The 57671-nt window shown below is 29.9% G+C and carries 63 protein-coding genes and 4 tRNA genes (2 of these 67 cut by a window edge); 46 read left to right on the top strand and 21 right to left on the bottom strand.

What is annotated here, in order from left to right; genetic code table 11:
* From VP91_RS06635 to VP91_RS06625, 3 genes are all read left to right on the top strand, one after another.
* Positions 1–137: the 3' portion of an STELLO glycosyltransferase family protein gene (locus VP91_RS06635; protein ID WP_169036658.1), read on the top strand. The gene continues 886 nt to the left of window position 1, outside the view; only the last 137 of its 1023 coding nucleotides appear in the window; its start codon lies beyond the left edge, outside the window; the stop codon is at positions 135–137.
* Between the two features lie 85 nt (positions 138–222).
* Entirely contained in the window at positions 223–1311 is a 1089-nt protein-coding gene (locus tag VP91_RS06630) for a sulfite exporter TauE/SafE family protein (protein ID WP_169036657.1), read from the top strand.
* Positions 1312–1367: 56 nt separating this feature from the next.
* Positions 1368–2069 carry a transaldolase family protein gene (locus tag VP91_RS06625; RefSeq protein WP_169036656.1) on the top strand — a complete coding sequence of 234 codons (702 nt, stop codon included), beginning with the start codon at positions 1368–1370 and terminating at the stop codon, positions 2067–2069.
* A gap of 24 nt (positions 2070–2093) precedes the next feature.
* On the opposite strand, the gene VP91_RS06620 is transcribed toward VP91_RS06625, so the two are convergent.
* Positions 2094–2975 carry a hypothetical protein gene (locus tag VP91_RS06620; RefSeq protein WP_169036655.1) on the bottom strand — a complete coding sequence of 294 codons (882 nt, stop codon included), beginning with the start codon at positions 2973–2975 and terminating at the stop codon, positions 2094–2096.
* Between the two features lie 343 nt (positions 2976–3318).
* Between VP91_RS06620 and VP91_RS06615 the strand changes: the two genes are divergently transcribed.
* Positions 3319–3395 (top strand) — tRNA-Met (locus tag VP91_RS06615).
* On the opposite strand, the gene VP91_RS06610 is transcribed toward VP91_RS06615, so the two are convergent.
* Genes VP91_RS06610 through rfbB form a run of 3 tightly spaced genes read right to left on the bottom strand, consistent with a single transcriptional unit; the run spans position 3390 to position 5976 of the window.
* Positions 3390–4091, bottom strand: a complete 702-nt coding sequence (locus VP91_RS06610) for a sugar nucleotide-binding protein (protein ID WP_169036654.1) — start codon at positions 4089–4091, stop codon at positions 3390–3392. The two genes, VP91_RS06615 and VP91_RS06610, sit on opposite strands and share 6 nt — an antisense overlap.
* The gene (locus VP91_RS06605; RefSeq protein WP_169036653.1) at positions 4091–4957 is read right to left on the bottom strand and encodes a sugar nucleotidyltransferase; all 867 of its coding nucleotides are present in this window, start codon (positions 4955–4957) and stop codon (positions 4091–4093) included. The genes VP91_RS06610 and VP91_RS06605 overlap by 1 nt, the downstream gene beginning before the upstream one ends.
* Positions 4957–5976: a dTDP-glucose 4,6-dehydratase gene (rfbB, locus tag VP91_RS06600; protein ID WP_169036652.1), complete on the bottom strand. Its 1020-nt coding sequence runs from the start codon at positions 5974–5976 to the stop codon at positions 4957–4959. The genes VP91_RS06605 and rfbB overlap by 1 nt, the downstream gene beginning before the upstream one ends.
* A 69-nt stretch (positions 5977–6045) precedes the next feature.
* Here rfbB and VP91_RS06595 point away from each other — a divergent pair, with 69 nt between their 5' ends.
* Positions 6046–6924, top strand: a complete 879-nt coding sequence (locus tag VP91_RS06595; protein ID WP_169036651.1) for a glycosyltransferase — start codon at positions 6046–6048, stop codon at positions 6922–6924.
* 4 nt (positions 6925–6928) lie between these two features.
* Here the strand turns inward: VP91_RS06595 and VP91_RS06590 are convergent, their stop codons facing one another.
* Complete coding sequence (locus tag VP91_RS06590; RefSeq protein WP_169036650.1) at positions 6929–7456, bottom strand: adenine phosphoribosyltransferase; 528 nt, start codon at positions 7454–7456, stop codon at positions 6929–6931.
* 39 nt (positions 7457–7495) lie between these two features.
* On the opposite strand from VP91_RS06590, the gene VP91_RS06585 reads away from it, so the two are divergent.
* The 7 genes from VP91_RS06585 to VP91_RS06555 are packed head-to-tail and all read left to right on the top strand — an operon-like array spanning position 7496 to position 13503.
* Entirely contained in the window at positions 7496–8368 is an 873-nt protein-coding gene (locus tag VP91_RS06585) for an S-methyl-5'-thioadenosine phosphorylase (protein ID WP_169036649.1), read from the top strand.
* 52 nt (positions 8369–8420) lie between these two features.
* Positions 8421–9491 (top strand): S-methyl-5-thioribose-1-phosphate isomerase, encoded by a 1071-nt coding sequence (mtnA, locus tag VP91_RS06580; protein ID WP_169036648.1) that lies wholly within the window; start codon positions 8421–8423, stop codon positions 9489–9491.
* On the top strand, positions 9491–10123 hold the full coding sequence (locus VP91_RS06575) for a class II aldolase/adducin family protein (protein WP_169036647.1): 633 nt from the start codon (positions 9491–9493) through the stop codon (positions 10121–10123). The genes mtnA and VP91_RS06575 overlap by 1 nt, the downstream gene beginning before the upstream one ends.
* A gap of 6 nt (positions 10124–10129) precedes the next feature.
* Positions 10130–11170 (top strand): adenosylmethionine decarboxylase, encoded by a 1041-nt coding sequence (speD, locus tag VP91_RS06570; RefSeq protein ID WP_169036646.1) that lies wholly within the window; start codon positions 10130–10132, stop codon positions 11168–11170.
* 59 nt (positions 11171–11229) lie between these two features.
* Positions 11230–12090 (top strand): transporter substrate-binding domain-containing protein, encoded by an 861-nt coding sequence (locus VP91_RS06565; RefSeq protein WP_169036645.1) that lies wholly within the window; start codon positions 11230–11232, stop codon positions 12088–12090.
* Positions 12091–12136: 46 nt separating this feature from the next.
* Positions 12137–12829, top strand: a complete 693-nt coding sequence (locus tag VP91_RS06560) for an ABC transporter permease (protein ID WP_169036644.1) — start codon at positions 12137–12139, stop codon at positions 12827–12829.
* Complete coding sequence (locus VP91_RS06555) at positions 12829–13503, top strand: ABC transporter permease (protein WP_169036643.1); 675 nt, start codon at positions 12829–12831, stop codon at positions 13501–13503. The genes VP91_RS06560 and VP91_RS06555 overlap by 1 nt, the downstream gene beginning before the upstream one ends.
* Here the strand turns inward: VP91_RS06555 and VP91_RS06550 are convergent.
* Positions 13497–13886, bottom strand: a complete 390-nt coding sequence (locus tag VP91_RS06550; protein WP_169036642.1) for a DUF6165 family protein — start codon at positions 13884–13886, stop codon at positions 13497–13499. The two genes, VP91_RS06555 and VP91_RS06550, sit on opposite strands and share 7 nt — an antisense overlap.
* A 32-nt stretch (positions 13887–13918) precedes the next feature.
* Here VP91_RS06550 and VP91_RS06545 point away from each other — a divergent pair, with 32 nt between their 5' ends.
* On the top strand, positions 13919–14860 hold the full coding sequence (locus VP91_RS06545) for a glycosyltransferase family 9 protein (RefSeq protein ID WP_169036641.1): 942 nt from the start codon (positions 13919–13921) through the stop codon (positions 14858–14860).
* Between the two features lie 2 nt (positions 14861–14862).
* On the opposite strand, the gene VP91_RS06540 is transcribed toward VP91_RS06545, so the two are convergent.
* Together VP91_RS06540 and VP91_RS06535 are read right to left on the bottom strand one after the other, a co-directional pair.
* Positions 14863–15945 carry a glycosyltransferase family 4 protein gene (locus VP91_RS06540; protein WP_169036640.1) on the bottom strand — a complete coding sequence of 361 codons (1083 nt, stop codon included), beginning with the start codon at positions 15943–15945 and terminating at the stop codon, positions 14863–14865.
* Entirely contained in the window at positions 15945–16499 is a 555-nt protein-coding gene (locus tag VP91_RS06535) for a thioredoxin family protein (protein ID WP_169036639.1), read from the bottom strand. Before VP91_RS06535 ends, VP91_RS06540 begins: the two co-directional genes overlap by 1 nt.
* 20 nt (positions 16500–16519) lie before the next feature.
* Between VP91_RS06535 and VP91_RS06530 the strand changes: the two genes are divergently transcribed.
* Entirely contained in the window at positions 16520–17026 is a 507-nt protein-coding gene (locus tag VP91_RS06530) for a gamma carbonic anhydrase family protein (protein ID WP_169036638.1), read from the top strand.
* Here VP91_RS06530 and VP91_RS06525 read toward each other — a convergent pair.
* The 3 genes from VP91_RS06525 to VP91_RS06515 are packed head-to-tail and all read right to left on the bottom strand — an operon-like array spanning position 17016 to position 19571.
* Positions 17016–18122: a YeiH family protein gene (locus tag VP91_RS06525; protein ID WP_320412070.1), complete on the bottom strand. Its 1107-nt coding sequence runs from the start codon at positions 18120–18122 to the stop codon at positions 17016–17018. The two genes, VP91_RS06530 and VP91_RS06525, sit on opposite strands and share 11 nt — an antisense overlap.
* On the bottom strand, positions 18115–19281 hold the full coding sequence (locus VP91_RS06520; protein ID WP_169036637.1) for a UxaA family hydrolase: 1167 nt from the start codon (positions 19279–19281) through the stop codon (positions 18115–18117). The genes VP91_RS06525 and VP91_RS06520 overlap by 8 nt, the downstream gene beginning before the upstream one ends.
* Before the next feature lie 5 nt (positions 19282–19286).
* Entirely contained in the window at positions 19287–19571 is a 285-nt protein-coding gene (locus VP91_RS06515) for a UxaA family hydrolase (RefSeq protein ID WP_169036636.1), read from the bottom strand.
* Between the two features lie 110 nt (positions 19572–19681).
* Here VP91_RS06515 and xsc point away from each other — a divergent pair, with 110 nt between their 5' ends.
* Together xsc and VP91_RS06505 are read left to right on the top strand one after the other, a co-directional pair.
* A complete protein-coding gene (gene xsc, locus VP91_RS06510) occupies positions 19682–21466 on the top strand; it encodes a sulfoacetaldehyde acetyltransferase (protein WP_169036635.1) in 1785 nt (594 codons plus the stop codon).
* Positions 21467–21506: 40 nt separating this feature from the next.
* The gene (locus VP91_RS06505; protein WP_169036634.1) at positions 21507–22811 is read left to right on the top strand and encodes an NAD(P)/FAD-dependent oxidoreductase; all 1305 of its coding nucleotides are present in this window, start codon (positions 21507–21509) and stop codon (positions 22809–22811) included.
* Between the two features lie 13 nt (positions 22812–22824).
* On the opposite strand, the gene VP91_RS06500 is transcribed toward VP91_RS06505, so the two are convergent.
* From VP91_RS06500 to VP91_RS06475, 6 genes are read right to left on the bottom strand one after another with little or no spacing between them, the layout of a single operon-like run.
* Positions 22825–23976 carry a M24 family metallopeptidase gene (locus tag VP91_RS06500; RefSeq protein WP_169036633.1) on the bottom strand — a complete coding sequence of 384 codons (1152 nt, stop codon included), beginning with the start codon at positions 23974–23976 and terminating at the stop codon, positions 22825–22827.
* Positions 23976–24752: a fumarylacetoacetate hydrolase gene (locus VP91_RS06495; RefSeq protein ID WP_169036632.1), complete on the bottom strand. Its 777-nt coding sequence runs from the start codon at positions 24750–24752 to the stop codon at positions 23976–23978. Before VP91_RS06495 ends, VP91_RS06500 begins: the two co-directional genes overlap by 1 nt.
* Positions 24752–25537 (bottom strand): M23 family metallopeptidase, encoded by a 786-nt coding sequence (locus VP91_RS06490; protein ID WP_248289236.1) that lies wholly within the window; start codon positions 25535–25537, stop codon positions 24752–24754. The genes VP91_RS06495 and VP91_RS06490 overlap by 1 nt, the downstream gene beginning before the upstream one ends.
* Positions 25537–26295 carry an SDR family NAD(P)-dependent oxidoreductase gene (locus tag VP91_RS06485; RefSeq protein ID WP_169036630.1) on the bottom strand — a complete coding sequence of 253 codons (759 nt, stop codon included), beginning with the start codon at positions 26293–26295 and terminating at the stop codon, positions 25537–25539. The genes VP91_RS06490 and VP91_RS06485 overlap by 1 nt, the downstream gene beginning before the upstream one ends.
* Positions 26296–26886, bottom strand: coding sequence for a TerC family protein (locus VP91_RS06480; protein ID WP_169036629.1), 591 nt, complete (start codon positions 26884–26886; stop codon positions 26296–26298).
* On the bottom strand, positions 26886–28481 hold the full coding sequence (locus VP91_RS06475; protein ID WP_169036628.1) for a GMC family oxidoreductase: 1596 nt from the start codon (positions 28479–28481) through the stop codon (positions 26886–26888). Before VP91_RS06475 ends, VP91_RS06480 begins: the two co-directional genes overlap by 1 nt.
* A gap of 153 nt (positions 28482–28634) precedes the next feature.
* On the opposite strand from VP91_RS06475, the gene VP91_RS06470 reads away from it, so the two are divergent.
* The 7 genes from VP91_RS06470 to VP91_RS06440 all read left to right on the top strand — a co-directional run bounded on the left by VP91_RS06470 (position 28635) and on the right by VP91_RS06440 (position 35485).
* On the top strand, positions 28635–29732 hold the full coding sequence (locus tag VP91_RS06470; protein WP_169036627.1) for a TRAP transporter substrate-binding protein: 1098 nt from the start codon (positions 28635–28637) through the stop codon (positions 29730–29732).
* A gap of 71 nt (positions 29733–29803) precedes the next feature.
* Positions 29804–30451, top strand: coding sequence for a TRAP transporter small permease subunit (locus VP91_RS06465; protein ID WP_169036626.1), 648 nt, complete (start codon positions 29804–29806; stop codon positions 30449–30451).
* Entirely contained in the window at positions 30451–31785 is a 1335-nt protein-coding gene (locus tag VP91_RS06460; protein WP_211181520.1) for a TRAP transporter large permease, read from the top strand. The genes VP91_RS06465 and VP91_RS06460 overlap by 1 nt, the downstream gene beginning before the upstream one ends.
* Positions 31786–31810: 25 nt before the next feature.
* A complete protein-coding gene (locus VP91_RS06455) occupies positions 31811–33268 on the top strand; it encodes a cytosine permease (RefSeq protein ID WP_169036625.1) in 1458 nt (485 codons plus the stop codon).
* Positions 33269–33272: 4 nt separating this feature from the next.
* Positions 33273–34019 carry an SDR family NAD(P)-dependent oxidoreductase gene (locus VP91_RS06450; protein ID WP_169036624.1) on the top strand — a complete coding sequence of 249 codons (747 nt, stop codon included), beginning with the start codon at positions 33273–33275 and terminating at the stop codon, positions 34017–34019.
* Between the two features lie 200 nt (positions 34020–34219).
* The gene (locus VP91_RS06445; protein ID WP_169036623.1) at positions 34220–34864 is read left to right on the top strand and encodes a DUF3047 domain-containing protein; all 645 of its coding nucleotides are present in this window, start codon (positions 34220–34222) and stop codon (positions 34862–34864) included.
* 195 nt (positions 34865–35059) lie between these two features.
* On the top strand, positions 35060–35485 hold the full coding sequence (locus tag VP91_RS06440) for a YbgC/FadM family acyl-CoA thioesterase (protein WP_248289235.1): 426 nt from the start codon (positions 35060–35062) through the stop codon (positions 35483–35485).
* Here VP91_RS06440 and VP91_RS06435 read toward each other — a convergent pair.
* Positions 35482–36156 (bottom strand): uracil-DNA glycosylase, encoded by a 675-nt coding sequence (locus VP91_RS06435; protein ID WP_169036622.1) that lies wholly within the window; start codon positions 36154–36156, stop codon positions 35482–35484. The two genes, VP91_RS06440 and VP91_RS06435, sit on opposite strands and share 4 nt — an antisense overlap.
* A 46-nt stretch (positions 36157–36202) precedes the next feature.
* Between VP91_RS06435 and VP91_RS06430 the strand changes: the two genes are divergently transcribed.
* Entirely contained in the window at positions 36203–36349 is a 147-nt protein-coding gene (locus tag VP91_RS06430; protein WP_169036621.1) for a hypothetical protein, read from the top strand.
* Here the strand turns inward: VP91_RS06430 and VP91_RS06425 are convergent.
* The 3 genes from VP91_RS06425 to VP91_RS06415 are packed head-to-tail and all read right to left on the bottom strand — an operon-like array spanning position 36346 to position 37185.
* Positions 36346–36780 carry a hypothetical protein gene (locus VP91_RS06425; RefSeq protein WP_169036620.1) on the bottom strand — a complete coding sequence of 145 codons (435 nt, stop codon included), beginning with the start codon at positions 36778–36780 and terminating at the stop codon, positions 36346–36348. The two genes, VP91_RS06430 and VP91_RS06425, sit on opposite strands and share 4 nt — an antisense overlap.
* Positions 36767–36940 (bottom strand): hypothetical protein, encoded by a 174-nt coding sequence (locus VP91_RS06420; RefSeq protein WP_169036619.1) that lies wholly within the window; start codon positions 36938–36940, stop codon positions 36767–36769. The genes VP91_RS06425 and VP91_RS06420 overlap by 14 nt, the downstream gene beginning before the upstream one ends.
* Positions 36937–37185, bottom strand: coding sequence for a DUF1289 domain-containing protein (locus VP91_RS06415; RefSeq protein ID WP_169036618.1), 249 nt, complete (start codon positions 37183–37185; stop codon positions 36937–36939). Before VP91_RS06415 ends, VP91_RS06420 begins: the two co-directional genes overlap by 4 nt.
* A 101-nt stretch (positions 37186–37286) precedes the next feature.
* On the opposite strand from VP91_RS06415, the gene VP91_RS06410 reads away from it, so the two are divergent.
* The 22 genes from VP91_RS06410 to VP91_RS06305 form a co-directional block, all read left to right on the top strand.
* Positions 37287–37371, top strand: a tRNA-Leu gene (locus VP91_RS06410).
* Between the two features lie 15 nt (positions 37372–37386).
* A complete protein-coding gene (tig, locus tag VP91_RS06405; protein WP_169036617.1) occupies positions 37387–38808 on the top strand; it encodes a trigger factor in 1422 nt (473 codons plus the stop codon).
* A 32-nt stretch (positions 38809–38840) separates the two neighbouring features.
* The gene (gene clpP, locus VP91_RS06400) at positions 38841–39452 is read left to right on the top strand and encodes an ATP-dependent Clp endopeptidase proteolytic subunit ClpP (protein WP_169036711.1); all 612 of its coding nucleotides are present in this window, start codon (positions 38841–38843) and stop codon (positions 39450–39452) included.
* 89 nt (positions 39453–39541) lie between these two features.
* The gene (gene clpX / locus VP91_RS06395; RefSeq protein WP_169036616.1) at positions 39542–40810 is read left to right on the top strand and encodes an ATP-dependent Clp protease ATP-binding subunit ClpX; all 1269 of its coding nucleotides are present in this window, start codon (positions 39542–39544) and stop codon (positions 40808–40810) included.
* 62 nt (positions 40811–40872) lie between these two features.
* Entirely contained in the window at positions 40873–43254 is a 2382-nt protein-coding gene (gene lon / locus VP91_RS06390; RefSeq protein WP_169036615.1) for an endopeptidase La, read from the top strand.
* Between the two features lie 205 nt (positions 43255–43459).
* Positions 43460–43535 (top strand) — tRNA-Val (locus tag VP91_RS06385).
* Positions 43536–43548: 13 nt separating this feature from the next.
* Positions 43549–43625 (top strand) — tRNA-Asp (locus VP91_RS06380).
* A gap of 87 nt (positions 43626–43712) precedes the next feature.
* A complete protein-coding gene (locus tag VP91_RS06375; protein ID WP_169036614.1) occupies positions 43713–44081 on the top strand; it encodes an NADH-quinone oxidoreductase subunit A in 369 nt (122 codons plus the stop codon).
* A gap of 10 nt (positions 44082–44091) precedes the next feature.
* Positions 44092–44613: a NuoB/complex I 20 kDa subunit family protein gene (locus tag VP91_RS06370; RefSeq protein ID WP_169036613.1), complete on the top strand. Its 522-nt coding sequence runs from the start codon at positions 44092–44094 to the stop codon at positions 44611–44613.
* Between the two features lie 5 nt (positions 44614–44618).
* The gene (locus VP91_RS06365; RefSeq protein WP_169036612.1) at positions 44619–45227 is read left to right on the top strand and encodes an NADH-quinone oxidoreductase subunit C; all 609 of its coding nucleotides are present in this window, start codon (positions 44619–44621) and stop codon (positions 45225–45227) included.
* Complete coding sequence (locus VP91_RS06360) at positions 45211–46386, top strand: NADH-quinone oxidoreductase subunit D (RefSeq protein ID WP_169036611.1); 1176 nt, start codon at positions 45211–45213, stop codon at positions 46384–46386. Before VP91_RS06365 ends, VP91_RS06360 begins: the two co-directional genes overlap by 17 nt.
* Positions 46386–46994: an NADH-quinone oxidoreductase subunit NuoE gene (nuoE, locus tag VP91_RS06355; RefSeq protein WP_169036610.1), complete on the top strand. Its 609-nt coding sequence runs from the start codon at positions 46386–46388 to the stop codon at positions 46992–46994. The genes VP91_RS06360 and nuoE overlap by 1 nt, the downstream gene beginning before the upstream one ends.
* Positions 46987–48318 (top strand): NADH-quinone oxidoreductase subunit NuoF, encoded by a 1332-nt coding sequence (gene nuoF / locus VP91_RS06350; RefSeq protein ID WP_169036609.1) that lies wholly within the window; start codon positions 46987–46989, stop codon positions 48316–48318. The genes nuoE and nuoF overlap by 8 nt, the downstream gene beginning before the upstream one ends.
* A complete protein-coding gene (gene nuoG / locus VP91_RS06345) occupies positions 48311–50353 on the top strand; it encodes an NADH-quinone oxidoreductase subunit NuoG (RefSeq protein ID WP_169036608.1) in 2043 nt (680 codons plus the stop codon). Before nuoF ends, nuoG begins: the two co-directional genes overlap by 8 nt.
* Before the next feature lie 4 nt (positions 50354–50357).
* Positions 50358–51356 (top strand): NADH-quinone oxidoreductase subunit NuoH, encoded by a 999-nt coding sequence (gene nuoH / locus VP91_RS06340; RefSeq protein WP_169036607.1) that lies wholly within the window; start codon positions 50358–50360, stop codon positions 51354–51356.
* A 2-nt stretch (positions 51357–51358) separates the two neighbouring features.
* Positions 51359–51844 carry an NADH-quinone oxidoreductase subunit NuoI gene (gene nuoI, locus VP91_RS06335; protein WP_169036606.1) on the top strand — a complete coding sequence of 162 codons (486 nt, stop codon included), beginning with the start codon at positions 51359–51361 and terminating at the stop codon, positions 51842–51844.
* Positions 51845–51848: 4 nt separating this feature from the next.
* Complete coding sequence (locus VP91_RS06330; RefSeq protein WP_169036605.1) at positions 51849–52481, top strand: NADH-quinone oxidoreductase subunit J; 633 nt, start codon at positions 51849–51851, stop codon at positions 52479–52481.
* The gene (gene nuoK, locus VP91_RS06325) at positions 52477–52785 is read left to right on the top strand and encodes an NADH-quinone oxidoreductase subunit NuoK (RefSeq protein WP_169036710.1); all 309 of its coding nucleotides are present in this window, start codon (positions 52477–52479) and stop codon (positions 52783–52785) included. The genes VP91_RS06330 and nuoK overlap by 5 nt, the downstream gene beginning before the upstream one ends.
* A gap of 1 nt (position 52786) precedes the next feature.
* Entirely contained in the window at positions 52787–54700 is a 1914-nt protein-coding gene (gene nuoL / locus VP91_RS06320) for an NADH-quinone oxidoreductase subunit L (RefSeq protein ID WP_169036604.1), read from the top strand.
* The gene (locus VP91_RS06315; RefSeq protein ID WP_169036603.1) at positions 54700–56193 is read left to right on the top strand and encodes an NADH-quinone oxidoreductase subunit M; all 1494 of its coding nucleotides are present in this window, start codon (positions 54700–54702) and stop codon (positions 56191–56193) included. Before nuoL ends, VP91_RS06315 begins: the two co-directional genes overlap by 1 nt.
* Positions 56193–57608, top strand: coding sequence for an NADH-quinone oxidoreductase subunit NuoN (nuoN, locus tag VP91_RS06310; RefSeq protein ID WP_169036602.1), 1416 nt, complete (start codon positions 56193–56195; stop codon positions 57606–57608). The genes VP91_RS06315 and nuoN overlap by 1 nt, the downstream gene beginning before the upstream one ends.
* Positions 57608–57671 carry the start of a biotin--[acetyl-CoA-carboxylase] ligase gene (locus VP91_RS06305; RefSeq protein WP_169036601.1) on the top strand. Its footprint extends 494 nt past the window's final position, so only the first 64 of its 558 coding nucleotides appear in the window; it begins with the start codon at positions 57608–57610; its stop codon lies beyond the right edge, outside the window. Before nuoN ends, VP91_RS06305 begins: the two co-directional genes overlap by 1 nt.

Here is a 57671-nt window from a genome sequence, read left to right as displayed (position 1 = left end):
GTATTAAAAACATAAAACACAATATGATTTTATGTTATAAAGAGTTAATCCACATAAATCTTATAAATAAAAAAGAACTAAAATTATTAAAAGCCTGGTTTATAGATTTAAAAAAAGTTTCTAAAAATAAACTATAGTAGTAATATTATTAATAATTTTATTTTTTTTAATTTCGTCTATTGACATAAGTTGATATGAAGATACGTATAATTTAATCTTTTTATGAATATTTTTTTACCTATTGCTGAAGTATCAGTAAACGTTATAGCAATTTTTTCACTCAGTGGAGTTGTTGGAGTTCTTTCAGGGCTATTTGGTGTCGGTGGAGGTTTTTTGATGACTCCTTTTTTGATTTTTCTTGGTGTTCCACCAACATATGCCGTTGCAAATGAAGCGAATAATATTTTAGCAACATCTGTGTCTGGCTCAACAACACATTACTTGAAAAATACGCTTGATTATAAAATGGGTTTGATGATTGTTTTAGGTGGAATAATTGGAACTTTGCTTGGAATATGGACTTTTACTTATTTTAAAGGTACTGGGAAAATTGATATAGTTATTTCGTTAGCCTATATGTATATTCTTGCAATTATTGGAACAGCCATGTTGGTTGAAGGCTTGGGTGAAATAGACAAGGCTAGAAAAAAAATTATAACTAAGAAAAAATTACACGTTCATTACTGGATACATGGTCTTCCCTTAAGAATGCGTTTTCAAAAATCAAAACTATACGAAAGTGCTTTTACACCAATCATTATTGGTTTAATTGTGGGTTTTATAGCTGCAATTATGGGGATAGGTGGTGCATTTATTTTAGTTCCTGCAATGATTTACATAATAGGAATGCCAACAAAACTAATCCCAGGTACATCTTTATTTGTAACTATTTTTGTTAGCGTGATAGTAACTTTTTTGCACGCATTTAATTATGGCTCAATTGATCTAATTTTAGTAACCATGTTAGTTCTTGGATCTATTTTAGGTGTTCAAATAGGTCAAAAAGTGGGTGAGTCAATTGATAGTACGGGTATAAAGACTTTACTTGCACTTTTATTGTTATTAGTGGGGATTGCTATCGCTTATGATACTTTTTTTGCCGAAAAAACGACGCAAGAAATAATAAAAATTAATTTGAATGATTTAAACCCATTATCAATGTTTGTTAAAAAGTTATCATTAGAAGCACCAATTCTTTACGGATTATTTTCAATTATTTTTGCTATAACTTTAGGTGTAAGTGCCGCTTTTATCAGAAAGTTTTTATCAAACTTAAGAAAACAATATTTTGCAAATAAATTTAAAAAATAGCACTTTATATTATTGGATTTTTAATAAAAAATTTTATAGTAATAAATTATATTATAATGAAAAAAATTAAAATTTTTTGTGATATTGCTGAATTAAAGCTTATTAAAAAGTTTAATAAAAAAAAAATTGTTAAAGGATTTACAACAAACCCCAGTCTTATGAAGAGTGCTGGTGCTAAGGATTACAAAAACTACTCTAAAAAAATACTTAAAATTTGTCCAAATAAGCCAGTTTCATTAGAAGTGTTTGCAGATGATTACCATAATATGAAAAATCAAGCCTTAGAGATAAATACATGGGGGAAAAATGTTTATGTAAAAATACCTGTGATTAATTCTAAAGGAGTATTTATGGGTAGAATAATTAAAGAGCTTAACAGTATGAATATCAAACTTAATATAACTGCAATTTATAATTCCAAACAAACAAAAAGAATTCTTAAATTAATTAATAAAGAATCTAAAGTTATTATTTCAATATTTGCAGGAAGAGCAGGAGACACTGGCAAAGATCCTGTCCCCGAGTTTAAAAAAAGTATAAGTTTGGCAAAAAGTTTTAAAAATGTAGAAATTCTTTGGGCCAGTGTAAGAGAACCCTATAACTACACGCAAGCAAAACAATTGGGATGCCACATAATAACAACACCTCCTGGTATAATTGAAAAAATAGAAAAATTTGGAAAATCATTTGATAAATTAACTCAAGAAACAGTTAGAACTTTCTATAAAGACGCAAAATCTGCAAATTTTAAAATTTAATTTTAATATAAAATTATTGAGATATTAATTTTTCAGAGCACAAACCATAGGTGATGTGCTTAGTTTATTATCTCTAACGAAGTCATCCAAAAATTTTATTCTATTAGGTATAGATTTTAAAATTTTATTTTTCTTTTTTTCAGAAAAGTTTTTTATACACCTTACAGCAACCCAAAAACTAATAGTATCAGCAACATCTTCTCCTCTGTCAGTTCTTGCATATTTAGTGATATATTTTCCATCTGCCAAAACAGCAGGGTACCATTTAACATCAGTTGTGATTTTTCCATGAATACTCAAGTGTGCTGATTCATGCATCAAAATTAGTTCTTTCACAATATATTTGTTTTGCGGATAAAGCATAAATCTTGATTGGTTAAAATCTGCCCACCATCTTTTATTTCCTTTTGCTATAACTATAACTTTAACACCTCTTTCAGTGCCAGTTCCAACCCCTAAATTTGTGTCTTTATACTCTCCATCAAGTTTTGTAGTACCCTCTCTTAGGAATGAAGGTATTTGCCCCATAGTGTTTGAATATTTTGATGCATACTCTCTTGCTTTTTCTAAGTTTTTTGCAAAATCTATATCAACTAAAAAAATAATCTTATGCCCAGAATTATAAATTGCATGAAATACAAAAGCATCATATTCGTAAGATTTTCTTTTTCCACAATCGTTGCAGCCAGCTGGTTTTCCTGACATGGCAAAAAATTCTTTATTTTCTGATTTTCTTATAAATTTTAATTTTTTTAAATCTGATGGATCTTCTTTTTTGATTATTTTTTTTAAGTCATATAGAGATTTATATACATACTTTTTATTTTTAGCTTCACTGCTTGTTGCAGCTTCAGCATAATTTAAGCTCAACAAAAAAAGAATTAAGATCCCTAAAAATTTTTTCATCAATTAAATTTACCCATAATTGATTAATAAAATTATTATAGCGATAATTATTAACACAGCACTCACAATAATATATTTCAGCCTAATATTAAATTTTTTAAGAACTATTTCAGTGATTTTTTCCCAGAATACTACAATCAAGAGGACAATTATAGCTGGCAGAATATATTTAATCATCGTCAACAATTAAAATTTTTTTCATAATCTACACACATTACAATAATCTTGACTCACAAAAAAGGCATATATCCTTGACACACTCTTGACTCAGTCAGCAAGGAAAATAGGCAAATACTTGATTGGACAGAAAATAAAAACTATTATAAAACAACGATAATTAAGTGGCGGGGTAGCTCAGTCGGTTAGAGCGCAGGACTCATAAGCCTGAGGTCAGTGGTTCGATTCCACTTCCCGCTACCATTTCATAATTTTTTTTAATTTACTAACATTCATTGAAATATTTTTAGGAAATAAATTTTTTCCAGATTTCTTTTTAACATCTTTATTATATTTTTTAGCAAAAGAGTAAATTGATTGAATTTTTCCACCAACATTTAGTATTCCTTTTTTATCTAAAATTTTTGGTAAAATCTTTACTACTTCTTCCTGAAACATAAAATTAGTATTAACATCGTAAAAAGCATGTTCATGCAAAAAAGGTTTTTCACACATAGTTATTCTCAAAATCAAAGAATTTTTATACATGGAAACTGCACATTCACCACCTAGCTTTGACCAAGCATAATTGTTGAACGGTAGGACAGGGTCACTTTCTTTGTGGTTACCTATTTTTCCTTTATAAACATATCCTGTTGAAAAATATATAAGCTTAATCTTAAGATCAGAACAAATTTTAACAATATTACAAGTGCCTATTATATTTAAATCAATACTCTTTGAAATCTTTACATTATGAACATTCATTGGTCTAGAAAGTGCAGCAGCATGAATAACATATCTTGGTTTAGTTTTTTTTAAATATTTTTGTATAGAATTGATATTGAGAATATTTAAATCTTTTTTATTGGGATAGAATATATTTAACTTTTTATTATCTCTTTTAAGAACCTGAGCAAATCTTCCATCACCACCTGTAATAACAATTTTTTTGATCATTAAATCAAATTTTTTAAATATTTAGAATAGCTGCAATTACCATAAAATTTTATTGATTTTAAAATTTCTTTTTTTTTTATCCATTTGTTGTTAAGAGCAATTTCTTCAATACAGGCAATTTTAAATCCTTGCCTATTTTCAATTGCCTGAACAAATGTTATTGTTTTGTAATAGTCATCAATAGAACCAGTATCTAGCCAAGCTCCACCACGGCCAATAAAATCTGCTGACAATTTATTATTTTTTTTGTATTTTAATAGTAAATCAATAATCTCTATCTCTCCCCTTCTAGACGGTTTTAAACTTTTTGAATATTTTACAACTTTGTTATCAAAAAAATATAAACCTGTGATTGCATGATTAGAAATAAATTTTTTGGGCTTTTCTTTTATCTGTATGATTTTTTTATTTTTATTGACTTTAGCTACACCAAATAATTCTGGTGTTTGAACGATATGTAGTAAAATTTTAGCACCATCTTTGATTTTTGAACATTCTTGCAGCTTTGAGGTAAGATTTTGACCATAAAAAAAATTATCACCAAGTATCATGGCAACATTATCATTACCTATAAATTTTTCACCCAAGATAAAAGCATCAGGTAAACCTCTTGGTTTATCTTGTTCTATATATGTAATTTTAATTCCCAAACTATTCCCATCAGGTATTAATTTTTTATATTGATTTAATTGACCCTTATTTACAATTATTAAAATATCTTTAATTTTAGCCAACATTAAAATTGAAAGTGGATAGAAAATTAAAGGCTTATCATAAATTGGTAGAAGTTGTTTATTAACAGCTTTTGTAAGTGGACTCATTCGAGTTCCTTCGCCACCAGCCAGAATTATTCCTTTTTTAATCATTATATTTTACCAATTCTTTTTGTAATATCTTTTTTGGATATAGATTTATAATATTTGTCATTTCTTAGATACCATAAAAAAGTTTTTTCTAATCCATTTTTAAAATTCGTTTTAGTTTTCCAACCTAATTTTGTTAATATCTTTTTACTATCCAGGGCATATCTTACATCATGACCAGGTCTATCTTTTACAAACTTAATTTTGACATTCTTACCAATTTTAATTCTTTCTCTAGCCACTTTTATCAAAAATTTACAAATTTCAAGATTATTTAAATTTTTATTTGAACCAATATTGTAAAATTCTCCAATCTTACCTTTTTGAAAAACTCTTAATAAAGCTTCACAATGATCTTTCACATATATCCATTCTCTAGAATTCTTTCCATCTCCATATATAGGTAAACTTTTATTATTAAGGATATTGTATATTAACTTTGGAATAAGTTTTTCAGGATGTTGTTTAGGTCCATAGTTGTTAGAGCAATTAGTAACTATTGCTGGAATTTTGTAAGTTCTGACATAAGAATAAACTAGATGGTCTGAAGCAGCTTTGCTTGCAGCATAGGGTGAACTAGGTTTATAAGGGAAATCTTCATGAGATCTACCTTTCAAAATATCTCCATAAACTTCATCAGTTGAAATATGAATTAATTTAGCTTTTTTATTTTTTTTTGAATATTTTTTAAATATTTCAAGTAAATTAAAAACACCCAAAATATTACTTTTAATAAAATTTTCTGGACTATCAATTGATCTATCAACATGTGTTTCAGCAGCTAAATTAAAAATACAGATCGGTTTATATTTAGAAAAAACTTTATTAAGTTTAGATTTATTATTGAGGTCGCACTTTATAAATTTATAGTATCTGCTTTTTGAAAATTCTTGAGTATTATAAAAATTAGAAGAATAGGTAACGCTATCAATATTTATTACGTTAAATTTTTTTTTTACTAGCAGTTCTATTAGATTACTACCAATAAAACCAAGCCCACCAGTCACAATAATTTTTTCCATTATTTTATTTTTTACATTAGTAAAAAGTATTAGTATAGTTCATTATTTAAAGATCATTATTCATACAGTATGTCAATATCTAGGCAAAATTTATCAATAGTTATTGTTACTTTTAAAAGTGAAGGAGTAATTCATGAATGTATAAAATCAATCGATAAAGATATAAAAATTATAGTAGTTGAGAATTCCAACAATCATCAATTTAAAAATGAATTAGAAGAATTATATAAAAATGTATCATGCGTCCTTTCAGCTGAAAATTTAGGTATGGGAGCTGGAAATAATATTGGTATTAGAAGAGTAAAAACAGACTTTGTTTTAATTCTAAATCCGGATGTGATACTTGAAAAATCAACAATTAATGAACTCATCATTGCATCACAAAAAATTTCTAGTTTTGCTATACTGGCACCAATTTCTTCGAACATTAATTATCCAAATTATAAACTTAATAATAAAACAAAAATTGTAATTGAAAATGAATTTCCATTTAAAGTCAGAAGCATTGATGGTTTTGCAATGCTCTTTAATAAAAAACAATTAGATAAAATACTTAACAAAAATTATTTTGATGAAAATTTTTTCATGTATCTAGAAAATGATGATTTGTGTAAAAGAATAATTGATGCAAAAGAAGATATTTACATAGCGCCCAATTCAAAAATAAAACATTTAGGAGGAAAAGCAGTTAATATTAAATATAAAGATGAAGTAGAGCTTGCAAGGAATTGGCATTGGATTTGGTCTAAGTTTTATTTTAATAAAAAACACAATGGTTACTCTGTAGCTTTTTTAAAAGGCTTTCCAAAACTTTTTTCTAGCTTGATTAAATATATTTTTTATTCTTTAATAAAAAATAAGATTAAACAAAAAATTTATTTGAATAGAATTTCAGGTTTTTTTAATGCAGCAATAAATAAAAAATCTTGGTATAGATCGCAATTTTGAAATTTTAATGGCCAGGGAAGTCCATTAAGTTTTCCACGTGATAACCTTTTTTAGCTAAATTATCGGATCCATTTAAATCAAAAAGATTAATAGCAAATATAAAAGCTGAAACATTTCCACCAGACATTTCTACTAGTTTAGCAGCGGCCTCTGCTGTACCACCTGTTGCGATTAAATCATCTATAATCAAGACTGAATCATTTTGTTCAATTGAATCTTTGTGAACTTCTATGGTTGCTGTTCCGTACTCTAATTCAAAATCTACAGAAAAGGTTTCCGCAGGTAGTTTATTTTTTTTTCTTAGCATTATAAATGGTTTTTTAAGCAAATAAGAAACAGCTGAAGCAAAAACAAATCCCCTAGACTCTATGGCAGCAATTTTATCTACTTTAAATTTTTTTGATTTTTTAACTATTTGATTAATAGTCTCAGCAAATGCTTTTTCATCTTTGATTAAAGTGGTAATGTCTCTAAATAAAATTCCTTTTTTTGGATAATTTGGAATTGATCTAATATAATCTTTTAAATTCATAATTCTTTAAGATATATATAGTAAAATTATTTTTTTTATATGGTTAAAAATAAATTAGCAATTATTGGTGGAAGTGGCCTTTATGATGTTGAGAAATTTAACGATAGAGAGTTACTTAATATAGAAACACCGTGGGGAAAACCTTCTGATCAAATTCTAAAAACTAAATACAATAACAAAGAAGTTTTTTTTTTACCAAGACATGGAAGAGGGCATTTTATTTCACCCTCTAAAATAAATTTTAGAGCAAATATTGACGCATTAAAACAACTAGGTGTTACAGATATAGTCTCTGTTTCAGCTGTTGGTTCTCTTAAAGAAGATTTGCCACCAGGAAAATTTGTTATTGTTGATCAGTTTATTGATAGAACTTTTGCAAGAATAAAAACTTTTTTTGATAATGAAATTGTAGCTCATGTGTCAATGGCTCATCCAACTTCAAATGGGCTGATGAATGCGTGTGAAGAAGCAATTAAAAAATCTAATATAGATTGTCAAAGAAATGGGACTTATGTTGTTATGGAGGGACCACAATTTTCAACATTAGCAGAGTCTAATTTATATAGAACATGGAAAGCAGATGTAATTGGTATGACTAATATGCCAGAAGCGAAACTCGCTAGAGAAGCAGAAATAAGGTATGCATCAGTTTCAATGGTAACCGATTTTGATTGTTGGCATCCCGATCATGAAAACGTTGACGTTCAACAAGTAGTTAAAGTTTTATTAGGAAATGCTGAAAAAGCAAAAGTCATGATTAAAAATTTAATAGATAATTTTGAAGATCATATTGATCCAAACGACCCAACTAACAATTGTTTAGATGTTGCAATAATAACAGCACCTGAAAAAAGAACTCAAAAAACAATAGATAAACTCAAAACAATAGCTGGTAGAGCTCTTAATAAATGAAAAAAATATTAGTTATAATTTTATTTACTTTACTAAATAAGAATTAATTAAGATGAGAATAGAAGGTAAAGAATACAGAACTATTTGGTACGAAGACAACGTTGTCAAAATCATTGACCAAACTAAGCTTCCACATCAATTTATAATTAAAGATCTTAAAACAGTAAAGGATGCAATTAACGCAATTAAAATAATGGAAGTAAGAGGTGCACCATTAATTGGCGCGACAGCTGCTTATGGAATGGTTCTGGCGGTTCAAGAAAATAATAGCTCTGAATTTATTAAAAAGAGTGGGGAAGAATTAATAAAATCTAGACCTACAGCAATAAATTTAAAATGGGCAGTAGATCGAATGATGAAAAAATTATCAGGAATTAACAGTGATCAAATTTTAAATGTAGCTTTAACCGAAGCTAAAGAAATATGTGATGAAGATGAAAAGTTCTGCAAAAATATAGGTATTAATGGGCTTAAAATAATTGAAGAAATTTATAATAAAAAAAAAGATACAGTAAATATCTTAACCCATTGTAATGCTGGCTGGTTAGCCACCATCAATTGGGGTACAGCAACATCTCCAATTTATCATGCTCATAAAAAAGGCATACCAGTACATGTATGGGTTGACGAAACTAGGCCTAGAAATCAAGGTGCAAATTTAACTTCTTATGAATTAAATGAAGAAGAAATACCAAATACTATTATTGCAGATAATACAGGTGGAATTTTAATGCAAAGAAATGAGATTGATATTTGTATGGTTGGAACTGATAGAACTTTATCAACTGGTGATGTATGTAATAAAATTGGAACTTATCTTAAAGCATTAGCGGCGCATGATAATAACGTACCTTTTTATGTCGCATTACCCAGTTCAACTATTGATTGGGATATTAAAGATTTTAAAGATATTCCTATTGAAGAGAGAGATCCTGAGGAATTATCTCATATAGTAGGATTAGATGAAAATAATGATCTTAAAAAAATATTAATATACCCCAAGCAAAGTAAAGTTTTAAATTTGGCTTTTGACGTAACGCCTGCAAAATATGTAACAGGATTGATCACAGAAAAAGGTATTTGTAAAGCCTCACCTGATGCATTAAAAAAAATTTTTAGATAATGATAAATTTAAGAATCGAAGTCATAAAATACTCTAAAATGCTGAATACCAAAAAACTTTCAGCATTAAGATCTGGAAATATATCTGCAAGATATAAAGATGGTTTTTTAATTACACCATCAGGAGCTAAATATTCTTCATTAAAAAGTAAAGATATAGTTTTTGTAACTCTCAAAGGAGAGTTTGATAAAAAAAAGGGAATACCATCATCTGAATGGAGATTTCATCAAGATATATACAAAAATAAAATAGAGGCTAAAGCAATTGTACACGCTCACTCTAACTGTGCTACGGCAATCTCCACTCATGGAAAAGGAATACCAGCATTTCATTATATGATTGCAATGGCTGGAGGTAACGATATTAAATGCGCAAAATATGCAACCTATGGAACAAGAGAATTATCTAAAAATATTCTAAAAGCATTAAAAAATAGAAATGCTTGTCTAATAGGCAATCACGGACAGATTGCATTTTCAGGAAATTTATCAGAAGCATTTGAATTAGCTGAAGAGGTTGAAAATCTTTCGAACCAGTATATAAAAGCTTTAAAAATTGGGAAGCCTAAAATTTTATCATCAAAAGAAATGAATAAAGTTTTAAGGAAAGCAAAAAATTATAAGAGGGGATAATTTTTTATGACTAAAGTAGGTGAACATGTAACTTTAGATATTATTGGAACTACTCAAGAATATGATCCATCATTATTTGAAAGTGTAATTCATAAAATTGCAAAAGCAGCAGAAGTAACAGTCCTTAAGATCTCTAAATACAAATTTGAACCACAGGGTTTTACAATATTAGCACTGCTGGCAGAAAGTCATATTAGCTTTCATACATTTCCTGAAAAAGGTATTATCAGTTTTGATTTTTTTACATGTGGGAAAGTTAGTCCATCTATAGCCTTAGATATTGTTAGAAAAGAATTTAAACATAAACGAATTGTTAAAAAAGAATTTAATAGAGATACCAAATCATTATATCCTGACATTTATAGTTCACCAGGTTTACAAAAATCTTATGTTGTAAATGAAGTTTTGGAGGATTTTAATTCTAAGGCTGGACAACATATAGAAATATTGGACTTGGAACAATTCGGAAAATCACTTTTTATAGATAATGAAATCCAGGTAGCAACAAATGATGAAATTTTGTATAGCTCAACTTTTGTAAATGCAGCCTTAAAGCTAAATAATAACATGGGTACTGCTGCAATTATTGGTGGTGGTGATGGTGGTGTTGCAAGAGAGTGCATCTCCAAAGGCTTTGACTTTATTGATTGGTATGAATTAGACCCCGAAGTGGTTAATGTTTGTAATAAGCACCTAGGAAGTATAGGAAACAAGTCTACAGAAAAAAACTCAATTAAATGTGTTTGGGGCGACGCTTTTGAAAGCATAAAATCTGTTGATGATGATAAGTATGATAAAATTTTTGTTGATCTTAATGATGATCAATTTTGTATAGATCTTGCAGCAAAGAATATGGACTCATTAATTAGAATATTAAAACCAAATGGAGTAATTACAGCTCAAGTTGGTAGCCAAGATAAAAAACCAGAACAAGTTGAAAAATGGCTAGATGTTTTTAACAAAAATTTTGGTAATACAACTTTAGATAGGGTTTATATTCCTAGTTTTGATTGCTCTTGGAATTTTTCTTCTTCAATAAACCATTAATTTTCTTTTTAATTCACTAAATTTGTGAAATAATATTTTTTTAATCAAAGGAGAAAATAATGAATATATTTAAAAAAACTATTTTTTCAGTTCTGGCTTTTTTATTAATTATTGGAAATGTTTATGCTTCTGATAAAATTAGAATTGGAACTGAAGGCGCTTATCCTCCATGGAATTCAAAAGATGCGTCTGGTAAACTAATTGGATTTGAAGTCGAATTAGCCCATTCGCTTTGTAGATATATTGGAAGACAGTGTGAAGTCGTTGAACAAGATTGGGATGGAATGATACCGGCTCTTCAAATGAGAAAATTTGATGCAATAATGGCTGGGATGTCAATTACTGATGAGAGAAAAAAAGTTATAACATTTTCTCAAGGTTATGCTGATGAAGTAGCTTCTCTTGCTGTAATGAAAGGTTCAAGTCTTGAAGGAATGAATACTCCAGCAGGAATTGGTCTTTCAAGTCCTAACAGTGATGCTAAAAAAGCCTTAAAAACAATTACTTCTGTTTTAGCTGGAAAAACTGTTTGTACTCAAACAGGAACTATTCACCAAAACTTTTTAGAGTCAGGCGATGTAGGAAAAGTTAACGTAAGAACTTACAAAACCCAAGATGAGGTTAACTTAGATTTAGCTTCTGGAAGATGTGATGTTGCATTAGCTGCAGCTGTTGCTTTTACTGACTATGCTGACAAATCTGGAAAATCAGTTGTTCTTGTTGGGCCAACTTTTTCAGGTGGAGCATTTGGAAATGGTGTTGGTGTTGGCTTAAGACAAGCCTCTCAATTAGGAGGAACACTAGGTGCTAGAGATGCTGAGCTTTTAAAAGCTTTTAATAAAGCTATTAATCAAGCAAGAAAAGATGGCGTTATTAGTAGACTTGCAATCAAACATTTCGGTTTTGATGCTTCTATGTAATTAATATTTTGAAAAGGCGACTTTAAATATAGTCGCCCTTTCGATAATGGATCTTTTAACTTTCGGACAAACAGGATGGGGAGACGAGTTGTTTTATGCAACCTTAATGACTATTGCTGTTTCAATTACAGCAATGTTAATAGGTTTTTTATTTTCAGCAATTTTTACGCCCCTCAAATTATCAAATAAAAAATTTTTAAATCTTATAGCTAATTTTTACACTACGGTCATAAGAGGTGTTCCAGAGTTACTAGTAATTTATCTTTTTTTCTTTGGCGGAAGTGGTGCAATTATGTATGTTGCATCAATATTTGGTTACAATGAATATATTGAAATAAATGCTTTTATTACAGGATCTGTTGCTATTGGGATAATTTCAGGCGCTTATTCAACAGAAGTTTTTAGAGGAGCAATCCAATCGATTGATAAAGGTCAGTTTGAAGCTTGTAAAGTGTTAGGATTAAAAAAACGTATTTATTTTCTAAAAGTAATAATGCCTCAAATGCTAAGACTAGCTATACCCAACTTAAGTAATGTTTGGCAAATAACTTTGAAAGATACATCATTAATATCTGTTACTGGTTTAGTTGAGATTATGAGACAATCATATATTGCAGCTGGATCAACAAGAGATCCTTTATTTTTTTATTCTTTTGCAGCACTTTTATACCTGATGTTAACTTTTTTTAGCATGAAATTAATTAATAGACTTGAAGTTAAGTATAGTAAGGGTTTTTAATGGATTTAAGTTTAATGGCTTCTAGCTTGCCAAAATTACTGAGTGCAGCAGTTATAACTATAAAACTTTTATCAGTTTCTTTAATTATTGGTTTATTTATTGGATTGTTGTTTGCAATTTTAAGACTAAGTAAAAATTATATTATTAATAGATTTGCTTATGCATATTCTTATGTGTTTAGAGGCACACCTTTGCTGGTTCAAATATTTATAATTTATTATGGACTAGGGCAAATAGAATATTTTAGATCAACTTTTCTTTGGGTTATTTTTAAGGAACCATATTGGTGTGCTATAATTGCATTTTCACTAAATACTGGTGCATACACATCTGAAATTTTAAGATCAGCTTTTCAAACAATTAAACCTGGAATTATTGAAGCAGGTAAAAGTTTAGGAATATCAAATAAGATAATCTTTTATAAAATTCAGATACCTGTAGCCATTAGACAATCTTTGCCAGCCTATGGTAACGAAATAATACTAATGATGAAAGGAACGTCGTTAGCAAGCACAGTAACATTAATGGATATAACAGGTGTTGCCAAACATATTGTTTCTACTACATACAAACCATTAGAAATATTTATCACTGCTGGTGGAATTTATTTATTAATGACTTTTTTAATTCACAATTTAATAAAATATTTGGAAAAAAAATATAGTTTTCAATAAGAGGTATACTCTTTGATTTCTTTAATCTTAGAGCCTGTGTGATTATTAATCTCTAATTTTATTTTAGCACGATCATCATTTAAAAAATGAACATCTCTTGAAAGCTTTATAAATTTTTCTGTAAAATCTTTATCTTTTTCACATAGCCTTTTGTCATCCTCAATTACCCATAATTTTGCATTAATTTCTTTTAAGGATTGAAACAATCTATTAAGCTTATCGTCAGACTTCACATTTTGGTCTAATTGCTCCTTTAAAATAACATGTTCATCATTAATGAAATTTAGTTTTTCAGAGTCTTTAATCTTTTCTTTTTTTATTTCAAGAATAGAAATTTTGTCCAAAAGCTCACCAATAGACACTTCAACTAGAATTTTATTCATAAAAATTTATAGTATGTTAACTTGTTAAAATTATGTCTAATATTTTAATTATTAAACACGGTTCACTTGGAGATATAGCGCAAGCTAGTGGTGCAATTCAAGATATTTCTGAAAATCATAAGGAAGATCAGATACACTTGTTAACTACGAAGCCTTATTTTGAATTATTTAAAAAAAATCCATTTATTCACAACACCATTTTAGACAAAAGATTATCCAAATTTAATCTTATTTATCTTTATCAACTTACAAGAAAATTAAAAAACTTAAATTTTAAAAAAATATATGACCTTCAAAACTCATCAAGGACAGTTTTTTATAAAAATATTTTATTTCCAAAATCAAAATTTGATAAATGGTCTAGCTCTGAGACAACATTACCTACAAACATAACCAAAGTAGAATTTGATAAAAACCCTGTTCTAGATAGGTTTGATCATCAGCTAAAAACATCTAGTCTCAATACATCAAACACTATGAAGCCTAATTTTAGTTGGGCTTGTGGAAATATAGATAGTATTAAAAGAAACTATGATTTAGAAAAATATATAGTTCTTTTTCCTTTTTGTTCAGCCCATTTACAAATTAAAAAATGGCCTTATTATAATAAGCTAATTGAACTAATTAAAAATAAATACAACAGTAAATTTAAAGTAGTTGTAGCTCCAGGCCCTTCAGAGATTAAAGATGCTAAAGATATTAATGCACTATCAATACTAGATAGTGAAAAAATTTTAGATATTGCACAATTATCTTCTTTAATCAAAGACAGTTCCTTTGTTATTGCAAATGACACAGGTCCAGCCCACATGGCAGCTCATTTAAATGCCAAAGGATTAGCTTTATTTGGTAAACATACAACAGCCTTTAAAGTTAGTATTGAAAGAGAAAACTTTAAAGCAATACAAGTTGATGATCTAAATAAATTAAGTGCAGAAAAAGTGTTTGAAAGATTGTCTAATTCAATTTCTTAAATTTAACTAAGAATTTTTTTATATTCTTCAATAATTTTATTCCATTTAAATTTATTAGACTGTTCTTTAGCAGCTTTGCCATATTCAATGTATTTTTTATTTTCTAACATTGAATTAATAGATGAATAAATATCGTCCAAACTATTTCCATCACAAATTAATCCAGTTTTTTTATGCTCAATCGCATCCGCAGCTCCACCATCTCTTCCACCTAGAGAAGGAACGCCATATTGAGCAGCCTCAACATAAGCAATACCAAAACCTTCTACAGATTTTTTGTGAACAGTTGATGGCATTACAAAAATATTTGATTTGTCAACCAAGGCGTTTTTTAACTCATTAGAAATATCTTTAAAAAACATTACTTGAGGCTGCAAACCTAATTCAGATACTAGTTTTTTAATATTTTTTTCCTCTTCACCATAACCTACACAAATATAGACAATGCCTGGGTAAATTTGTTTTAAATTTCGAAGAGCCATTATTATTTTTTCATGATTTTTTCTTTTATCAAATCTTGAAACAGTAATTAATCTTGGTGATTTATGTTTTAATAAACTTTCAACTTTGCCTGAAGTTTTCTTATTTAATTCTTGAGCCTCATCTATCCCAGGATTTATAACTATTATTCTATTCTCCTTAACACCCAGCTTAATAGCTAAATCTTTAGTATATTGTGAGTTAGCAATTATTATTTCAATGTTATTTAAAACTTCTAACATTCTTTTATTAAGTAAAGTTCCTTTCTCATGATTAATTTCTTTTCCATGAATTAAACATATCTTTTTTTTATTTGTTTTAAGATGTTCTAGACTTTTCCAATGATCTGCAATAATCCCTTCAACTTTATTCTCTTTTATATATTCATTAATTAGTTGTGCTTTTCTATATTTTCTAAGAAGTTTCATTCCACCTACACGCTCAATTGAAAAAGAAACTTTTTCATCAAAAATTTTATGATTGTTATTATAATCAGCAAAAACTTTTATCATGTAGTTTTTAGAAAGTTCATTTGCAAGACCCCACATTAAATTTTGCATACCACCAATTTCTGGTGGAAAAGATCTTGTGACTACTAGATACATCAGTTATCCAACCATTTTATTCCACAACCCATGCTTGGAATTTGATTTTTAGGACCGTTGCCAGTTTTAGCTATTTGTTTCATAGCTTTAAATAAATCACTTTCATCTTTTTTTATTGGTTTTAAATCTTTTAATTCTCTAATCCGCCCTCTATATTGAAGCTCTAAGTTTTTGTTATAACCAAAAAAATCTGGAGTACACACAGCGCCATAACTTTTTGCAATTTCTTGAGTTTCGTCAATTAAGTAGGGAAAATTAAAACTATTATCCTTATGAAATTTTATCATTTTGTCAAACGAGTCGTCAGGGTAATTAATTGAATCATTAGGACATATTGCTACCGCTTTAATACCCAATTCTTTTAAATTTTTATAATCTTCAATAATATCTTTGATTACTGCAACAACGTAAGGGCAATGATTACAAATAAACATTATTAATGTTCCATTTTCCCCTCTAACATCATTTAAATTAATAATTTCATTATTAGTTGATTTTAATTCAAAGCTTTTAGCTGCTTGTCCAAAATCACATATTGGAGTTTTTATCGGCATGTTATAATAATATATAAGTTATGTTTTATGATTTGGAAGATAAAAAAGTAAAAAATTTAGGTAAAAATTGGTCTGCTTCTAATGCATCTATTATTGGAGATGTTACTTTAGAAAAAAATACCAGTATTTGGTTTAATGTTACTTTAAGAGGTGATGTTGAAAATATTTATGTTGGTGAAGGTTCAAATATTCAAGATGGGAGTGTTTTGCACACTGACCCCGGATACCCATTAAAAATTGGAAAAGACGTAACCATAGGTCATTTAGTGATGCTTCATGGATGTACTATTGGAAATAATTCTTTAATCGGAATAGGAGCAGTTATTTTAAATGGTGCAAAGGTTGGTAAAAATTGTATCGTAGGTGCAAATGCTCTTATAACAGAAAATAAAGTTATACCTGACAATTCTTTAGTTATTGGATCTCCTGGTAAAATTGTGCGTCAAGTTTCAGATGAAGAGTCAAAATCAATTACAAAAAATGCCATGCACTATCAAGAAAACTGGAAAAAATATTCTAAGATATAAAAATTTTAGTGAATACTTGCATTGTTGTAATACTAACTAAACCTACTGTTATCATTGCAATAAATCCTACTATAAAGGGTTTATAGCCCATTGATTTTATGTCTTTTAAATTAGTTGATAGCCCCACTGCAGCCATGGCCATGCTTAAAAATATTTTAGCTGAATCTTTAATATTGGATATTGAGCTTTGCCAAATTTGTTCTGAGCTCTCATTTAAAAAAAATTGATCTCCTATATTTCGAAAGATAATCATTCCTATAAAACCTAAAACAAAATAAGGAAATATACTAGTTATAGAATAGCTTTTATTATTTGTTGTATTTCTATTATATAAAATAGCGAATAGAGGAATCATAATTACTAAAAAGGTATTTCTAATTAATTTCGTAACAGTTGCAATATTTAAAGTTTCAGGACTATTAAATTGTTGATCATAAATTAATCCTGCAGCTGCAACTTGAGATGTTTCATGAATAGCTGTTCCTAGAAATAATCCAACAAACAAAGGATCGCCATCAAAATAAATATTTGCAAAATATGGATATATAAGCATTGAGATTATTCCAAAGACAGTCATGTTTGCTATAGCATATGCAATCTCACCTTTACTTGCTTTTATAACTGGTGCAGTTGCCATTATAGCAGTTGTTCCACAAACTGTACTTCCAATTGAAATTAAATAAGCCATCCTTGTTGAAATCTTTAATTTTTTGATAAGTAATTTGACTATAATTAATACACTTATTATGCAGATAATGATTAATGGAATAGCGATTGTACCAAATTTTAAAAATTCAAATGGCTTTAGCTGAATTCCAAGGCATATTATTCCAAGTTTTAAAATATATTTTTGAGTAAAATCTATTCCAAGTAAAAAACCTTTTCTTATTTGAAATATATTTCCAAGAGTAATACCTACTATGATTGCAATCATAGCTGTAGATATAGGACTTTTACTATAACCTAATAACTCAATACCAATAATGTTATTTAGGCCTTGAGAAAGGGAGTAGAGAACAAAAGCTAAAGTTATACCTGGTACTATGACCATGTATTTTTTAAATAGCGTTGATTTATAAAAATTATCTTTAAGCACTTCTGTAAAGCTTTGTCATAACAAACTCTTTATGACCCAAGGCTTCAGCACAAGTTAACCTTCCATTAGCAACTCTAAGAGTTGTTTTGATTAATTCATCCCCCGCTTCAGACATATTCATTTGACGAGATAGTATTTTTGACACATCGCAGTCAATATGTTCACCCATGCCTTTAACAGTTAACGGGTTAGCAGTTAGCTTAACTACAGGTTCTATTGGGTTCCCCACAATATTACCTTGACCAGTAGGAAATAGGTGAATATTGAATCCAGCTGCTGCCTGAAGTGTTACACATTCAGCTGCTGCTGAGGATGTATCCATAAAGTATAAGCCCTTACCTTTAGTTGGTTCTTCTGCTGGCTCTAGTACATCAATAAATTTACATGAACCAATTTTTTGAAAGTTACCAAATGCCTTTTCCTCTATTGTTGTAAGACCACCTGCAATATTTCCAGCTGTAGGTTGACTTTCTGAAAGATCGTCAGTTGCTTCTTTAAGTATAAAATCATTATATGAATTCCATGTTTTCATAAATTTTTCTGAGGCTTCTGGTGTAGCACCTCTTTTAGCACAAACATTTTCAGCGCCAGTTAGTTCTGAAGTTTCTCCAAAACATAAATGAACACCCATTGGTTCTAATTTATCCATTAAATTTCCAACAGTAGGATTTGCTGCTAATCCAGATGTTGTATCTGACTCACCACACTTAACTGAAATCCATAAATCACTTAGAGGACATTCTTCCCTTTGTTTTTCGGATGCCCACATTACAAATTCTTGAGCCTTTTTAGAAGCTTTCATAACAGTACCAATATCTCCAGTACGCTCAATATGGAAACCTTCAACTGGCTTTCCTGTTTTGGCAATTCCATCAACTATTTTCTTTGTCCATTTTGGTTCAATTCCAATAACTATAACAGCTGCAACATTTGGGTTACTTCCTGTTCCAATCATCGTTCTAAAATGTAATTCTAAATCTGCTCCAAATTGAAGTCTTCCATAAGAGTGCGGAAGTGCAATAGTACCCTTAATATTATTAGCTACAGCTTCAGCACATGCATTTGAAATATCATCTACTGGAAGAATAATTACATGATTTCTAGTACCAGCTCTGCCATTTTCTCTTTTATAACCTAAAAAACTTTTTGGAATTTCCATATTTTTTACCACTTCTTAGTTTTTACATTGTGAACATGAACGTGCTCACCTTTTTTTATTGATTTAACTACTTTTCCGATATCATGACCATATTTTAAAATAGTATCACCTTCACTAAGGTCAACCATTGCAATTTTATGTCCCAATTGAATTTCATCTATTGATTGAATTTGGACTGTCTTATCATTTTCCATAATCCAGCATGCACAATCTTGTTTTGGAGCAATTTTGTCAATAACGACAACTCCTACGTTATCTTTTTCATCGTGAATAATAATATCTGTGGTCATAATTGTGTCGATTTGTTTGTTTGAAATTTTATAATTCTTATATATTAATCTTTTAATTTAACAAATTATTTATAGAATTTTAACAATATAGACGGAAAGGCTTAATTATTATGACTAAAATGACAACAGAGGAAGCTTTTGTAAAAGTTTTACAGATGCACGGAATTGAACATGCGTTTGGAATTATTGGTTCAGCCTTTATGCCTATTTCAGATATTTTTCCAGATGCTGGAATTACTTTTTGGGACGTTGCTCATGAAACAAATGGTGGATTAATTGCAGATGGTTACACAAGATCTACTGGTAAAATGTCAATGGTAATTGCACAAAATGGTCCAGGAATAACTGGTCTTGTAACACCAATAAAAACTGCATACTGGAACCACACACCATTATTATTAGTAACACCACAAGCTGCAAATAAAACAATGGGCCAAGGTGGTTTTCAAGAAGTAGAACAAATGAATCTATTTAAAGATATGGTTTGCTACCAAGAAGAAGTTAGAGATCCTTCAAGAATGGCAGAAGTATTAAATAGAGTAATTGAAAAAGCTATTAGGGGGTCAGCTCCTGCACAAATAAATGTTCCAAGAGATTATTGGACACAAGTAATTGATATTGATCTTCCCCCAATTGTTAGATTGGAAAGACAAGCAGGTGGAGTTGATGCAATTAAAAAGGCAGCTGACTTATTATCAAACGCTAAGTTTCCGGTAATATTATCTGGTGCTGGTGTTGTGATTGGTGGAGCGATTGAAGATTGTAAAAAATTAGCTGAAAAACTAGATGCCCCAGTTTGTTCAGGATATCAGCATAATGATAGTTTCCCAGGAAGCCATCCATTAGCTGCTGGACCATTAGGATATAATGGATCAAAAGCTGGAATGGAATTAATTAAGAAAGCAGATGTTGTTCTTGCACTTGGTACAAGATTAAACCCTTTCTCAACTTTACCGGGTTATGGAATGGACTACTGGCCAAAAGATGCAAGTATTATTCAAGTTGATATGAACTCAGATAGAATTGGTTTAACTAAAAAAGTATCAGTTGGTATTTGTGGGGATGCAAAATTGGTATCTCAACAAATTTTAGCTCAACTCACTTCAACAGCAGGAGACAAAAATAGAGAAGAGAGAAAAAATACCATCCACCAAACTAAATCTGCTTGGTTACAAGAGCTATCAAGTCTTGATCATGAAGATGATGATGAAGGTACAGTTTGGAACGCAGAAGCTAGAAAAAGAGATGCAGATAGAATGTCTCCTAGAGAAGCATGGAGAGGAATTCAAGCAGGAATGCCTGATGACGTAATTATCTCAAGTGATATTGGAAATAATTGTGCAATTGGAAATGCTTACCCTACATTTGAAAAAGGTAGAAAATATTTAGCACCAGGCTTATTTGGTCCTTGTGGTTATGGTTTTCCAGCAATTCTTGGAGCAAAAATTGGATGTCCTGATACACCGGTAATTGGTTTTGCAGGTGATGGTGCATTCGGTATTAGTATGAACGAAATGAGCTCATGTGCTAGAGAAGAATGGCCAGCAATTTCAATGGTAATTTTTAGAAACTACCAATGGGGCGCTGAAAAAAGAAATACTACTTTATGGTTTGATGATAATTTTGTTGGAACAGAACTTGATCCAGAATTAAGTTATGCAAAAGTTGCTGATGCCTGTGGTTTAAAGGGTGTTACAGTCCGCACTATGGAAGAGACAACAGCTGCAATCAAACAATCATGTGAAGATCAAAAGAAAGGAATTACAACATTTATTGAAGTAATTCTTAACCAAGAACTGGGAGAGCCTTTCAGAAGAGATGCTATGAAAAGACCAGTTAAAGTTGCAGGAATCAAAAAAGAAGACATGATCAAGCAACCTTCTTTGGTTTCTTAAATATCTTTTAATAGGTCAAATGTTATAATAATCTTGCTACATGGAAGTAGTAAATGATAATAGCTGTAGCTGGATTAATGATCTTGTTCCAAGAAATGATGTAAAATCTATACAGTCTGATGAGAACTGCGACTGGATAATAATTGGTGCTGGTTATACAGGTTTGTCTGCTGCAAGAAAATTAGGTCAATTACATCCCAATCAAAAGATAATCTTGATAGATGCACAATTAGCAGGTGAGGGAGCAAGTTCTAGAAACTCAGGATATCTGGTTGATACAACACTTAATGACGGCTTCACATCAAATAAAGAATTAGAAAACTACAAAAAAAAAGCAAATATTTATGAACTAGGAATTCAAGTTGTTAAAAAATTTATAAAAGAATATCAAGTTGACTGTGATTGGAATGAGTGTGGTAAGTTTTTTGCCTCATCAAATGCTAATGATGAAAGAATATTAACAAATTTTTCAGAAACTCTAACAAAATTAGGTTTTGAACATAATTTGTTTTTTAATAGTGAACTTAAAAAAAGATTAGGAACAAGTTTTTATAATATAGCCCTTAATACCAAAGGAGGAATTTTATTACATCCAGGTAAATTAGTAAGAGCAATGATTGACACATTACCTGAAAACGTACAATTATTTGAAAATACTTCATTATTAAAATGGGAGGCAACCAATGATAAAGTTAAGTGTTATTTCAAAAATGGAACAATTCATTCACAGAAAATTATTTTTGCAACAAATGGATTTTTAAAATCTTTAGGTATTAAAAAGAATTACAATTTTCCACTTACTTTAACTGCAAGCATGACAAGATCTTTATCAAATGAAGAATTTAAATCTATTGGGGAACCAAAAGAATGGGGAGTTTTACCAGTAAGACCAATGGGAGCAACTATCAGAATGACAAAAGATAAGAGGATCTTAATAAGAAATACAGCAGAAGTGCATAACCCTTTAAAAATGTCTAAAATGGATTTAGACAAAAGATCTTTTAAACAAAAAATAGGTATAAAAAAAAGATTTCCTCAACTGCCAGATGACATTATTCAATCATCATGGTCTGGAATTGTCTCAAGAACAAGAAATAGTTCTCAAATTTTTGAGAAAATTGACACCAATGTATTTGTTGCAGGTTGCTATAATGGTTCAGGCATAGGAGTTGGAACTTTATTTGGTGAACAAATTGCAATAAAAGCAAGTAATGAGCATACTAAAGAAATTGAAACTATAGAGACAAGACACAAACCAACTTGGCTTCTTCCTCAACCATTCTTAGATATTGGGATTAAAAGTAGGTTAATTTATGAACGTTTTAGAGCAAAAAATGAAATTTAAAAAATAGTAAATTTTAAAGAACTACTAAATCAAGTTTTTGTTTACCTAATCTTTCATTACCATTTTCAGTTACTAGATAAGTTTCTCCTAGATTCATAGCTAATTGATTTTCTGAGTCCATTAGTATCATGTGCATAAAGAAGACGTTGCCTGGTGTGATGACATAAGGATTGCCGGTGTATAGCATTGGCCAGTCCATCCAATTTGGGGAAAAGGTTGAACCTAGAGAGTAACCACATGCATTCATTCTAGCTGCATTAAAACCCAAATCATCAAATGTTTTTGCATGTATGTCAAAAACATCCCCAGCAGTTTTGCCAGTAACAAGATTTTTTTCACAATTAGTTAAAGCTTCAAGGCATGCTTCATGCATTTTTATGTGTTTTGGATCTGCTTTACCTATTGGTATTGTTCTAAACATTGCTGAATGGTAGTGTCTAAAAGCTCCTGCCCACTCAATGCTTAGTTGGTCGGTATTAGATAAAATTCTTTTTTCTGCCTGATATCTACAAAGTAAAGCATTGTGACCTGATCCTATTATATATTCATTAGCTGGATAATCACCACCACCTTCTAAAACAACTCTTTGCATTTCTGCTAAAATTTTTGCTTCACTTTGACCAGCTTTTGTATATTTCCAAGCCTCATCTAGAGCCTTGTCAGCTAATTCTGCAGCCCTTTTTATATAAATAATTTCTTCATTAGATTTAATAACTCTATGTTTTGTAATTAACTCTGATTGATCTTCAATTTCACAATAATTTTCTAAAGATTTATTTAATCTTAAAGCATTGCGACCAGTCATTCCATAAGCTTCATATTCGATACCAATTTTTTTACCTTTTAAACTTAACTCATCTAAAATCAACTTGAGGTTATTTGTTGGATTAGAATTATCTTTATCAACCCAAATTCTAATATCTTCAATGTTTGAAGTATTTTGAGCCTGTCTTAAATCAGGTGCTCTAGTTAAAAGAATAATATTTCCCTTTTGATCTAATACTAAAGTTTGAAAAAAAACATAACCAAAAGTATCATATCCAGTAAGCCAGTACATAGACTCTTGTCTAAACATTAGAAGAGCATCTAAATTTTGCTCCTTCATAGATTTCAAAATATTAGATTTTCTTTTTTGAAACTCTTCCTTGGTAAAATGTAATGCCATTAATAAATAATAGCTTTTGCTGATCCCAATTTATCTATTTTTCCTGTGTAAAGACCTTTACCCATAATTGGCACAACACCAACTGTAGAACCAGTAAAAACATAGAAATCTTTATTGAGATTAATTTTATCTTTTTTGAGTTTGTTAAGTACAAAACGAAGTGAATTTAAAGGGTTTATATAAACTGTATTTGTGTTGCCAGAAACACTTTGATTTACTTTTTTATTTGAAATAACTGTTTTGAGGTTTCCAATTTTAATTTTTTTGTACTTTTTCTTTTGTCCAATTAAAAACTTAACATTTGCACCAAAATCACTACACAAATCACCAAATGATGTAATTCCTTTTTTTCTTTGCCTATAACCTACTACTTCAATACAAGGAGCCATATGAGAAATAAATTTTGGAATATTTTTCATTGTAATTGATCCTTTGGATAAGAAGAAATTTTTTTTAACTAAATAACAAACCTCTAGCTCAATACCTAAAGTAGATTTGTTAATTTTTACTTTTTTTCCATTTTTTAAAAAATTTCTTTTGTAAACTGAAGCATAAAATGGTTCTTTTTCTTTTAATTTTTTAATTAAAGGAATTCCAGTCCCTGCAGCTTTAAATCCTATTATTGGGTCAGAAATTTTACTTTCACAAAGTTTTCTTAATTTTTCAGCTTCACTTAGTTTTTTTGTATATTTTGAGGGAAGAGGAGCAATTATCTTATTATTAACAAATGCATTAACTAATTTATCTGCTGTTTTTTCTAATAAGGTTTTTTTCACTATTGAATGTTTAATATAGTTGCAGGATCTAGTCTAGCACCAAACCAATTAAGCCTTACATCAAGATGAGGTCCAGTTGATCTACCTGATGAACCAACAGTTGCAATAATATCTCCTTTTTTAACATGATCACCTACATTTACAAAAATTTTATCCATATGCATGTATAGAGTAGAAATTCCATGACCATGATCAAATATTAAAGTAGCACCCGTATAAAATAAATCTTTTTCTGCTAAAGTAACAATACCACTATTCATTGCTTTAATAGGAGTACCTTTTTTTTGGGCAAAATCTAAACCATAGTGTGGCCATTTAGGTATTCCATTTAAAATTCTTTGACTACCATAAACGCCAGTAATTATTGCATCATCAACTGGCAAAATAAACTTTTCTCTAAAAAACTGTAAGTCACTCTCAATCTCTCTTGCATCAGCTATTAATTTATTTTCTTTTTTTATTCTTGCATAAAATTCTTCTGGTGGTGTAACTTTTTTTTTAGGCAATCCTTCAATTCTTTGAATATCGTATTTTCTCTTTTTAATCTTTTTTACAATATTTTTATTATTTTCAGTTATTGTAATGTCTAATTTTCTATCTTTTCCAATACCAAAAGCAAAATAACCATCCTTTGAAATTTTAATTCTTTTTTTATCTAATAAAACTGAATTACCAGGGTCAGTTTTTCCAATGATGAAATGACCTTGAATAAATTTCCCCTGGAATTCTAATGCAAAAGATTGAGTTGAAAAAAAAATTGCTATGATAATCAGCAATCTAAACATTATTGAGCTGTCCAACCACCATCTATTATTATAGATGTTCCTGTAATCATTGATGAGGCAGAAGAAGCTAAAAAACAAACACTTGTTGCAATATCACTTTCTGTTGCAAGCTTTTTCATTGGTATGTTACCTAGGGCTAGTTTTTTAAAATCTTTATTCTTAAAAAATCTTTTGACCATTGGTGTAGCAACAAAAGTAGGGGCTACTGTATTTACTCTAATGTTTTTTTTTGCAAGCTCCACACCCATGCCTTTTGTTAAACCCTCAATACCAAATTTTGTCATATTATAAACATTTCTACCTGCCATTCCAACATGACCAAGTTGAGAAGACATATTAATAATTGATCCACCTCTTTTTTTATTCTTTAGCATTTTTTTAACGACTAATTGAGCAACATTAAAAGCTGCTTTAAGGTTTAAGTCTACTAAGTAGTTCATACTCTCTTGTTTAACTTTTTCAAAAGGTTCTGGAATATTTGTTCCAGCGTTATTAACTAAAATATCTATGATTTTAATTTTATCTAGTTTATTTTTTAAATCATTATAGTTCATTATATCACAATTAATTTTAACAACCTTACCTTTGATTTTTTTTATTTCTTTTTCTAGCTTATCAAGGTCAGATTTCGTTCTACTTAATGCAATCACTATTGCTCCAGCTTCAGCAAGTGCAATTGAGCAAGCTCTTCCAAGTCCTTTGCCAGCACCAGTAACTAATGCATATTTGTTTTTAAGGTTTATTTTTTGTAAGTACATTTAAATAAATATTTTTAAATCAGTATAGATCAATTCTATTGCTACAACTAATATTGCAATTAAACCAATCCAGGCTATCCATTTGTATTCATTAATCCATCTTGATATTACGGTAGCAGCTGTTGCCATAAGAATTATCGATAAAGCCAAACCAAATATTAATAATACATAGTGGTCACCTGCAGCACCAGCCACACCCAAAACATTATCAAGACTCATTGTAAAATCAGCAAGCAAAACTGTCCATATAGCTTTCATAAAACTTGAATTATCTACTTTAATGTCCTCATTATCTGACTGACCTTTAATCACATCTATATAGAGTTTGTAGACTATATAAAGAAGAAGTAATCCACCTATCAATCTTAATCCTGTTATTTGTAATAAATAGGCAGTTAACATGGTTAAGATAATTCTTAAAATAACTGCACCACCAATTCCCCAAAAGATCACTTTTTTTCTTTGTTCTGCTGGAAATTTAGAAGCAACCATTCCAATAATAATTGCATTATCACCTGCTAATACTAAGTCTATAAAAATAATTTGGCTTAAAATAACGAGCTGTTCAGCTCCAAATAATTCTGAAAACATTAGCTGTTTAATATCATATCCGCACCTTTTTCTGCAATCATTATTGTTGGGGCGTTTGTATTACCTGATGTGATGCTAGGCATAATAGAAGCATCAATTACTCTTAAATTTTTAATACCTCTAACTTTTAATTTTTCATCAACTACTGCCATATCATCTTGACCCATTTTGCAAGTTCCAACAGGGTGAAAAATAGTTTGTGCATAGTTTGATGCTTCTTTAACTAACTCTTCATCATCATTAATATTTATCCCTGGTCTATACTCTTCAGGTGTATATTTCTTAAATGTTTCTGATTCTAATATAATTTTTCTTGTTAGCTTAAGCCCTTTTGCTGCAACCATTCTGTCATGATCAGTTGATAAATAATTTTGTTTAATTTTTGCATAAGTTCTTGAGTCTTTATCAACTATACTTACGTGACCTCTACTTGTGGGTCTAATATTTGAAACAGTAGGGGTGAATGCATGAAAATCATGATTTTTAGTTGCACCTAAGGTATCCATACTCATCGGTTGAACGTGCCATTGTAAATCAGGAAGCTCTAAAGAGGGATCGCTTTTAGCAAACATACAAAGTTGGCTAGCACCCATTGTCATTGGACCGCTACGATTAAATACATATTCTAACCCAATCATTAAATTACCAAATAAACTATTAATTTTCTTATTAAGAGACTTAAGTCCATGTACTTTATAAATTGGTCTTAACATTAAATGATCATGTAGATTTTCTCCAACCCCGTTTAGATTTTGAACCAAATCAATACCTAGATTTTTTAGTTTATCTAGATTACCAATTCCTGATACTTGTAAAATTTGAGGTGAACCAATTGCTCCAGCAGATATAATGATTTCTCTATTCGCTTTTACTTTTTTTAATTCATCATCATGCCAAAACTCAACCTCTTTAGCAGTCCTGTTATCAAAATTTATTTTTTTAATATGTGCTTTTGTAATAATCTTTAAATTTTTTCTATGTTTAATTGGATTTAAATATCCAACCGATGTACTACATCTAAATCCATCTTTCTGAGTAACTTGAAAATAACCACAACCATGATTATCACCTGTGTTAAAATCTTTTGTTTTAGGAATACCAAATTCTTCTGCTGCATTTTGAAACTCATCTAAAAGAGGAAGATGTATTCTTTGATCAGAAACGGATAAGGGTCCATTTACTCCATGAAACTCACTTTTGCCTCTTTCTTGGTTTTCTGCTCTTATAAAATATGGCAAAACATCATCCCATCCCCAACCAGTATTTCCTGATTGTCTCCAAATATCATAATCTCGATGTTGTCCTCTTATATATAAAAGACCATTGATTGATGAGCTTCCACCTAAAGTTTTCCCCCTTGGATATCTTATAGATATATTATTCATACTTTTGTCTGGCTCAGTTCGATAACACCAATCAGTATTAGGGTTGTGCATCGTTTTAAAATAACCAACTGGAATATGGATCCATGGATTATTATCTTTCCCACCAGCTTCTAAAAGTAATACTTTATGGTTCGGATTTTCAGATAATCTATTAGCTATTACACAGCCTGCGGATCCTGCTCCAAGTATAATATAATCAAAATTTTCCATTAGATTAGAACATTTATAATGCGTTAAATTTAAAATTCCAGTGTTACCAGTGTTAATAGAGGGGGAATTTAAGATATTAGCTCTTGTTTTAGATTTATTTATTTGAAAAGGTTTCTTTTTTATAAAAAACACAACAAGAGGGAAATATATAATATGAAAAAAATCTTATCATTAGTAGTAGGAACTCTTCTTTTAACAGTTATGACTGTTTCAGGAGCAAATTCTGCACAAACTCTTAAGTGTCAAACTGTAATTAGTGCAAAAGCTGATGAAGTGAAAATGTTAAAAGATTTCACTGACACGGTTACTGAACTAACACAGGGATCACTTAAGTTCGAAATTATGCCAGCTGGTTCAGTAGTTGGTGTTAAAGAAACTTTAGATGCAGTTGATAAAGGACTAATCGATTGTGGTTTTGCTTGGACTCACTATTGGTCAGGCGATCACCCAGCAGCAATGTTATTTGGTTCTCCAGTAGCAGGTGCAGGTGTTGGTATAGATAACATCGCATTTTTATCTTGGTTCCAATATGGTGGTGGTAAAGAGCTTTATGACCAATTATGGACTGAAATGGGAAGAGACATTAAAGGTTTTATGTTACAACCAGTAGGCCCTGAAGCATTGGGTTGGTTCAAAGAGCCAATCAATAGCATGGCTGACTTTAGAAAGTACAAGTTCAGAACTCCTCCAGGAATTCCAGGACAAACTTATAAAGATATCGGTGTAGCTTCTGTTGCTATGGGTGGTGGAGATATTCTACCAGCTCTTGAAGCAGGAACAATTGATGCTGCTGAATGGTGTTGTCCTAAGCCGGATATGACATTTGGTTTTCAGAAAGTTCTAAAACATTACTACCTACAAGGTCTTCACCAAGTAGTAGTAAATGCTGACTTCTACATTACAGGCTCTAAATACAAAAAGATGTCTGCAATTGAGAAAAAAGCTTTAGAAGTTGCTGCGAATGCATCTCTATCAAAATCAATGAGTTACAGAATATATGAAAATGGAAAAGCTCTTGCTGAGTTAACTGGAAAACATGGTGTAATTTTACATGATACTCCAGCTGACTATTTCCCAGCATATATGGCTGCAGCAAAAGCAGCTTTAGAAAAAAATGCGGCTAAGAACCCATTCTTTGCTAAAGTATGGCAGTCTCAAAAAGACTTTGCTGACATAGCTGTACCATTCTGGTCTGGATCTCAAATGTCAAATGCTAAGCTTGGAATGGCTCACGCAGAAACATTAAAGTAGTATCTAGATAAAAGATAATTACAATTGAAGCGGGCTTAACGGTCCGCTTCTTTTTTTTAGAGAATTTATTTATGCCAAGAAATCACGATTCCCAAAAACCAAAAGAAGAAATTAATCCTATAAAGCTTGATATTTCAGATGAAATGATTGCTGAAAGAAGAGGTGGACCAGGTCCAATGCCTAAAGATATGCCAAAATGGATGGCATTAACTATTACAAAAATTGATTTAGCTAATAAATATATTGGTAATGTAGTCTGCTGGATTACGATACCTTTAATATTTGCAATGGTTTATGAAGTTTTAGCTAGAAAGCTATTTAATGCACCAACAATGTGGGCATATGACATGAGTAGGTTTTTATATGGTGCTTTATTTATGTTAGGAGCAGGTTATGCATTGTCTAAGGGTGTTCATATAAGGGCAGACTTTTTATACAGAAATTTTAAAACTAAAACCCAAGGTAAAATTGATTTCTGGTTATATTTGATATTTTATTTTCCAGGTCTAAGCGTATTTCTTTATATGTCGACGATTTTTTTACAAGAATCTATCATGAGAGGTGAGAAGGGAATGGACACAGCATGGATGCCTTTTATGTGGCCAATCAAATCATGTTTATGGTTAGGAATAATATTTTTAATTGTGCAAGGTATTTCAGAGTTATTTAAAAGTTATTGGGCAGCCACAAAAGGTAAGTGGCCGGGAGGAGAGGAGTAATGTTAGCAGAATTTATGGACCCAGCTATTCTAGGGTTTATCCTTATAGGTGTGATGTTATTTTCTATTTTTGTAGGCTTTCCAATTTCATTTACCTTAATATTTTTAGGGTTTTTCTTTGGTTATCTAGGATTTGGTAAATTAGTATTTTATTTGATGACCTTGCAGTTTTCAATGGTCATGACTGAACAAACTTTAGCTGCCGTACCACTCTTTGTATTTATGGGAATTATGATGGAACAAGCTGGTTTGATGGAAAGGCTATTTTCAGCATTTCAACTAATGTTAGCTAAAGTTAGAGGATCTTTATATTACGCAGTATTATTTGTTTCAGTAGTTTTTGCTGCAGCAACTGGAATTGTTGGTGCTTCAGTTACAATTCTAGGAATTATGGCGGCAAAATCTATGAATAAATCTGGTTATAATGTAAGGCTGGCTGCTGGTACAATTACAGCAGGTGGTACATTGGGTATTTTAATTCCACCAAGTATTATGTTGGTCGTAATGGGACCTATTATGGAAATTCCTGTTACAGATTTATTTGCAGCTGCAATTATTCCAGGAATTTTATTAGCAACTCTTTATGCTGCTTATACAACAATCAGATGTTGGATTGATCCAAGTTTAGGACCAGTTTTACCTCCAGAATTAAGAGCAACAAGTATAAAAGCTGTTTGGATTGAATTCTTTTTAGGCCTAGTTCCACCAGCTGCACTAGTTTTTGCTGCATTGGGAAGTATTTTATTTGGCTTTGCAACACCGACAGAAGCAGCTGGTTGTGGAGCAATGGGTTCATTGCTTTTAGCATTAGCGTATAGAAAACTAACTCTTAGAAAATTACAAGATGCATTAGTAAAAACTTTAGAAATTTCTGCTTTGATAATGGTTTTAGTTGCAGCATCTAATTTTTTTGGAGCAGTTTTTTCAAGGTTAGGAACCCCAATGCTTCTGACTGAGTTTTTACTAAGCTTAGAAATGAACAGATATTTAATTTTAGCAATGATAATGGCTATGATTTTTTTATTAGGTTGGCCTTTAGAATGGGTACCTATCGTTATGATTATTGTTCCAATTATTTTACCATTAGTTGAGGCTTTAGGATTTAACTTAACTTGGTTTGCAATTTTAGTTGCAGTAAATCTCCAAACCGCCTGGCTATCACCACCGGTCGCTTTATCAGCCTATTTCTTAAAAGGTGTTGTTCCAGAATGGGATTTAAAAGATATTTATTATGGAATGATGCAATTTATGGTAATTCAAGTAATTGGATTAATTCTAATTATTGTATTTCCTCAGATTGCCTTATGGCTCCCCAGCTATCTATATGGACAGTAGAATTTATTAGTTTAATATTAAATATGTGAATCAAATCAAAACAAAAAAAAACCTTATTAATTGGGAGTTAGTCTCAGTAAATCCAAATGATAAAAATTGGGATTGGAAAGATTTATTTTGTTATTGGGGATGTAACATTCAAAGTGTAATTGGATTTTCATTAATAGCATCACTATATTTAGTTTATGAATTAAATATTTTGGTTGTTTTGTTAGGTACATTAATAGCCTCTATTCTTGTTTATTTTTTCGCAAATCTAATTGGAAAACCATCACAAAAATATGGATTACCATTTCCAGTAATTTTAAGAAGTTCTTTTGGAATTAAAGGAGCAAAATACTTTGGTTTCTTTAGAGGTTTGGTCGGTATTTTTATGTTTGGTATACAAACTTATTTTTTATCTAGATTAATTAGTTTTTTAATAAGAATCTTAATTTTTTCTTTCGATAGTAATCTTTTAGGTCATGATTTTTTTTTAATGTTTCTTTTAGGATTAAATATTATTGATTGGGTTGCGTTCTTTGTAGCTATTTTTTTACAAGCTTTTTTGTTTAGTAAAAGTCATCAATTTAATAGATCTATTATAAAGTTTTCAGCAATAACCGTATATTTAGGAATGTTTATATTTTTTTTAACAGTATTTCTTTATGATGTTAAAGTTACTTTCTCAGCTTTTATAGATATTTTTTCAATTAATAATTTATTTGATAAAAATAATATAATTCCATTAGTTACAGTAGCTGGTACAGTTTTTGCTTATTATTCAATTGTAATAGTAAGTTTTGGTGATTTTAGCAGGTATGTTAAAAATGATAATGAATTAAAAAATGGAAACTTAAGTTTGATCCTAAATTTATTATTATTTTCTTTTTTTGCTGTATTTATCGTTATTGGTGCTGATATTTTTTTGAATAAAAATTTAGAAAATATGGAAAGAATTTTGACAAATCCAACTGATATAATTGGAAAAATAGACAACACAGAATTAACCATATTAGTTTTATTTTTTATAATTTTTTCATCAGTATCTACAAATTTAATAGCAAATTACGTCCCAACACAAAATATACTACTAAACATTATGCCAACGAAGCTCAATTTAAGAACTTCAGCAGCCGTTATTGCTATTTTAGGTTTTGTTATTGGTATTTTTTGGTTGCCTCTTTTAAGTCAAATTGGAATTTTAGCTTTCATAGATACTTTTGCTGCATTTTTTGGACCTCTATTCGGAATTATGGTTATTGATTATTATTTAATTAAAAAAAAAAATTTAGATAATAAAGATATTTTTTCTTTGGAAAATAATAGTTTATATTTTTATACTAATGGCTGGCATGTCAAAGCAATCTATTCATTAGTTTTAGGTTTTATTTTTGCAGCTTCAACAATTTGGAACGAGAGTTTAATGACTTACCATTCTTTCGCTTGGATTATTGGTGCCTTTATCTCTTCATTGACTTACTACTTGCTAGCTATTAAATAATCTTATGCATCAATTTGACCTAAAGAATAAAACAGCAATTATTACAGGAGGTGCACAAGGTTTTGGCCTGGATATTGCTAAACGCTTTTTAAACTCTGGTGCAAAATCTATCATTTGGGATATTGATGAAAAAGAATTAGAAAAAGCTGTCAAAATAATAGATAATCCAAATCTTTCATATAATGTTGTTGATGTTTCCAACTTTAAAAATGTTAAAGAAACTGTGGATGAAATAGCAGAATCCTCAAATATTGATATTTTAATCAATAACGCAGGTATTACTGGATCAACATCTTCTCTTTGGAATTATGATGTAGATGAGTGGAATAAAATTGTTCAAATTAATTTGATGGGAACTTTTAATTGCTGTAAATGTGTGGTGCCCCACATGATTAAAAATAATTATGGCAGAATTGTTAATGTTGCTTCTGTTGCTGGAAAAGATGGTAATGCAAATGCAAGCGCTTATAGCTCAGCTAAAGCAGGAGCCATTGGATTGACTAAATCATTAGGCAAAGAATTGGCTGATAAAAATATTGCAGTTAATGCAGTGACACCAGCAGGTGCTAAGACTAGAATTTTAGATCAAATGTCAAAAGAGCACGTAGCTAGAATGCTTTCAAAAGTACCAAGGGGTAGATTTTTAGAAATAGACGAATTCACGTCGTTAATCTGTTGGCTTTCATCAGAGGAAAATTCATTTTCAACTGCTGCAGTTTTTGACATTAGTGGTGGTAGATCTACTTATTAAGTACTGTTTTGATTGCTTTTATATCAATTTTATTTTCTTTAGAGATTACGGGAGCCAACAAAATTATTGACCAATAAATTAGAAGAAAAAATATTGAAATTGATTTCATTTTTTTTTTATAATCTTCAATACTGATCTTAGAATGTTTAAAATATGTTCAAATGTTGTTTTTTAATAATTAATAGCTATACATCCCTTTAATGAAAAATTTTTTATTTATAATAATATTTGCTTTATCCATACTCTCCAATGACGTTTTTGCCGAAAAGACTATAGTTTTTGATTTTACAGAGGAAGAGTTTAAAACATTAAAAGTTAAAAAGATTAAAGGGGAAACAACATGGACTTTAGGTGCTAATGAAAATGGCAATTTTATTAAAGCAGAGGCACAAGGAAAGGGATCAGGCCTAGGCAAAGAGATTAAAATTAATCTATTAAAAACTCCTTTTATTAATATAACCTGGAAAGTTGAGAGAGATCTACCTGGAATTATAGAAAATAATAAAAAGGGGCATGATTATGCTGCTAGGGTGTTTGTTATAAAAAAAACAGGATCTACGCCTTTATCCAACAGGGCTATAAATTACGTATTTTCAAGTAATAATGATGTAGGGAAAAATTGGCCAAGTCCATATACAAAAAAGTCAATTGATTTTGTATTATCTTCAACAAAAAACAATCTTAATAACTGGGTGACTGTTAAAGCCAATGTTAAGGAACATTTTATGAAATTTCATGATATAGATGTTACAGAAATTTCTGGAATTGCAATAATGACAGATACAGATAACTCAAAATTAAATGCTGTATCTTATTATCAGGATATTTATTTTTCGGCGAAATAGGAATTATCTAATTATTTTTTTAAGACCCTTACTCAAGAGAGATAAAATAATAGCAACAATAACATCTTCGATCCGAGTAGCATCGGGTACACCAAAATTTAAACAATTACACTAATTAACCAAATTAAATAAACTTTTATTAAGAATATTATGTCTTAGTTTAGTGTTAAATAATAATTTTTTTGCTAATATATAATGATGCATGAAAACTTTTATCATAAACTTAAAGTTTACTATGAGGACACAGACGCAGGTGGTGTTGTATATTATGCCAATTATTTGAAATTTCTTGAAAGGGCTAGAACTGAAGCTTTAGTTACTTTAGGTTTTAATAATAGAAAAATTAAAAAAGATTTTGGAGCTTTAATAATAGTTAAGTCATGTAATATTGAATATAAAATTTCAGCTTATCTTGAAGATGAGTTAAATATTAGATCTTTTGTTAAATCTATTACAAAAACATCTTTTATTATGGATCAATTTATTTCAAGAGGAGAAGATTTATTAGTTGAAGCAAAAGTACATTTAGTTTTTGTTAACAGCAAAGGTAAACCCATTAAAATACCCAGTTCATTGTTCCAGGATTTTAAGCCTTACTTTTGTGACAGTATTAAGATTTAGATTATTTTTTTTGCAATCTTAAGCAAGTTTATCATTTTTTTACTATCAATAACTTTGGTATTAACATTTCGTGGACTAGGATGGTAGCAAGGAATTAAAAATTTCCCATCAGGTAATTTATATCTAGCACCATGTTTAAATATAAATTTTTGATGAATCTTAAAATTTCTTTTATAAAACTTAATACAATTATCAAATGCAATTTTGCCTAAGGTTATTATAACTTTTAATTTTTTTAAATTTTGAATTTCATTATTAAAATAATTTGAGCAGTTATCTAGCTCTACCTTTAATGGTTTATCACCAGGAGGAACACATTTTAGTATATTGGTAATATAGGTACTGTAAATTTTAAGACCATCCTTAATATGTGTAGATGTAGGTAGATTGGATATCCCCGTTTTATAAAGGCAACTAAATAAAAAATCTCCAGACTTATCTCCAGTGAATGCTCTTCCAGTTCTTGTACCGCCATGTGCGGCTGGTGCTAAACCAATAATCATTAATTTTGCATTAATATCTCCGAACCCAGTCACAGGTTTTCCCCAATAAACCTCTGATATGTTATGCTTCCTTTTTTTGACTGAAATTATTTTACTAAATTTTATTAACCTAGGACATTTTTTACATTTAATTATTGTATTATTTAATTTCTTAAATTTAAGAGTCATAACGATTAGAACTATATTTTATTATTAAAAAATATAGAATAATTATATGTCATCAAAAAAAGCAATGAAGTTAGCTCAAAAACAAGCTTTTGCTAAACATAGAAGCAATATTACAAATACAAAATTTGGATCAAAAAAAATAAATTTTATTATTAAGTCTAATAAAATTAGCAATACAAAGAAAAAATCTTAACTCTCTTTCTCAAAAACCTCTACATTTTTACATGTTGATACTTTTCTCAGACCTTCTTCATTATTAATTACAGTTTTAATTTTTATCACTAGATTATTTTTTTCAAAAACTAATTGAGTATAAAATTGTGGATAACCAACTTTATCTGTCAAAAATAAGTTATTATCTTCATAAATAAATTTTTCTATAGAGTTTTCTTTTTTAATACTTAAATCTGTTAATTTAAGTTTTTTATAAGTTTTATTGTCATAAACAAAATTTCTTGTCATTAAAGATTTATTAAAATCTAAGATATACTCATTCTTAACAAAACTATGCATAAGGTTTTTGCACCCAGTTAAATGCATTACTTCAGAATAAACTGTTGTTTGAAAACCAATAAATAAAAAATAAAAAATAAAAAATTTAATGTTAAAATTATTTCTTTTCATTTTTATCTGTATAAAAAAGTGTAATTAAAAAAATAATTGTCCAAATAAATACTGCAACATTTTTTATTAATGATACTTCAGAGCCCCATATATCTAAAAATAGGGCACCAACTATTATTCCAATTATATAAATTATAGTAAAAATAATTGATTTATTCATTTTATTAAATTTTTTTTGAAAAGAGAGATACCATTTTCTATTTTATGTTTATATGAATCTTTAAAACTCTCTAATTGCCAGCCAGTCAGCCTTTTTTGAATATGGGTTAAATTATCATTTTTCCACTGATTACTAGTGCTTTCTTGTTTCCATTTTTTTTTTTCTTCATTGTTTCTTCCACATCCATAACAGAAGCCTGTTTGAGGATCTGTTTTGCATATACTTATACAGGGTGAAATAATCATATTTTTTAAATTATCAGTAAATATATTTGATTATTAATATATTTAATAATTATTGTCATTGGACAAATGATAGCAATAATATATAAAACCATTTAAATTCTGGGCGAATGGCGGAATTGGTAGACGCGCTGGTCTTAGGAACCAGTATTGAAAGATGTGAAGGTTCGAGTCCTTTTTCGCCTACCAGAAACTGATAAAATTATGAAAGTAACAATAGAAAATATAAAAGGTTTAAATAAAGACATTAAAGTTTTTATAGATAAAAAAACTATGAACACTCATATGGATGAAAAATATGAGGAAATTAAAAATACAGTAAATTTAAAAGGATTTAGACCAGGAAAAGTTCCAAGAGAAATTCTTAAAAGACAATTTGGAAAAGCAATTTTTGGAGAGGTTTTAGATAAGGTTTTAAAAGAATCATCAACTAAAGCACTAGAAGATAATAAAATAAAACCGGCTGGTCAACCCAAACTAGATTTGAAAACTTATGGTGAAGATAAAGACTTAGAGTATACCATTTCTGTAACAGAACTTCCTAAAGTTGAAATTAAATCATTAGAAAATATAAAATTTGATGAATATACCGTTAAAATTGATGCAAAAGAGACTGATAAAAGAATTGCAGAAATAGCAAAAAACCAAAACAATTTCATTGATGTTGCAGATGATATTAAAGCAATCGATGGTAATTCAGTGACCTTTGATTATAAAGCTACAATAGATGGAAAGGATTTTAAAGGTGATGAAGGAAAGAATACACAATTAATACTTGGTAAGGACTTATTTATTAAGGGTTTTGATAAGCAATTGCTAGGAGTAAAAAAAAATGATGAAAAATTTGTTGAAGCAGTACTCCCAGAAAATTATCCTCAAAAAGAATATGCAAATAAAAAAGCTAAATTTGCCTGTAAAATTTTAGCTATAAAAAAACCCGAAGGTGTAAAAATTGATGATGTTTTTGCAAAAAATTTAGGGGCAAAAGATCTTGTAGATTTAAAATTATTAGTTTCAAAACAAATTAATGATGAGTATAAAAATTCATTAGATAAATTAGCTAAAACTCAGATTTTAAAAGAAGTTGAAAATTTTAAAGTAGATGAAATTCCAGGCAATCTCATTGAAGAAGAAGTTAAAATTTTGTCTCAAGGAATGAGTGAAGAAGATGTTAAAAAAAGTAAAAAAAATTTTGAAAGTATTGCAAAAAAAAGAATTAAAGTAGGATTAATTTTAAATGAGTTTGGTGAACAAAATAAAATTAAAGTTACTGAACAAGAAGTTCAAGCAGAAGTGCAAAAACAGCTGAGGATGATGCCTGGTCAAGAGAAAATGGTTATGGAGTTTTATCAAAAAAATCCATCTGCTTTAGCTAGCTTAAGAGGAACCGTTTATGAAGAAAAAATCATTGATTTGATTAAAACAAAATCAAAACCAAATAAAAAAGAAATCACCAAAGAAGAAGCAGAAAAAATTTTAAAAGAACACCAAAAACAAGATCATGATAATGAAAATCCTAAAGAAAAAAAAGATAATGATAAAAAAACTATAGCTAAAAAAGCTACAGCAAAGCCAAAAACTACAAAAATTAAAGAAACTAAAAAAAAAAAAGTTAGCAAAAAGTAATCACAAGTTGTATGATTGAAAAGAATCAACTTATGACAAATTATTATTCTGAAGAAATGAACAACTTAGTTCCAATGGTTGTAGAGCAATCCAACAAAGGTGAGCGAGCTTACGATATTTATTCAAGACTTTTAAAAGAAAGAATTATATTTTTAGTAGGACCAATCAATGACAATGTTGCATCATTAGTTACAGCACAGCTTTTATTTTTAGAATCTGAAGATCCAAAAAAAGAAATTAATTTATATATTAATAGTCCTGGAGGGCTAGTTACAGCAGGTTTAGGTATTTATGATACAATGCAATATGTTAAACCAGATATTTCAACACTATGCATTGGTCAAGCAGCTTCAATGGGGTCTTTTTTATTGGCTGCAGGAAAAAAAGGTAAAAGATTTTCGTTACCAAATTCAAGAATAATGGTACATCAACCATCAGCTGGATTTCAAGGACAAGCAACAGATATTGAAATTCACGCCAATGAAGTTTTAGCCTTAAAAAAACGACTTAATGAAATTTATTCTAAACATACTAGCAAATCAGTTGATGATGTTAAAAAAGCTCTTGAGAGAGATAACTTTATGACTCCCCAAACAGCTAAAGACTTTGGTTTAATAGACGAAGTAGTTGAAAATAGAGCATAACATACAATATCTTGATAATTTCTAAACGTGTACTTGATTAGTATGAGTCTTCTATATTAAAGTACTTTAATTGATTCGTTTATAAATTTATGACTAATAACAATAAAAATATTCTTTACTGTTCATTCTGTGGCAAAAGCCAACATGAAGTTAGAAAATTAATTGCGGGGCCAACTGTATTTATTTGTGACGAATGTGTCGAGCTTTGTATGGACATCATTAAAGAAGAAAGCAAAGATACTTTTGTTAAACATCAGGATGGGCTCCCGCCACCTAAAGAAATTTGTTCAGTGTTAGACGATTATGTTATTGGCCAACCCCATGCAAAAAAAGTTTTATCAGTAGCAGTTCATAATCATTATAAAAGACTTAATTATGAAAGCAAAACTAGCAAAACAGTTGAGCTTTCTAAATCTAACATTCTTTTGGTTGGGCCTACTGGTTGTGGAAAAACTTTATTAGCTCAAACATTAGCTAGAATTTTAGATGTCCCTTTTACAATGGCAGATGCTACAACATTGACAGAAGCGGGTTATGTTGGCGAAGATGTTGAAAATATTATTTTAAAACTATTACAAGCAGCAGATTATAATGTTGAAAAAGCTCAAAGAGGAATTGTTTATATTGATGAAGTAGATAAAATTAGTAGAAAGTCCGAAAATCCATCAATAACTCGAGATGTTTCTGGTGAGGGTGTTCAGCAAGCTTTATTAAAAATTATGGAAGGAACTGTTGCAAGTGTTCCACCTCAAGGAGGAAGAAAACATCCACAGCAAGAATTTTTGCAAGTAGACACAACTAATATCTTATTTATTTGTGGAGGAGCTTTTGCTGGTTTAGATAAAATAATTTCTCAAAGAGACAAGGGTACATCAATTGGTTTTGGTGCCAATGTTAAAAAAATAGATGATAAAAAAACTGGTGAATGGATGAAGAGCTTAGAACCTGAAGATCTATTACGATATGGTTTAATACCTGAATTTATCGGAAGGTTGCCAATGATAGCAACTTTAGAAGATCTTGATGAAAAATCTTTAGTTAAAATATTGCAAGAACCAAAAAATTCTTTAATCAAACAATATCAAGAATTATTTAAGCTAGATGGTGCTAAATTAAATTTTAAAGATAATGCAGTTAAAGAAATTGCACAAAAGGCAATTAATAAAAAAACTGGTGCAAGAGGCCTTAGATCAATCCTAGAAAATATTTTGTTAAAAACAATGTACGATTTACCAAGTCAAGAAAATATTGAAGAGGTTATTGTTGATGCTAGTGCCGCAAAAGGTTTAACCCAGCCAATTTTAGTTCATTCAAAAAATAACAGTAAAACAAAGACAGACAAAACAACTGCGGCTTAATTTACCGTTAATAACTAATAAATAGCTATTGCAATATTTTATTTAATATCCATATTTAAAGCATGGACGTTAAAATTGAAAAACCATTATTACCTTTAAGAGACATTGTTGTGTTCCCTAACATGGTAATTCCATTGTTTGTTGGGAGAGATAAATCAATCTCAGCCTTAAACGAGGTAATGAAAAAAGATAAAAAAATAGTTCTTGTTACACAAATAAACTCTGAAGTAGATGACCCAAAAAAAACTGACGTTTTCACGTATGGTTGTGAAGGAAATATCTTACAATTATTAAAATTACCAGATGGAACAGTAAAAGTTTTGGTCGAAGGAAGTAAAAGAGTTAAGATATTAGATTTTAAGGATAATGATAAGTTCATAGTTTGTGAATATGCTCATTTTCATGATGTTGTTTCTAAAGATGAAGACTTAATTCCACTAGCAATGACTGCTGTTAGGAGACTTGAAAAGTTAACATCAATTAATAAAAAAGTTTCAAGTGAAACAATTAATAATATAAAAAAATTAGCTGATGCATCACATATAGCTGACAATATTGCATCCCACTTAACAGCTACAATTTCTGAAAAACAACAAATTTTTGAAACAATTGATGTTAAGAAAAGACTTAATTCTATAATTAAAATTATGGAAAATGAAACTAGTATAATTGGAGTCGAAAAAAGAATTAGAGGAAGAGTGAAAACTCAAATGGAAAAAACTCAACGAGAGTATTACTTAAATGAGCAGCTTAAGGCTATTCAGAAAGAATTAGGTGAAATTGAAGATGGTAAGGATGAAACATCAAGCTTAAATAAGTCAATTTTAAAAGCTAAAATGCCAAAAGACGTTGAAAAAAAATGTTTGGCAGAACTTAAAAAATTAAAAAATATGAGTCCAATGTCTGCAGAGGCTACAGTTATTAGAAACTATCTTGATTGGATGATTGATTTGCCTTGGTTTAAAAAAAGTGAAGTTGCTATTGATCTTAAAAAAGCCCTTGCCGTACTAGATGCTGATCATTTTGGATTGGAAAAAGTAAAAGAAAGAATTATTGAATTTTTAGCAGTGCAAAAAAGAATGGAAAAAATAAAAGGCCCGATTTTATGTCTAGTAGGCCCTCCAGGTGTAGGAAAAACATCTCTAGGTAAATCTATTGCAAAAGCCACAAATAGAGAATTTGTTAGAGTTTCAGTAGGTGGTATGCGTGATGAAGCTGAAATTAGAGGTCATAGAAGAACTTATATAGGATCATTACCCGGAAAAATTATTCAAATGATGAAAAAGGCTGGTACAAAAAATCCTTTAATTCTTCTTGATGAAATAGATAAAATTGGAAATGATTATAGAGGTGACCCATCTTCCGCCTTATTGGAAGCATTGGACCCTGAACAAAATTCAACATTTAACGACCATTACCTTGAAGTAGATTATGATTTATCAGATGTTATGTTTGTAACAACAGCAAATACGCTAAATATTTTACCACCACTTTTAGACAGAATGGAGGTAATTCGATTAGCTGGTTACACAGAAGATGAAAAAATTAATATTGCAAATAAATATCTTTTACCAAAACAAATTAAAGATAACGGTGTTAAAGAAAAAGAAATGACACTATCTGAAGATATTATTAAAGAGATTATTAGAAGTTATACAAAAGAATCTGGAGTCAGAAATTTAGAGAGAGAAATTTCAAAAGTAGCAAGAAAAGTTGTTAAAAAAGTTGTAACTGGTGAAGAAAAAGAAGTTAAAATTGATCTAAAAAATCTATCTGACTATCTAGGAATACAAAAATTTAAATTTGGAGAACTTGAAAATGAAGATAAAATTGGTGTAGTTACAGGTTTAGCCTGGACGGAGTATGGTGGTGAAATTCTGAAGATTGAAACTGTTATAATGCCTGGTAAAGGTAGAATGCAAATTACTGGTAAACTTGGCGATGTAATGCAAGAGTCTATTAAAGCTGCAAAATCTTTTATTAGATCTAAAAGTTTAGAATATGGAATTATTCCACCTCTGTTTGAAAAAAAAGATTTTCATATTCATGTGCCCGAAGGTGCCACTCCTAAAGATGGACCATCAGCTGGTATTGGAATGGTTACATCGATAGTATCTGCGATCACTGATAATCCAGTAAGAAGAGATATTGCTATGACTGGTGAAGTAACATTAACAGGGCAAGTTTTACCAATCGGTGGATTAAAAGAAAAATTACTAGCAGCACACAGAGCTGGAATTAAACAAGTTCTAATTCCCAAAGATAATGAAAAAGATCTAGTTGACATGCCTAAAAAAATTATTGATGATATTAAAATAACACCGGTTGAGCATGCTGATGAAGTTTTAAAAATAGCTTTAACTAAAGAATTAAAAAGAGTTGAGTGGGTTGAGGTTGAAAAGATATCTAAATCTGATGATAAAACTCAAGCCAGCATTCAATAACTACTAACATATCAAATAAAAGCTGAGATGTTTAAATAAAGATTCTATTAAAATTAGAAAAAAAATAGATATAAATATTTTTATTTGATTAAAGCGACCAGTGATACTATTGGGATATCATTTTTTCACTTATTAGCCTTTAGAGGTGCTCTTTTAGGTTTGCTTTATTAAATTAGTTGTTATAAATAGTGCGTTAATTGGTTTTGGGCGGTTAGCTCAGTTGGTAGAGCATCTCGTTTACACCGAGGGGGTCAAAGGTTCGAGTCCTTTACTGCCCACCAAAACAAATAAAGTGGGGGTGTAGCTCAGTTGGTTAGAGCGATCGCCTGTCACGCGATAGGTCGAGGGTTCGAGTCCCTTCACTCCCGCCACTTTTCCTCAATTTTGCTCATTAAAATTAATTAAAATGTGACGTATCAACCCTTCAACATGATATAAAAGGTGTTATATAGACTCAGATGCTTTCAGATTTTTTAAAAGATTACCTGCCAATAATACTATTTTTAATCATAGCCTTAGGTTTAAGTTGTGCTTTTATTGTTGTTAATTTAATACTTTCACCAAAACATCCAGACCCTGAAAAATTATCTGCATATGAATGTGGATTTGAACCATTTGAAGACTCTAGGATAGAATTTGATGTTAGGTTTTATTTAGTAGCTATTCTTTTTATAATTTTTGATTTAGAGATAGCTTTCTTATTCCCATGGGCAATCTCACTTGGAAATATTGGTTTATTAGGCTTTTCCTCGATGATGATTTTTTTATTTATATTAACAATTGGTTTTATATATGAATGGAAAAAAGGAGCCTTAGACTGGGAATAAAATCACACTTATGAATTTAGAAGATAAAAATAAACAAGTACCTGAAGAGTTTAAAAAACTTTCTGAAGACTTTAGTAAAAATGGCTTTATAACAACTTCTCTTGATAATTTGATTAATTGGTCAAGAGCTGGGTCACTACATTGGATGACTTTTGGTTTAGCTTGTTGTGCGGTTGAAATGATGCAAACTGCTATGCCGAGATATGATTTAGAAAGATTTGGAGCAGCCCCAAGAGGCTCACCTAGACAATCAGATGTTATGATTGTTGCAGGTACGCTAACAAATAAAATGGCTCCAGCCCTAAGAAAAGTTTATGATCAAATGCCAGAACCAAGATATGTTATTTCTATGGGTAGTTGTGCCAATGGAGGTGGTTATTATCATTATTCATACTCTGTAGTTCGAGGATGTGAGAAAATTGTTCCAGTTGATATTTATGTACCAGGATGTCCTCCATCTGCTGAAGCATTGCTTTATGGCATTATGCAACTTCAAAAAAAAATTAGAAACAAAGGATCTTTTGATAGATAGTTATTATGAACAACTTAATAGATCTTGAAAAAAAAATTAATTCAGAACTTACTACTAAGATAAAAAGTTCAGAAATAAAACACGATCAGCTTTACATAAATATTGAGAATGAAGACCTAATGGATGTAACTATATTTATTAAGAGTAATGAAAATACAAAATTTAGACAACTAATTGATATAACTGTTGTCGATTATCCTGAAAAAACACAACGATTTAAAATTGTATATTTATTTTTAAGCCACGAGTTTAATCAACGTATAATATTAAGCTATGTTATTAACGAAAATGAACTAATCCCTTCATTAACCTCAATATATCCAGCTGCTAATTGGATGGAACGTGAAGTCTTTGATATGTATGGTGTCAAATTTAAAGATCATCCTGACTTAAGAAGAATACTTACTGACTATGGTTTTGAAGGTCACCCTCTGAGAAAAGATTTTCCTTTAACTGGCCACACAGAGGTTAGATATAGTGAAGATAAAAAAAAAGTTATCAGTGAGCCAGTTAAATTAGAGCAAAATTATAGAAACTTTGACTATGAAAGTCCTTGGGAGGGAACAAAATATATTAAAAATCAAACCAATCAAAAAAATGACAAAAAAAACTAAAACATTAAATCTTAATTTTGGACCTCAACACCCAGCTGCCCATGGCGTATTAAGATTGATTTTAGAGTTAGACGGTGAGGTTGTGGAAAAAGCAGACCCACATATTGGATTATTGCATCGTGGAACTGAAAAATTAATTGAAAACAAAACTTACATGCAGGCTGTACCTTACTTTGACAGACTTGACTATGTGGCTCCTATGAATCAAGAACATGCATTTGCTTTAGCAATAGAAAAAATTTTAAAAATAGATGTTCCAATGAGAGCTCAATTTATACGTGTTATGTTTTGTGAAATAGGAAGAATTTTGAGTCATATTTTAAATGTGACCACACAAGCATTAGATGTCGGTGCTTTAACACCTTCACTTTGGGGATTTGAAGAACGTGAAACTTTAATGACTTTTTATGAAAGAGCCTCTGGCTCTAGGCTGCATGCTAATTATTTTAGAGCAGGTGGAGTTCATCAAGATTTACCTATGGGTCTAGAAGAAGACATAAGTAATTTTTGTATTTCTTTCCCTAAAATAATTGATGATCTTGAAACATTATTAACTGACAATAGAATATTTAAACAACGAAATGTTGATATTGGAATTGTAACAAAAAAAGATGCTTTAGATTATTCTTTTAGTGGTGTTATGATTAGAGGATCTGGAGTTGCTTGGGATTTAAGAAAATCACAACCCTATGACTGTTACAAACAGTTAGAATTTAAGATACCTGTTGGAAAAAATGGAGATTGTTATGATAGATATTTATGTAGAATTGAAGAAATGAGAGAAAGTGTTTCTATAATTAAACAATGTTTGGCTAAAATGACAAAAGGACCAATTAAATCATTAGATGGAAAAATTAGCCCCCCATCAAAGAAAGATATAAAACAATCTATGGAGGCATTAATTCATCATTTTAAATTATTTACAGAGGGTTATCGTGTAGATAAAGATGAAATTTATGCTGCTGTTGAGGCACCCAAAGGTGAGTTTGGTGTTTACTTAATATCAGACGGTTCTAGTAAACCTTATAAATGCAAAATAAGAGCACCTGGATTTTCGCACTTAGCTTCAATGGATTATTTAATTAAAGGTCATATGCTTGCGGATGTACCAGCAGTATTAGGTTCTTTAGATATTGTTTTTGGAGAGGTGGATAGATAATGAGTTTAAGAAAACCTTCAAAAGAACAACCTGAAAGTTTTAAGTTTAATTCCTCTTCTTTAGAAGCTGCAAAAACTATTGTTGCAAAATACCCTAAAGATAAACAGCAGAGTGCCGTAATGGCTTTACTTTATATCGTACAAAAACAAAATAATAATTGGATTCCATTGGCTGCCATGAAGTACATAGGAAAATTTTTAGACATGCCATATATAAAAGTTTATGAAGTAGCAACATTCTATACAATGTATAATCTTGCACCTGTCGGAAAGCATTTTATACAAATTTGTACAACAACACCATGTATGATTAGAGGTGCATATAAACTTGTTGAAGCATGTAAAGAAAAGATTTCTGATAATGAAAATGAATTATCAAAAGATAAAAATTGTTCGTGGACGGAAGTTGAATGTTTAGGAGCATGTGTTAATGCACCTATGATGCAAATTAATGATGAATATTATGAAGATTTAGACAAAGAAAAAACAATAAAAATTTTAAATACAATACTTAATGGAAAAACACCTAAACCAGGATCATATAGAGGTCGTACAAACAATGAACCAGAAAATAATAGAAAAACATTAATGGATTTAAAAAATGCTTAAAGACGAAGATAGAATATTTCAAAATTTATACAATGATAGAGGATCAGATGTTGATTCCTCTAAAAAAAGAGGTGACTGGACAAATACTAAAGATTTAATAGAAAAAGGGAGAGATTGGATAATAAATGAGGTTAAGGAGTCAGAACTTAGAGGTAGAGGAGGTGCTGGATTTCCAACTGGTTTAAAATGGTCTTTTGCACCTAAAGAAGTTGGGTCAAGACCCCATTATTTAGTTATCAATGCTGATGAGTCTGAACCAGGCACTTGTAAAGATAGGGATATTTTAAGATTTGAACCTCATAAGTTAATTGAAGGGTGCTTGATTGCTTCATACGCAGTACAAGCGCATATTTGTTACATATATATTAGAGGTGAATATTTTATTGATGGAGAAAAACTCCAAGCTGCAATAGATGAAGCTTATGAAAAAAAACTTATTGGAAAAAATGCTGCTAGTACAGGGTGGAATTTGGATATTTACATTCATTATGGAGCTGGAGCTTATATTTGTGGAGAAGAAACTGCATTATTAGAAAGTATAGAGGGTAAAAAAGGCCAACCAAGATTAAAACCACCTTTTCCTGCTTTAATTGGACTTTATGGATGTCCAACAATAATAAATAATGTTGAAACGATTGCTGTTATCCCAACAATACTTAGAAGAGGAGGTAAATGGTTTGCATCTTTAGGTAGAGAAAAAAATACAGGTACTAAAATTTTTTGCATATCTGGAAATGTAAATAATCCATGTAATGTTGAAGAAGAAATGAACATATCCTTGAAAGAATTAATAGAAGTTCACGCTGGAGGGGTTATTGGTGGATGGGAAAATTTACAAGCTGTAATTCCAGGCGGTTCATCAATGCCTTTAATACCTAAAGAAAAATGTGAAACATTGACTATGGATTTTGACTCTTTAATGGCTGAAAAAAGTGGATTAGGAACAGCTGGTATTGTTGTAATTAATAAAGATCAAGACATTATTAAATGTATGGCTAGGATTGCAAGATTTTATAAACATGAAAGTTGTGGTCAATGCACACCATGTAGAGAAGGATCAGGATGGATGTGGAGAATGCTAGAGCGTATGGCAAAAGGTGAAGCATCTAGAGATGAAATTAATATGTTAGGGGACGTCACCAATCAAATTGCAGGACATACCATTTGTGCTTTTGGTGAGGGATCTTCATGGCCTGTACAAGGGCTATTAAGACATTTCAAAAAAGAAATTGAAAAAAGAAATAATCTTAATCCAATTTTTGATAAAGATAAAAATATTCCTTATTTAGTTGATCAACATTTATTAGATAAAAAAGATGCTTAAATTAAAAGTTAATGAAATTGATGTAGAGGTTGAGGAGGGTTTAACAGTTCTTCAAGCTTGCGAAAAAGCTGGGATTGAAATTCCAAGATTTTGTTATCACGAAAAATTGTCAATCGCTGGAAATTGTAGAATGTGTCTAGTAGAAATAGAAAAATCTCCTAAACCTGTAGCTTCATGTGCGATGCCTGCAACTGAAGGAATGAATATCAAAACGAACACAGAATTTGTTGAAAAAGCAAGAAAGGGTGTAATGGAATTTTTATTAGCTAATCACCCATTAGATTGTCCTGTTTGTGATCAAGGGGGAGAGTGTGACTTGCAAGATCAATCTATGTTTTATGGCGTTGATAAATCCAGATATAAAGAAAACAAAAGAGAAGTTTCTGAAAAAAACATGGGTCCTTTAATTAAAACTCAAATGACCAGATGCATTCACTGCACTAGATGTGTAAGATTTGCTACTGAAATAGCAGGTGTACCAGAAATTGGAGCGATAGGGAGAGGTGAAGAAATGCAAATAACAACATATCTCGAACAATCAATGGAGTCAGAACTTTCAGCCAATGTTGTAGATTTATGTCCTGTTGGTGCTTTAACTTCAAAACCATATGTTTTTGAGGCCAGACCTTGGGAATTAAAAAAAACAGAATCCATCGATGTTATGGATGCGGTTGGCACAAATATAAGAGTCGATACTTATGGATGGGAGGTTAAAAGAATTTTACCGAGAATTAATGAGGATATTAATGAAGAATGGATTTCCGACAAAACAAGATATGCTTGTGATGGTTTATTAAATCAACGTTTAGACACACCTTATATAAAATATAATGGTAAATTTGAAAAAGCATCATGGAACGAAGTGTTTAATATAATTAAGTCCAAGCTTAAGAATGTTGATAAAGATAAAATATGTGGAATAGCTGGTGATCTAGTCAACATGGAAACTCTCTATATATTTAAAGAGTTTTTTAATAAAACGCTAGGTTCTTACAACATTGAATCAAGAACAGATCATAGTTATTTGAATCCGGAAAAAAGAGAAAATTATTTATTTAATTCAAAAATTAATGGAATTGAAGAAGCAGACTTTATATTTATGGTTGGTAGTAATCCTCGATATGAAGCAACAATTTTAAACGCGCGTATTAGAAAAGCTTATTTACAAAATAAGACAAAAATAGTTTCCTTTAATAATATTGGTGAACTTACATATCCTTATGAATCTTTAGATGGAGATATTGAAAATATAAAAAAAATTATAGAAAATAATCATGAAATATCCAATATGATTAAAAATGCAAAAAAACCTTTAATTATTTTTGGTCAGTCCTCTCTGAAAAGTGAATCTGCTAAATATATATTTGAGTCTATTAAAACATTTTTAGAAAAGAATGAAAAAATATCAAAAGAGTGGAATTCCTTGAATATTATTTCAAAAAATGCATCTACAGTTGGTAGTTTTGACTTGGGAGTATACAAAACAGAAGATGGATCTAATGAAGTTTTAAAAAACTTAGAAAACCATGTATTTGAAATTGTTTATCTGTTAGGTGTAGACAATCTAAAACTTGAAAAAAAAAATGAATTTATAATTTATCAAGGAAGTCATGGTGATAAAGGAGCGGAGATTGCTGATATTATACTACCAGGCGCAGCTTACACCGAACAAAATGGTTATTTTACAAACTTAGAAGGTAAGTTACAAAAAGCTTATAAGGCTTCTTATCCACCAGAAGAAGCAAAAGAAGATTGGTTGATAATAAATGAATTGGCCGAAGTAATGAATCATAGAAAATTATTTAATGACAAAGATGAATTAGATAGCAGTATGCTTAATCAAATTAATTTGTTTATTGAAAAAAATAACTCCATCAAATCTTCGAACCTTGAAAATTTAGAATTTAAGCAAGAGATTTTAAAAATTGATATTGAGGATTATTATTACTCAAACGCAATAGCGAGAGCTTCAAAAACAATGCTTGAATGCAAGAATGCAAAAATAAATTTAAAATTAACAGGTACAGAAGGTTAGTTAAATGGAATATATTAATATTATCTTTTCAGAAACTTATAAAATTTTATTTTTATTAGTTCCAGTTCTAGTTTCTGTTGCAATGATCGTTTGGCTTGATCGTCGGATCTGGGCTTTTGTTCAAAAAAGACAAGGTCCAAATGTTGTAGGTCCCTTTGGTTTATTACAATCTTTAGCTGATGCTTTAAAATATATGTTTAAAGAAGTTATTATTCCTTCAAGCTCTAATAAGGTAATATTTATTTTGGCACCAATAGTTACCATGACTTTAGCATTAATTTCATGGGCAGTAATTCCTTTTAGTGCAACTCAAGTACTAGCGGACATCAATGTTGGAATTCTTTATCTATTTGCAGTTTCATCTTTAGGAGTTTATGGAATAATAATGGGTGGGTGGGCCTCAAATTCAAAATACCCTTTTTTAGGTGCAATAAGATCAGCAGCCCAAATGGTATCTTACGAAGTTTCAATAGGTGTCATCATAATTAATGTTTTACTTTGTGTTGGTTCATTAAATCTAAATGACATAGTCATGGCACAAGAAAAATTATGGTTTGTAATTCCATTATTCCCGATGTTTGTAATTTTTTTCATTTCTGCATTAGCTGAAACAAATAGGCCGCCATTTGACTTACCTGAAGCTGAAGCAGAACTGGTTGCGGGATATCAAACTGAATATTCCGGTATGATGTATGCAATGTTTTGGTTAGGTGAGTATGCAAATATTTTACTCATGTGTGCAATGGGAGCAATTCTTTTTTTAGGAGGATGGTTGTCACCAATTGAAATTTATCCCTTCACTCTAATTCCAAGTGCTATCTGGTTAATTTTTAAGATTTTATTTCTTTTTGTGCTTTTTGCGTTAGTAAAAGCTATTGTGCCGAGATATAGATATGATCAGTTAATGAAGTTAGGTTGGAAAATCTTTTTACCTTTATCTTTGACGTGGGTAATTCTTACATCGAGTTACTTATTTTATTTTAATCTGCTACCAACTAATTAATTATGAAAATTTCAAGAATATTTAAAACAATTTTTATGTTAGATTTTTTAGGTGGTTTAATAATAGCTCTAAGAGAGGTTTTTAAACCAAAAAAAACAATAAATTATCCATTTGAAAAAGGCAAAATTAGTCCACGATTTAGAGGTGAGCATGCTTTAAGAAGGTATCCTGATGGAGAAGAAAGATGTATTGCTTGCAAATTATGTGAAGCTGTATGTCCTGCACAAGCAATAACAATTGAGTCTTCAGAAAGAGCTGATGGCAGCAGAAAAACTACTCGTTATGACATTGATATGATGAAATGTATTTATTGTGGTCTTTGTGAAGAGTCTTGCCCTGTAGATGCAATAGTTCAAGGGCCAAATTTTGAATTTTCAACAGAAACTAGAGAAGAGCTTTATTATAATAAAGAAAAACTTTTAGATAATGGAGATCGATGGGAAAATATTTTAGCTGCAAATATTAGAGCAGATAAACCATACAGATAATTTTATGTTAGCGCACGCAATATTTTTTTATATTTTTTCTTTCATAGCTATTGTTTCTGCAATAATGGTCACTGTTTCTAAAAACACAGTGCACTCTGTTTTTTTTCTTATTTTAGATTTTATTAGTATATCCTGTCTGTTCATCATGATTGGTGCTGAATTTCTTGGAATGATTATGCTAATTGTATATGTCGGTGCCGTAGCTGTTTTATTTTTATTTGTCGTCATGATGCTAAATGTTGCTCAACAAAAGAATCAATGGTTTAGTGCTAGAGAAAGCTCAAAACATATTCCAATTGGTTTAATAATTAGTGTAATTATATTTTTTGAATTAATAATTGTCATTGGAGGCTGGAAATATAAGCCTGATCTTATGCCTGCTGTATCCTTAACTATGGATAAGGAGATAAGTAATACTCATGCGTTAGGAAATATTTTATATACCGATTATATCCACATTTTTCAATTAAGTGGAATGGTGTTATTAGTTGCAATGATTGGGGCTATTGTTTTAACATTTAGACAAAGATCAGGAGTTAAAAGACAAAGTTATTTTAGTCAAATTTCCAGAGAAAGATCCGACGCTGTTGAAATAATTAATGTGGAAAGTAATAAAGGAGTAAAATTTGATGATTGATATCGGTTTAGGTCATTACCTCACTTTAAGTGCAATAATTTTTACCATTGGAATTATTGGTATATTTTTAAATAGAAAAAACATCATAGTAATACTTATGAGTATTGAACTCATACTTTTAGCAGTAAATATTAATTTGGTGGCTTTTTCTATATTCTTGAATGACTTATCTGGTCAAATCTTTACTCTTTTTATACTAACAGTAGCAGCTGCTGAAGCTGCTATAGGTTTAGCTATAATTGTGGTTTATTACCGGAACTCGTCAACAATTCGTGTTGAAGAGATAAATAGTCTCAAAGGATAATATGGAGATAGCATTATTATTTCTTCCATTAATAGCATCTATTACATCAGGATTTTTTGGAAAATTTATAGGTGATAGAAGTTCTGAAATTATTACGAGTTTTTTTGTTTCAATCTCAGCTTTATTATCTCTAATTTTATTTTATCAAGTTATTGTAAATAACTATGAAAATAATGTAGTTGTAGCTTCTTGGATTAATTCAGGATCACTTAACGTAAATTGGTCAATAAAAGTTGATGCATTATCTTCTGTAATGCTTGTTGTTGTAACATTAGTTTCTGCATTAGTTCATATTTATTCTATTGGTTATATGTCTCATGATCCACATAAACCAAGATTTATGGCGTACCTTTCACTCTTTACTTTTGCAATGTTAACTCTTGTTACATCTGATAATTTTCTTCAATTATTTTTTGGTTGGGAGGGTGTAGGCCTTTGTTCATATTTTTTAATAGGATTCTGGTTTAAAAAAGATTCAGCGAACGCAGCTGCGATAAAAGCTTTTGTTGTAAATAGAGTAGGTGATTTTGGACTAGTCTTAGGAATTTTTTTAATTTTTCATTTATTTGGTACTGTTAATTATTCTGAGGTATTTCAACAAATTCCTCAAATTATTGACAAAGATTTGTTATTTTTAGGAATACACATTGAGGCTATTGATCTAATTTGTATTCTTTTATTCATTGGAGCTATGGGTAAATCAGCTCAAATTTTTTTACATACATGGTTACCAGATGCTATGGAAGGACCCACACCAGTATCAGCGCTAATACATGCTGCAACTATGGTAACTGCAGGTGTTTTTTTAGTTGTTAGATGTTCACCAATTTTTGAATATTCGCCCTTAACTCTTAATATTATTACTGTAGTTGGAATGACAACAGCTTTTTTTGCTGCAACAGTGGCTTTAGTTCAAACTGATATTAAAAAGATAATTGCCTATTCTACATGCAGTCAATTAGGCTATATGTTTTTTGCAGCTGGTGTTGGTGCTTATAATGTTGCTATGTTTCATTTATTTACTCATGCTTTTTTTAAAGCTTTACTATTCTTAGGATCAGGTTCCATAATTCATTCATTTAAAGACGAACAAAATATTAATCAGATGGGAGCTGTCTATAAAAAGTTACCTTATACTTGGATTTTAATGATTGTTGGAACTTTAGCTTTGACAGGCTTTCCTTTTCTATCAGGTTTTTATTCAAAAGATGCAATCATAGAATTTGCTTACCTTAAAGGTAATACAGCCGGATATTATGCGGCTGGAGTTGGAGTTTTTACAGCATTACTTACTTCAATTTATTCTTGGAGATTAATCTTTAAAACTTTTCATGGAACTTACAATAATAACAAAATGAAGATTGAAGAAATTCATGAGTCACCAATAGTGATGCTGGTACCACTAATTTTATTAGCTATTGGAGCAATTTTTGCTGGATTTTTATTTAAAGATTTATTTATTAGTCATGAAAGTGCAAATCACTTTTGGGGAGATTCCATTAAATTCTTAAAACCATTAAACTCAGATCACCCACCATTATGGATTATTTTAATTACACCTACACTTGTTCTTTTGTCTATACCAGTTGCTTATTATTTGTTTATAAAAAATAAAGAGTTACCAAATCAATTTTCACAATCTAACAGGCCTTTATATAATTTTTTAGTTAACAAATGGTACTTTGATGAATTATATAACATTGTATTTATTCAATCTTCAAAAAAAATTGGACTTTTTTTTTGGAAGACAGTCGATATAAAAATTATTGATAAGTTTGGACCCGATGGTGTTTCTTCGTTAATTAAAAATTTATCATTAAGAGCTAGCAAATTTCAAAGTGGATTTATCTACCAATATGCCTTTATGATTTTGATAGGGTTATCTGCTTTATTAACCTTCTTAATTTTATACTAATGAATTTTCCAATTTTATCATCTTTAATTCTTTTACCAACAATAGGTGCTTTATTTTTATTATTTTCAAAAGATAAAAATTCAAATACTGCTAAATATGTTGCTTTGTTTACTTCTTTTATAAATTTTTTAATTTCAATTTATTTATGGTATTTATTTGATCCATCTACTTCTAGCTTTCAATTTATTGAAGATAGAATATGGTTAGAGGGATTTGTTAATTACAAAGTAGGTATTGATGGAATATCAATTCTGTTTATAGTTTTAACAACATTTATTACACCTCTTTGCATAATATCAGTTAATAACACTGTAAAAGTTAGATTAAGACACTTTCTTATTGCAATACTGATCATGGAAAGTTTGATGATAGGTGTTTTTTGTTCCCTTGATCTAGTTGTATTTTATTTATTTTTTGAAGCTGGATTAATCCCCATGTTTCTAATTATTGGAATTTGGGGTGGAACAAGAAGAGTTTATTCAGCTTTTAAGTTTTTTTTATACACTCTAGTTGGTTCAGTCTTGATGTTAGTTGCTATAATCTCAATTTACTGGATTGCTGGAACAACTGATATTATTCAACTTTATGAACTTAGTTTAGATATTAAATATCAAAATTTGTTGTGGCTTGCATTTTTTAGTTCTTTTGCTGTTAAAACTCCCATGTGGCCTTTTCACACTTGGTTGCCTGATGCACACGTAGAAGCTCCAACAGCAGGATCTGTTCTTCTGGCAGCTATTTTGCTTAAAATGGCTGGATATGGTTTTATTAGATTTTCCTTAGGTCTATTTCCTGTAGCTTCCGAACTATTTACACCTTTAATTTATATATTGAGCTTAATTGCAATTTTGTACGCATCTTTAGTTGCTTTAATGCAAGAAGATATGAAAAAGTTAATTGCTTACTCTTCTGTGGCACACATGGGTTTTGTAACTTTAGGTATATTTACAATCACACAACAGGGTATAGAAGGCAGCATAATCCAAATGATTAGTCATGGTTTAGTATCAGCAGCACTTTTCTTATGTGTTGGTGTAGTTTATGATCGTATGCATTCAAGATTAATTAATACCTATGGTGGGATAGTTTCGGTTATGCCAAAATATTCAATTTTATTTATGTTGTTTACATTAGCTGCATTAGGGCTTCCGGGAACTAGTGGTTTTATAGGTGAATTCTTAGTTTTAATGGGAGCATTTAAGGATAACTTTTTAGTTGCAGTTATTGCAAGTCTTGGCGTAATTCTTGGAGCCGCATACATGCTGTGGTTATATAGAAGAGTTGTTTTTGGAAATTTAGTAAATAAAGATCTTTTAAAAATACCTGATTTAGATAATTCAGAAAAATTTATCTTATGGAGTTTAGCAATCCCAGTATTATTTCTTGGGTTCTACCCAGAGCCATTAATTAATACAATTGAAGTATCAGTAAAGGATTTAATTGAAATGTATAATTTTAATTTAAATATGTACAGTCAAGAGGTAAAAAAATAATGATTAATTTAAACTTTATTTCTGCTGAAATTTTTATCTCTGTATCAATAATGTTTTTATTAATTCTTGGTGTTTTTAAAAAAAACAGTTCAAGTTTAATTCACAATCTTTCAATTGGACTATTGTTAATTACTGGAATTTTAATATTAAACAATTATCCTGATAAAAGTCTAACTTTTTTTGCAAATAGTTATATAATTGACACCCTCTCATCTTTAATGAAAATTTTTACAGTTATTGGTGGAGCTCTTGTTTTATCAATTTCTAAAAAATATTTGAAAATATCTAATATTTTTTTAATAGAGTATCCAATTTTAATCCTTTGTTCAATTTTAGGTATGATGGTTATGATCAGTTCTAATGATCTAATAGTTTTCTATATTGGTTTGGAATTACAATCTTTAGCCTTATATGTCTTAGCATCATTTAATAGAGATCAATTAAAATCATCTGAGTCTGGTCTTAAATACTTTGTATTAAGTGCGCTTTCATCTGGTTTATTGCTTTATGGTTGTTCCTTAATTTATGGCTTCTCTGAATCTACTAACTTTAACATTATTGGTAACGCATTGAAATCTACTCACTATGGCTTAACGTTTGGAATAGTCTTTATTTTAGTTGGATTAGCTTTCAAAATTTCTGCTGTACCTTTTCATATGTGGGCACCAGATGTGTATGAAGGCTCCCCAACATCTGTAACATTATTTTTTGCAACAGTTCCTAAAGTTGCTGCATTAACTGTGTTTATTAGATTTTTATACGTACCATTTATTAATATGATTGATCAATGGCAACCCATCATTATTTTTTTATCAATAGCTTCAATGATATTTGGTGCTATTGCAGCAATTGGACAAAATAATTTAAAAAGATTAGTTGCATATAGTTCTATTGGTCACATTGGTTATACTCTAGCAGGACTTTCTGTTGCTACAAATGAAGGTATTCAAGCATCTATAATTTATATTTCTATCTATATGGTAATGAATCTAGGTTTATTTAGTTGCTTGTTTATGATGAAAAGAAATGATCAATTTTTTGAAACCATTGAAGATCTATCAGGATTATCAAAAAATCATCCCATTTTATCTTTGTCATTTTTAGTCATACTATTTTCATTAGCTGGGATACCACCATTAGCAGGGTTTTTTGCAAAATTTTATATATTCAAATCTGTAATTGAACAATCGATGTACTTTTTGGCAATAGTGGGTTTATTATCAACAGTAATTGCTGCTTTTTATTATTTAAAAATAATTAAAGTTATTTATTTTGATAAAGAGAAAGAGAAATATGACACCGACCATAGTACATGGTTAAAAGTATCATTAGCCATTTCTACATTATTAATTCTTTTATATTTTATCTTTCCTAGTAAGATAGTTGAGATAGTATCAAGTGTTACTATTATCTAATGAAATTAAAAAAGTACAATTTTAAAATTGTAAATAGTACAAACGATCTAGCTATTGAAATTA

Origin of the sequence: Candidatus Pelagibacter communis, assembly GCF_012932795.1 — a bacterium.
GTDB lineage: Bacteria > Pseudomonadota > Alphaproteobacteria > Pelagibacterales > Pelagibacteraceae > Pelagibacter > Pelagibacter ubique_S.
The sequence above is the reverse complement of the archived record's forward strand: the minus strand, read 5'-3'. Positions and strand labels throughout refer to the sequence as shown.

Bases quoted from the DNA above. Each gene is read 5' to 3' on its own strand.
- VP91_RS06630 (WP_169036657.1), top strand. From the start codon at position 223: ATGAATATTTTTTTACCTATTGCTGAAGTATCAGTAAACGTTATAGCA.
- VP91_RS06625 (WP_169036656.1), top strand. From the start codon at position 1,368: ATGAAAAAAATTAAAATTTTTTGTGATATTGCTGAATTAAAGCTTATT.
- VP91_RS06620 (WP_169036655.1), bottom strand. From the start codon at position 2,975: ATGAAAAAATTTTTAGGGATCTTAATTCTTTTTTTGTTGAGCTTAAAT.
- VP91_RS06610 (WP_169036654.1), bottom strand. From the start codon at position 4,091: ATGATCAAAAAAATTGTTATTACAGGTGGTGATGGAAGATTTGCTCAG.
- VP91_RS06605 (WP_169036653.1), bottom strand. From the start codon at position 4,957: ATGATTAAAAAAGGAATAATTCTGGCTGGTGGCGAAGGAACTCGAATG.
- rfbB (WP_169036652.1), bottom strand. From the start codon at position 5,976: ATGGAAAAAATTATTGTGACTGGTGGGCTTGGTTTTATTGGTAGTAAT.
- VP91_RS06595 (WP_169036651.1), top strand. From the start codon at position 6,046: ATGTCAATATCTAGGCAAAATTTATCAATAGTTATTGTTACTTTTAAA.
- VP91_RS06590 (WP_169036650.1), bottom strand. From the start codon at position 7,456: ATGAATTTAAAAGATTATATTAGATCAATTCCAAATTATCCAAAAAAA.
- VP91_RS06585 (WP_169036649.1), top strand. From the start codon at position 7,496: ATGGTTAAAAATAAATTAGCAATTATTGGTGGAAGTGGCCTTTATGAT.
- mtnA (WP_169036648.1), top strand. From the start codon at position 8,421: ATGAGAATAGAAGGTAAAGAATACAGAACTATTTGGTACGAAGACAAC.
- VP91_RS06575 (WP_169036647.1), top strand. From the start codon at position 9,491: ATGATAAATTTAAGAATCGAAGTCATAAAATACTCTAAAATGCTGAAT.
- speD (WP_169036646.1), top strand. From the start codon at position 10,130: ATGACTAAAGTAGGTGAACATGTAACTTTAGATATTATTGGAACTACT.
- VP91_RS06565 (WP_169036645.1), top strand. From the start codon at position 11,230: ATGAATATATTTAAAAAAACTATTTTTTCAGTTCTGGCTTTTTTATTA.
- VP91_RS06560 (WP_169036644.1), top strand. From the start codon at position 12,137: ATGGATCTTTTAACTTTCGGACAAACAGGATGGGGAGACGAGTTGTTT.
- VP91_RS06555 (WP_169036643.1), top strand. From the start codon at position 12,829: ATGGATTTAAGTTTAATGGCTTCTAGCTTGCCAAAATTACTGAGTGCA.
- VP91_RS06550 (WP_169036642.1), bottom strand. From the start codon at position 13,886: ATGAATAAAATTCTAGTTGAAGTGTCTATTGGTGAGCTTTTGGACAAA.
- VP91_RS06545 (WP_169036641.1), top strand. From the start codon at position 13,919: ATGTCTAATATTTTAATTATTAAACACGGTTCACTTGGAGATATAGCG.
- VP91_RS06540 (WP_169036640.1), bottom strand. From the start codon at position 15,945: ATGTATCTAGTAGTCACAAGATCTTTTCCACCAGAAATTGGTGGTATG.
- VP91_RS06535 (WP_169036639.1), bottom strand. From the start codon at position 16,499: ATGCCGATAAAAACTCCAATATGTGATTTTGGACAAGCAGCTAAAAGC.
- VP91_RS06530 (WP_169036638.1), top strand. From the start codon at position 16,520: ATGTTTTATGATTTGGAAGATAAAAAAGTAAAAAATTTAGGTAAAAAT.
- VP91_RS06520 (WP_169036637.1), bottom strand. From the start codon at position 19,281: ATGGAAATTCCAAAAAGTTTTTTAGGTTATAAAAGAGAAAATGGCAGA.
- VP91_RS06515 (WP_169036636.1), bottom strand. From the start codon at position 19,571: ATGACCACAGATATTATTATTCACGATGAAAAAGATAACGTAGGAGTT.
- xsc (WP_169036635.1), top strand. From the start codon at position 19,682: ATGACTAAAATGACAACAGAGGAAGCTTTTGTAAAAGTTTTACAGATG.
- VP91_RS06505 (WP_169036634.1), top strand. From the start codon at position 21,507: ATGGAAGTAGTAAATGATAATAGCTGTAGCTGGATTAATGATCTTGTT.
- VP91_RS06500 (WP_169036633.1), bottom strand. From the start codon at position 23,976: ATGGCATTACATTTTACCAAGGAAGAGTTTCAAAAAAGAAAATCTAAT.
- VP91_RS06490 (WP_248289236.1), bottom strand. From the start codon at position 25,537: ATGTTTAGATTGCTGATTATCATAGCAATTTTTTTTTCAACTCAATCT.
- VP91_RS06485 (WP_169036630.1), bottom strand. From the start codon at position 26,295: ATGTACTTACAAAAAATAAACCTTAAAAACAAATATGCATTAGTTACT.
- VP91_RS06480 (WP_169036629.1), bottom strand. From the start codon at position 26,886: ATGTTTTCAGAATTATTTGGAGCTGAACAGCTCGTTATTTTAAGCCAA.
- VP91_RS06475 (WP_169036628.1), bottom strand. From the start codon at position 28,481: ATGGAAAATTTTGATTATATTATACTTGGAGCAGGATCCGCAGGCTGT.
- VP91_RS06470 (WP_169036627.1), top strand. From the start codon at position 28,635: ATGAAAAAAATCTTATCATTAGTAGTAGGAACTCTTCTTTTAACAGTT.
- VP91_RS06465 (WP_169036626.1), top strand. From the start codon at position 29,804: ATGCCAAGAAATCACGATTCCCAAAAACCAAAAGAAGAAATTAATCCT.
- VP91_RS06460 (WP_211181520.1), top strand. From the start codon at position 30,451: ATGTTAGCAGAATTTATGGACCCAGCTATTCTAGGGTTTATCCTTATA.
- VP91_RS06450 (WP_169036624.1), top strand. From the start codon at position 33,273: ATGCATCAATTTGACCTAAAGAATAAAACAGCAATTATTACAGGAGGT.
- VP91_RS06445 (WP_169036623.1), top strand. From the start codon at position 34,220: ATGAAAAATTTTTTATTTATAATAATATTTGCTTTATCCATACTCTCC.
- VP91_RS06440 (WP_248289235.1), top strand. From the start codon at position 35,060: ATGATGCATGAAAACTTTTATCATAAACTTAAAGTTTACTATGAGGAC.
- VP91_RS06435 (WP_169036622.1), bottom strand. From the start codon at position 36,156: ATGACTCTTAAATTTAAGAAATTAAATAATACAATAATTAAATGTAAA.
- VP91_RS06430 (WP_169036621.1), top strand. From the start codon at position 36,203: ATGTCATCAAAAAAAGCAATGAAGTTAGCTCAAAAACAAGCTTTTGCT.
- VP91_RS06425 (WP_169036620.1), bottom strand. From the start codon at position 36,780: ATGAAAAGAAATAATTTTAACATTAAATTTTTTATTTTTTATTTTTTA.
- VP91_RS06420 (WP_169036619.1), bottom strand. From the start codon at position 36,940: ATGAATAAATCAATTATTTTTACTATAATTTATATAATTGGAATAATA.
- VP91_RS06415 (WP_169036618.1), bottom strand. From the start codon at position 37,185: ATGATTATTTCACCCTGTATAAGTATATGCAAAACAGATCCTCAAACA.
- tig (WP_169036617.1), top strand. From the start codon at position 37,387: ATGAAAGTAACAATAGAAAATATAAAAGGTTTAAATAAAGACATTAAA.
- clpP (WP_169036711.1), top strand. From the start codon at position 38,841: ATGACAAATTATTATTCTGAAGAAATGAACAACTTAGTTCCAATGGTT.
- clpX (WP_169036616.1), top strand. From the start codon at position 39,542: ATGACTAATAACAATAAAAATATTCTTTACTGTTCATTCTGTGGCAAA.
- lon (WP_169036615.1), top strand. From the start codon at position 40,873: ATGGACGTTAAAATTGAAAAACCATTATTACCTTTAAGAGACATTGTT.
- VP91_RS06375 (WP_169036614.1), top strand. From the start codon at position 43,713: ATGCTTTCAGATTTTTTAAAAGATTACCTGCCAATAATACTATTTTTA.
- VP91_RS06370 (WP_169036613.1), top strand. From the start codon at position 44,092: ATGAATTTAGAAGATAAAAATAAACAAGTACCTGAAGAGTTTAAAAAA.
- VP91_RS06365 (WP_169036612.1), top strand. From the start codon at position 44,619: ATGAACAACTTAATAGATCTTGAAAAAAAAATTAATTCAGAACTTACT.
- VP91_RS06360 (WP_169036611.1), top strand. From the start codon at position 45,211: ATGACAAAAAAAACTAAAACATTAAATCTTAATTTTGGACCTCAACAC.
- nuoE (WP_169036610.1), top strand. From the start codon at position 46,386: ATGAGTTTAAGAAAACCTTCAAAAGAACAACCTGAAAGTTTTAAGTTT.
- nuoF (WP_169036609.1), top strand. From the start codon at position 46,987: ATGCTTAAAGACGAAGATAGAATATTTCAAAATTTATACAATGATAGA.
- nuoG (WP_169036608.1), top strand. From the start codon at position 48,311: ATGCTTAAATTAAAAGTTAATGAAATTGATGTAGAGGTTGAGGAGGGT.
- nuoH (WP_169036607.1), top strand. From the start codon at position 50,358: ATGGAATATATTAATATTATCTTTTCAGAAACTTATAAAATTTTATTT.
- nuoI (WP_169036606.1), top strand. From the start codon at position 51,359: ATGAAAATTTCAAGAATATTTAAAACAATTTTTATGTTAGATTTTTTA.
- VP91_RS06330 (WP_169036605.1), top strand. From the start codon at position 51,849: ATGTTAGCGCACGCAATATTTTTTTATATTTTTTCTTTCATAGCTATT.
- nuoL (WP_169036604.1), top strand. From the start codon at position 52,787: ATGGAGATAGCATTATTATTTCTTCCATTAATAGCATCTATTACATCA.
- VP91_RS06315 (WP_169036603.1), top strand. From the start codon at position 54,700: ATGAATTTTCCAATTTTATCATCTTTAATTCTTTTACCAACAATAGGT.
- nuoN (WP_169036602.1), top strand. From the start codon at position 56,193: ATGATTAATTTAAACTTTATTTCTGCTGAAATTTTTATCTCTGTATCA.